Source organism: Antribacter sp. NEAU-D49, from assembly GCF_057158775.1.
This window is the reverse complement of the sequence record NZ_JBXTSN010000001.1, coordinates 116395-172240: the sequence shown is the minus strand read 5'-3', so window position 1 is coordinate 172240 and position 55846 is coordinate 116395. Positions and strand designations below refer to the sequence as shown.

Annotated in this window: 58 protein-coding genes (2 of these 58 running past the window's edge); 22 read left to right on the top strand and 36 right to left on the bottom strand. The window is 73.0% G+C overall.

Annotated features, from left to right (window positions below; all coding sequences use genetic code 11):
- The 3 genes from AC060K_RS00800 to AC060K_RS00790 form a co-directional block, all read left to right on the top strand.
- Positions 1–982, top strand: the 3' portion of a protein-coding gene (locus tag AC060K_RS00800; RefSeq protein ID WP_483763539.1) for a winged helix DNA-binding domain-containing protein. The gene continues 98 nt to the left of window position 1, outside the view; the window shows 982 of its 1080 coding nt (coding positions 99–1080); its start codon lies beyond the left edge, outside the window; its stop codon occupies positions 980–982.
- Between the two features lie 84 nt (positions 983–1066).
- Complete coding sequence (locus tag AC060K_RS00795; RefSeq protein WP_483763538.1) at positions 1067–1426, top strand: PadR family transcriptional regulator; 360 nt, start codon at positions 1067–1069, stop codon at positions 1424–1426.
- Entirely contained in the window at positions 1423–2802 is a 1380-nt protein-coding gene (locus tag AC060K_RS00790) for a permease prefix domain 1-containing protein (protein ID WP_483763537.1), read from the top strand. The genes AC060K_RS00795 and AC060K_RS00790 overlap by 4 nt, the downstream gene beginning before the upstream one ends.
- A gap of 31 nt (positions 2803–2833) precedes the next feature.
- Here AC060K_RS00790 and AC060K_RS00785 read toward each other — a convergent pair whose 3' ends face one another.
- On the bottom strand, positions 2834–3214 hold the full coding sequence (locus AC060K_RS00785; protein ID WP_483763536.1) for a winged helix-turn-helix transcriptional regulator: 381 nt from the start codon (positions 3212–3214) through the stop codon (positions 2834–2836).
- A 113-nt stretch (positions 3215–3327) separates the two neighbouring features.
- Here AC060K_RS00785 and AC060K_RS00780 point away from each other — a divergent pair, with 113 nt between their 5' ends.
- Together AC060K_RS00780 and AC060K_RS00775 are read left to right on the top strand one after the other, a co-directional pair.
- Positions 3328–4224 carry an NAD(P)-dependent oxidoreductase gene (locus AC060K_RS00780; protein WP_483763535.1) on the top strand — a complete coding sequence of 299 codons (897 nt, stop codon included), beginning with the start codon at positions 3328–3330 and terminating at the stop codon, positions 4222–4224.
- The gene (locus AC060K_RS00775) at positions 4221–5111 is read left to right on the top strand and encodes an NAD(P)-dependent oxidoreductase (protein WP_483763534.1); all 891 of its coding nucleotides are present in this window, start codon (positions 4221–4223) and stop codon (positions 5109–5111) included. The genes AC060K_RS00780 and AC060K_RS00775 overlap by 4 nt, the downstream gene beginning before the upstream one ends.
- Here AC060K_RS00775 and AC060K_RS00770 read toward each other — a convergent pair.
- The gene (locus AC060K_RS00770) at positions 5093–5887 is read right to left on the bottom strand and encodes an AraC family transcriptional regulator (RefSeq protein WP_483763533.1); all 795 of its coding nucleotides are present in this window, start codon (positions 5885–5887) and stop codon (positions 5093–5095) included. The two genes, AC060K_RS00775 and AC060K_RS00770, sit on opposite strands and share 19 nt — an antisense overlap.
- Positions 5888–5936: 49 nt before the next feature.
- Between AC060K_RS00770 and AC060K_RS00765 the strand changes: the two genes are divergently transcribed.
- The 9 genes from AC060K_RS00765 (at position 5937) to AC060K_RS00725 (ending at position 11941) form a co-directional block, all read left to right on the top strand.
- Entirely contained in the window at positions 5937–6350 is a 414-nt protein-coding gene (locus AC060K_RS00765) for a DUF2000 family protein (RefSeq protein ID WP_483763532.1), read from the top strand.
- 79 nt (positions 6351–6429) lie between these two features.
- On the top strand, positions 6430–7002 hold the full coding sequence (locus AC060K_RS00760; RefSeq protein ID WP_483763531.1) for an isochorismatase family protein: 573 nt from the start codon (positions 6430–6432) through the stop codon (positions 7000–7002).
- Positions 6999–7931 (top strand): GlxA family transcriptional regulator, encoded by a 933-nt coding sequence (locus tag AC060K_RS00755; RefSeq protein WP_483763530.1) that lies wholly within the window; start codon positions 6999–7001, stop codon positions 7929–7931. The genes AC060K_RS00760 and AC060K_RS00755 overlap by 4 nt, the downstream gene beginning before the upstream one ends.
- Positions 7932–8022: 91 nt before the next feature.
- A complete protein-coding gene (locus AC060K_RS00750) occupies positions 8023–8175 on the top strand; it encodes a hypothetical protein (RefSeq protein ID WP_483763529.1) in 153 nt (50 codons plus the stop codon).
- A gap of 13 nt (positions 8176–8188) precedes the next feature.
- Positions 8189–8470 carry a hypothetical protein gene (locus AC060K_RS00745; RefSeq protein ID WP_483763528.1) on the top strand — a complete coding sequence of 94 codons (282 nt, stop codon included), beginning with the start codon at positions 8189–8191 and terminating at the stop codon, positions 8468–8470.
- Between the two features lie 156 nt (positions 8471–8626).
- The gene (locus tag AC060K_RS00740; RefSeq protein ID WP_483763527.1) at positions 8627–9619 is read left to right on the top strand and encodes a LuxR C-terminal-related transcriptional regulator; all 993 of its coding nucleotides are present in this window, start codon (positions 8627–8629) and stop codon (positions 9617–9619) included.
- Complete coding sequence (locus tag AC060K_RS00735; protein ID WP_483763526.1) at positions 9606–10058, top strand: nitroreductase family deazaflavin-dependent oxidoreductase; 453 nt, start codon at positions 9606–9608, stop codon at positions 10056–10058. Before AC060K_RS00740 ends, AC060K_RS00735 begins: the two co-directional genes overlap by 14 nt.
- A 277-nt stretch (positions 10059–10335) precedes the next feature.
- Positions 10336–11421 carry an AAA family ATPase gene (locus tag AC060K_RS00730; RefSeq protein ID WP_483763525.1) on the top strand — a complete coding sequence of 362 codons (1086 nt, stop codon included), beginning with the start codon at positions 10336–10338 and terminating at the stop codon, positions 11419–11421.
- Between the two features lie 40 nt (positions 11422–11461).
- Positions 11462–11941: a YfbM family protein gene (locus AC060K_RS00725; RefSeq protein WP_483763524.1), complete on the top strand. Its 480-nt coding sequence runs from the start codon at positions 11462–11464 to the stop codon at positions 11939–11941.
- Between the two features lie 18 nt (positions 11942–11959).
- Here AC060K_RS00725 and AC060K_RS00720 read toward each other — a convergent pair whose 3' ends face one another.
- From AC060K_RS00720 to AC060K_RS00705, 4 genes are all read right to left on the bottom strand, one after another.
- Positions 11960–12673, bottom strand: a complete 714-nt coding sequence (locus tag AC060K_RS00720) for a DUF4240 domain-containing protein (RefSeq protein ID WP_483763523.1) — start codon at positions 12671–12673, stop codon at positions 11960–11962.
- A gap of 260 nt (positions 12674–12933) precedes the next feature.
- Positions 12934–13467: a hypothetical protein gene (locus AC060K_RS00715; RefSeq protein ID WP_483763522.1), complete on the bottom strand. Its 534-nt coding sequence runs from the start codon at positions 13465–13467 to the stop codon at positions 12934–12936.
- Positions 13464–13820 (bottom strand): hypothetical protein, encoded by a 357-nt coding sequence (locus AC060K_RS00710; protein WP_483763521.1) that lies wholly within the window; start codon positions 13818–13820, stop codon positions 13464–13466. The genes AC060K_RS00715 and AC060K_RS00710 overlap by 4 nt, the downstream gene beginning before the upstream one ends.
- A gap of 53 nt (positions 13821–13873) precedes the next feature.
- Entirely contained in the window at positions 13874–14611 is a 738-nt protein-coding gene (locus AC060K_RS00705) for a DUF2625 family protein (protein WP_483763520.1), read from the bottom strand.
- Positions 14612–14681: 70 nt separating this feature from the next.
- On the opposite strand from AC060K_RS00705, the gene AC060K_RS00700 reads away from it, so the two are divergent.
- Positions 14682–15113, top strand: coding sequence for a hypothetical protein (locus AC060K_RS00700; protein ID WP_483763519.1), 432 nt, complete (start codon positions 14682–14684; stop codon positions 15111–15113).
- A 16-nt stretch (positions 15114–15129) separates the two neighbouring features.
- On the opposite strand, the gene AC060K_RS00695 is transcribed toward AC060K_RS00700, so the two are convergent.
- The 3 genes from AC060K_RS00695 to AC060K_RS00685 form a co-directional block, all read right to left on the bottom strand.
- The gene (locus AC060K_RS00695) at positions 15130–15783 is read right to left on the bottom strand and encodes a hypothetical protein (protein WP_483763518.1); all 654 of its coding nucleotides are present in this window, start codon (positions 15781–15783) and stop codon (positions 15130–15132) included.
- Positions 15784–15993: 210 nt separating this feature from the next.
- Complete coding sequence (locus AC060K_RS00690; protein ID WP_483763517.1) at positions 15994–16620, bottom strand: suppressor of fused domain protein; 627 nt, start codon at positions 16618–16620, stop codon at positions 15994–15996.
- 95 nt (positions 16621–16715) lie between these two features.
- A complete protein-coding gene (locus tag AC060K_RS00685; protein ID WP_483763516.1) occupies positions 16716–17417 on the bottom strand; it encodes a class I SAM-dependent methyltransferase in 702 nt (233 codons plus the stop codon).
- A gap of 273 nt (positions 17418–17690) precedes the next feature.
- Here AC060K_RS00685 and AC060K_RS00680 point away from each other — a divergent pair, with 273 nt between their 5' ends.
- Positions 17691–17894, top strand: a complete 204-nt coding sequence (locus AC060K_RS00680) for a cold-shock protein (protein WP_483763515.1) — start codon at positions 17691–17693, stop codon at positions 17892–17894.
- Between the two features lie 111 nt (positions 17895–18005).
- On the opposite strand, the gene AC060K_RS00675 is transcribed toward AC060K_RS00680, so the two are convergent.
- A complete protein-coding gene (locus tag AC060K_RS00675) occupies positions 18006–18563 on the bottom strand; it encodes a putative immunity protein (RefSeq protein ID WP_483763514.1) in 558 nt (185 codons plus the stop codon).
- 128 nt (positions 18564–18691) lie between these two features.
- Here AC060K_RS00675 and AC060K_RS00670 point away from each other — a divergent pair, with 128 nt between their 5' ends.
- Together AC060K_RS00670 and AC060K_RS00665 are read left to right on the top strand one after the other, a co-directional pair.
- Entirely contained in the window at positions 18692–19702 is a 1011-nt protein-coding gene (locus AC060K_RS00670) for an alpha/beta fold hydrolase (protein WP_483763513.1), read from the top strand.
- Entirely contained in the window at positions 19699–20481 is a 783-nt protein-coding gene (locus AC060K_RS00665) for a glycerophosphodiester phosphodiesterase family protein (protein WP_483763512.1), read from the top strand. Before AC060K_RS00670 ends, AC060K_RS00665 begins: the two co-directional genes overlap by 4 nt.
- Positions 20482–20511: 30 nt before the next feature.
- On the opposite strand, the gene AC060K_RS00660 is transcribed toward AC060K_RS00665, so the two are convergent.
- The 16 genes from AC060K_RS00660 to AC060K_RS00585 form a co-directional block, all read right to left on the bottom strand.
- Positions 20512–21372: a hypothetical protein gene (locus tag AC060K_RS00660; protein WP_483763511.1), complete on the bottom strand. Its 861-nt coding sequence runs from the start codon at positions 21370–21372 to the stop codon at positions 20512–20514.
- 213 nt (positions 21373–21585) lie between these two features.
- A complete protein-coding gene (locus tag AC060K_RS00655) occupies positions 21586–22974 on the bottom strand; it encodes an extracellular catalytic domain type 1 short-chain-length polyhydroxyalkanoate depolymerase (protein ID WP_483763510.1) in 1389 nt (462 codons plus the stop codon).
- Positions 22975–23113: 139 nt separating this feature from the next.
- The gene (gene aroB, locus AC060K_RS00650; protein WP_483763509.1) at positions 23114–24265 is read right to left on the bottom strand and encodes a 3-dehydroquinate synthase; all 1152 of its coding nucleotides are present in this window, start codon (positions 24263–24265) and stop codon (positions 23114–23116) included.
- Positions 24262–24768 carry a shikimate kinase gene (locus AC060K_RS00645; RefSeq protein WP_483763720.1) on the bottom strand — a complete coding sequence of 169 codons (507 nt, stop codon included), beginning with the start codon at positions 24766–24768 and terminating at the stop codon, positions 24262–24264. Before AC060K_RS00645 ends, aroB begins: the two co-directional genes overlap by 4 nt.
- A 41-nt stretch (positions 24769–24809) precedes the next feature.
- Positions 24810–26024: a chorismate synthase gene (gene aroC / locus AC060K_RS00640; RefSeq protein WP_483763508.1), complete on the bottom strand. Its 1215-nt coding sequence runs from the start codon at positions 26022–26024 to the stop codon at positions 24810–24812.
- A 55-nt stretch (positions 26025–26079) separates the two neighbouring features.
- A complete protein-coding gene (locus AC060K_RS00635; protein WP_483763507.1) occupies positions 26080–26931 on the bottom strand; it encodes a shikimate dehydrogenase in 852 nt (283 codons plus the stop codon).
- Complete coding sequence (locus tag AC060K_RS00630) at positions 26931–28091, bottom strand: endolytic transglycosylase MltG (RefSeq protein WP_483763506.1); 1161 nt, start codon at positions 28089–28091, stop codon at positions 26931–26933. The genes AC060K_RS00635 and AC060K_RS00630 overlap by 1 nt, the downstream gene beginning before the upstream one ends.
- A gap of 81 nt (positions 28092–28172) precedes the next feature.
- Positions 28173–29330 carry an endolytic transglycosylase MltG gene (gene mltG / locus AC060K_RS00625; RefSeq protein ID WP_483763505.1) on the bottom strand — a complete coding sequence of 386 codons (1158 nt, stop codon included), beginning with the start codon at positions 29328–29330 and terminating at the stop codon, positions 28173–28175.
- Between the two features lie 37 nt (positions 29331–29367).
- Positions 29368–29952 carry a Holliday junction resolvase RuvX gene (ruvX, locus tag AC060K_RS00620; protein ID WP_483763504.1) on the bottom strand — a complete coding sequence of 195 codons (585 nt, stop codon included), beginning with the start codon at positions 29950–29952 and terminating at the stop codon, positions 29368–29370.
- Positions 29952–32630 (bottom strand): alanine--tRNA ligase, encoded by a 2679-nt coding sequence (gene alaS / locus AC060K_RS00615; RefSeq protein ID WP_483763503.1) that lies wholly within the window; start codon positions 32628–32630, stop codon positions 29952–29954. The genes ruvX and alaS overlap by 1 nt, the downstream gene beginning before the upstream one ends.
- Positions 32631–32760: 130 nt before the next feature.
- Positions 32761–33078, bottom strand: coding sequence for a hypothetical protein (locus AC060K_RS00610; RefSeq protein ID WP_483763502.1), 318 nt, complete (start codon positions 33076–33078; stop codon positions 32761–32763).
- 29 nt (positions 33079–33107) lie between these two features.
- Positions 33108–33500: a DUF948 domain-containing protein gene (locus AC060K_RS00605; RefSeq protein WP_483763501.1), complete on the bottom strand. Its 393-nt coding sequence runs from the start codon at positions 33498–33500 to the stop codon at positions 33108–33110.
- 129 nt (positions 33501–33629) lie between these two features.
- Complete coding sequence (rpsD, locus tag AC060K_RS00600) at positions 33630–34256, bottom strand: 30S ribosomal protein S4 (protein ID WP_483763500.1); 627 nt, start codon at positions 34254–34256, stop codon at positions 33630–33632.
- Between the two features lie 184 nt (positions 34257–34440).
- Complete coding sequence (locus AC060K_RS00595) at positions 34441–37044, bottom strand: MMPL family transporter (RefSeq protein ID WP_483763499.1); 2604 nt, start codon at positions 37042–37044, stop codon at positions 34441–34443.
- A 48-nt stretch (positions 37045–37092) separates the two neighbouring features.
- Positions 37093–37728 (bottom strand): TetR/AcrR family transcriptional regulator, encoded by a 636-nt coding sequence (locus tag AC060K_RS00590; protein ID WP_483763498.1) that lies wholly within the window; start codon positions 37726–37728, stop codon positions 37093–37095.
- Between the two features lie 45 nt (positions 37729–37773).
- Positions 37774–39189 (bottom strand): replication-associated recombination protein A, encoded by a 1416-nt coding sequence (locus AC060K_RS00585; protein ID WP_483763497.1) that lies wholly within the window; start codon positions 39187–39189, stop codon positions 37774–37776.
- A 105-nt stretch (positions 39190–39294) separates the two neighbouring features.
- On the opposite strand from AC060K_RS00585, the gene AC060K_RS00580 reads away from it, so the two are divergent.
- Entirely contained in the window at positions 39295–41535 is a 2241-nt protein-coding gene (locus tag AC060K_RS00580) for an MMPL family transporter (RefSeq protein WP_483763496.1), read from the top strand.
- Positions 41536–41550: 15 nt separating this feature from the next.
- Here AC060K_RS00580 and AC060K_RS00575 read toward each other — a convergent pair whose 3' ends face one another.
- The 4 genes from AC060K_RS00575 to aspS form a co-directional block, all read right to left on the bottom strand.
- Positions 41551–42144, bottom strand: a complete 594-nt coding sequence (locus AC060K_RS00575) for a DUF4190 domain-containing protein (protein WP_483763495.1) — start codon at positions 42142–42144, stop codon at positions 41551–41553.
- A gap of 38 nt (positions 42145–42182) precedes the next feature.
- A complete protein-coding gene (locus tag AC060K_RS00570) occupies positions 42183–42770 on the bottom strand; it encodes a carboxymuconolactone decarboxylase family protein (RefSeq protein ID WP_483763494.1) in 588 nt (195 codons plus the stop codon).
- A gap of 78 nt (positions 42771–42848) precedes the next feature.
- Positions 42849–43715: a GNAT family N-acetyltransferase gene (locus tag AC060K_RS00565; protein WP_483763493.1), complete on the bottom strand. Its 867-nt coding sequence runs from the start codon at positions 43713–43715 to the stop codon at positions 42849–42851.
- A complete protein-coding gene (gene aspS / locus AC060K_RS00560; RefSeq protein ID WP_483763492.1) occupies positions 43712–45517 on the bottom strand; it encodes an aspartate--tRNA ligase in 1806 nt (601 codons plus the stop codon). Before aspS ends, AC060K_RS00565 begins: the two co-directional genes overlap by 4 nt.
- A 134-nt stretch (positions 45518–45651) precedes the next feature.
- Here aspS and AC060K_RS00555 point away from each other — a divergent pair, with 134 nt between their 5' ends.
- The gene (locus AC060K_RS00555; RefSeq protein ID WP_483763491.1) at positions 45652–46116 is read left to right on the top strand and encodes a PPOX class F420-dependent oxidoreductase; all 465 of its coding nucleotides are present in this window, start codon (positions 45652–45654) and stop codon (positions 46114–46116) included.
- Between the two features lie 7 nt (positions 46117–46123).
- On the opposite strand, the gene AC060K_RS00550 is transcribed toward AC060K_RS00555, so the two are convergent.
- The 6 genes from AC060K_RS00550 to hisS all read right to left on the bottom strand — a co-directional run bounded on the left by AC060K_RS00550 (position 46124) and on the right by hisS (position 53057).
- A complete protein-coding gene (locus tag AC060K_RS00550; protein WP_483763490.1) occupies positions 46124–47242 on the bottom strand; it encodes an Rv2578c family radical SAM protein in 1119 nt (372 codons plus the stop codon).
- Between the two features lie 44 nt (positions 47243–47286).
- Positions 47287–47982, bottom strand: a complete 696-nt coding sequence (locus AC060K_RS00545; RefSeq protein ID WP_483763489.1) for a hypothetical protein — start codon at positions 47980–47982, stop codon at positions 47287–47289.
- Between the two features lie 142 nt (positions 47983–48124).
- Positions 48125–49876 (bottom strand): M16 family metallopeptidase, encoded by a 1752-nt coding sequence (locus AC060K_RS00540; protein ID WP_483763488.1) that lies wholly within the window; start codon positions 49874–49876, stop codon positions 48125–48127.
- Positions 49873–51081 (bottom strand): hypothetical protein, encoded by a 1209-nt coding sequence (locus AC060K_RS00535; RefSeq protein ID WP_483763487.1) that lies wholly within the window; start codon positions 51079–51081, stop codon positions 49873–49875. The genes AC060K_RS00540 and AC060K_RS00535 overlap by 4 nt, the downstream gene beginning before the upstream one ends.
- Before the next feature lie 76 nt (positions 51082–51157).
- The gene (locus tag AC060K_RS00530) at positions 51158–51682 is read right to left on the bottom strand and encodes a GNAT family N-acetyltransferase (protein ID WP_483763486.1); all 525 of its coding nucleotides are present in this window, start codon (positions 51680–51682) and stop codon (positions 51158–51160) included.
- A complete protein-coding gene (gene hisS / locus AC060K_RS00525; protein WP_483763485.1) occupies positions 51675–53057 on the bottom strand; it encodes a histidine--tRNA ligase in 1383 nt (460 codons plus the stop codon). Before hisS ends, AC060K_RS00530 begins: the two co-directional genes overlap by 8 nt.
- A gap of 228 nt (positions 53058–53285) precedes the next feature.
- On the opposite strand from hisS, the gene AC060K_RS00520 reads away from it, so the two are divergent.
- Together AC060K_RS00520 and AC060K_RS00515 are read left to right on the top strand one after the other, a co-directional pair.
- Positions 53286–54071, top strand: coding sequence for a peptidylprolyl isomerase (locus AC060K_RS00520; protein ID WP_483763484.1), 786 nt, complete (start codon positions 53286–53288; stop codon positions 54069–54071).
- Positions 54068–55846, top strand: partial view of a DUF349 domain-containing protein gene (locus AC060K_RS00515; protein ID WP_483763483.1) — the 5' portion only. Its footprint extends 345 nt past the window's final position; the window shows 1779 of its 2124 coding nt (coding positions 1–1779); the start codon lies at positions 54068–54070; the stop codon falls past the right edge of the window. The genes AC060K_RS00520 and AC060K_RS00515 overlap by 4 nt, the downstream gene beginning before the upstream one ends.

Below are 55846 nucleotides of genomic sequence, written 5' to 3'. Positions count from 1 at the left end.
GCCGGTCGACGTCGTCCGGCGCATGGTCGCCCTGCAGGGGCAGGACCTGCCCGCGGTGCTGCGGGCGATCGCTGTCCGGTCGCGCGCCGGGACCACGCTGGACGACGTGCGCGCCGCCTTCGACCGGGGCGAGCTGGTGCGCGGCTGGACCCAGCGCGGCACCCTCTTCGCCACGACGCCGCAGAACCTGACGGCGCTGGTGTCGCTCACGGGCGAGCGCATGGTCCGGGCGGGCGCGCTGGTCCGCGTCCGGGAGGGGATCGACGACGCCGTCATCGCCCGGGCGGAGGCGGTCGCCCGGGAGGCGCTGTCCGACAGCGCGGTCACGCGTGCCACCCTGGTCGACCTCTGGCACCAGGCCGGGGTGCCCATCGAGGGTCAGCGCGGGTACCACCTGATCGCCACCCTGGCGGTGCGCGGCCTGCTGCACTGGGGCCCGTTCGCCGGGGCGCAGCAGCTCCTCGTCGCCACGCCGCCCGCTCACGTCGACGAGGAGCCGGCCGTGCTGCTGCGACGCCTCGCGCGGGAGTACTTCGCGAGCCGCGGCCCCGCCACGGCCGACGACCTCGCCTGGTGGCTCGGCCTGCCCAAGACCCCGGTCCGCGCCGCGGTCGCCGCGCTGCTCACGGTGCCCGACGACGGCCTCGCCCGGGTCGCTGTCGCCGGGACGGCGATGCTCGCCCCGGGGCACGGCTCGGCACCGCTCGACCGGCCTGCCGGGGTCCACCTCGTGCCCGGGTTCGACGAGATCGTGCTCGGCTACCAGGACCGGCGGCTGGTGGCGTCCGAGGAGGCCATGCGGACGGTGATCCCGTTCGTCAACGGCGTGTTCCGGCCCGCCGTGCTGGTGGACGGTCAGGTGGTCGGCACGTGGCGCCGCGTCCCGAAGAAGGGCGAGCCGCCCGTCGAGCTGGTCCCGGGGGTGCCGGCGGAGACCCGGGCGGAGATCGAGGCGGCGATCGCTGCTTGGCCACACGGCTGATCCCCGCACCGGGGGCGCCCCCTTGCCACACCTAGAAGTACTAGGGTTAGATACCTGGCAGTCCTAGGTATAAGGAGGCGCCCGGTGCGCATCGAGAAAGATCTGGTCGCCGCGGCGGCCACCCCGCTCGTCCTGGGGATCCTGGCCGACGGCGACCTCTACGGGTACGCGATCCTCAAGCGGGTGAGCGAGCTCTCCGGCGGCCGCATGCAGTGGACCGACGGGATGCTCTACCCCCTGCTGCACCGGCTCGAACGGCTCGGCTACGTGTCGTCGTCCTGGGGCACGTCCGAGGCCGGGCGCCGCCGCAAGCACTACGCGATCACGCCCGCGGGGCGCGAGGTGCTCGCCGAGCGTCAGGAGCAGTGGAGCGTCGTCGCCGACGCGCTCAAGCAGGTGTGGCAGGCCGCCCAGCGGCCCGTCGTCACGGAGGTGTGGGCATGACCGGGCTCCCCGAGGGCCTCGAGGCCCAGATCGACGCCTGGCGCGGCTACGTGCTGCGACGCCAGGCGATCTCCCGGGCCGACGTCGAGGAGCTCGAGGACCACCTGCGCGAGCAGGTGACCGACCTCCAGACGACCGGGCTCGACGACGAGGAGGCGTTTCTCGTCGCCATCAAGCGCCTGGGCAACCTGGACGCCGTCTCACGCGAGTACGCCCGCGAGCACTCCGACCGGCTGTGGAAGCAGCTCGCTCTCGTCCCGGACGAGCCCGCCGCTTCAGGCACCCCGGCCTGGCGCGAGCTCGTGGTGGTGCTCCTGTTCGCCGTCGGCGCGGGCATCGCGGTCAAGGTCGGCACGTCCGTGCTCGACGGCGACGCGGTCCTCCTGCGCAACGTCGGCCTCCTCGTGCTCCCGTTCCTCGCGGGGTACTTCGCGTGGAAGCGCCGGCTCACGCTCCGCGTGGGGGCGGTGCTGCTCGCCGCGTTCGCGGCCCTGGCGGTCGTCCTCAACGCCTACCCGTTCGCTCCGGGCGGCACCGAGGCGTTCGCGAACGAGATCGGCATGACGGAGGGCCTGGCCGCCCTGCACGCGCCGGCCGTGCTGTGGGTGATCGTCGGGCTGGCCTACGTCGGCGGTGCGTGGCGGTCGGACGGCCGCCGCATGGACTTCGCGCGCTTCACCGGCGAGCTCGTCGTCTATCTCGCGCTGCTCGCCCTCGGCGGCGGCGTCCTCATCGGGCTCACGTTCGCGATCTTCGGCCTGGTGGGCGTCGACTTCGAGCCGTTCCTCGAGGAGTGGGTCATGCCGTTCGCCCCTGCGGGCGCCCTCGTGGTCGCAGCCTGGCTCGTGGAGGCCAAGCAGAACGTCGTCGAGAACATCGCCCCGGTCCTGACCAAGGTGTTCACCCCGCTGACGATCGTGATGCTGCTCGCTTTCCTCGGTGTGCTCGCCGCGGGCGGCGGCCTGAACGACGTCGACCGCGAGCTCCTCATCCTCACGGACCTGGTCCTGCTGCTCGTGATGGGGCTGCTGCTCTACTCGGTCTCGGCGCGCGACTCCCTCGCCCCGCCCGGGTTCTTCGACGGCCTGCAGCTCGTGCTCGTGGGCGCCGCCCTCGCCGTGGACGCCGTGATGCTCACGGCGATGGTGTCCCGCATCGCGGAGTTCGGCTCCAGCCCCAACAAGGTGGCGGCCCTGGGCCTCAACCTGCTGCTCCTGGCGCACCTCGCGTGGTCAGCCTGGCTCACGCTCGGTTTCCTGCGCGGGCGCGGCACGTTCACCGCGCTCGAGCGCTGGCAGACCCGCTACCTGCCGCTCTACGGCGCCTGGGCAGCCGTCGTGGTGGTGGCCTTCCCGCCCCTGTTCGGCTTCGTCTGACAGCTGCGCGGCCCGGGGGGCCGGGCCCACCTCACGGACGTGGCATCAGGTCCGCGTCCTGGTGGTCGACGAGCTCGGCCCCCTCGCGGGCGATCCGCCCGCTCCCCCAGGCCCCCAGCGGCGCCAGCGCCTCGTTGAGCGAACGCCCGTGCTCCGTGAGGGTGTACTCCACCTTGGGCGGCACCTCGGCGTAGACCTTGCGGGCGACGAGCCCGTCCGCCTCCATCTCACGCAGGTGCTGGGTGAGCATCTTCTCGCTGACCCCAGGGAGCCCGCGGCGCAGCTCGGCGAAGCGCCGCGTCCCGTGCTCGTCGAGCTCCCACAGGATCAGGCCCTTCCACTTGCCGCTCACCACGTCGAGCGCCGCGTCGATGCCGCAGATGTAGGGGCCGCGCCTCGGTGTCGTTCCCACTCTTCTCCCCTTACTTTCAGGTAAGTACGGCAGCAAATAGTGCGTACTTCCCTGATCGTAGGCGGGTGCTGAGGATGGGAACACAGCCCGACCGACGAACGGAGCCCTTCCCGATGAGCACCTCCCCCGCCGTGACAGTGATCGGCCTCGGCCCGATGCGGCAGGCCATGGTCCGCACCCTCCTGGCCGCAGGCCACCCCGTGACGGTCTGGAACCGCACGGCGGCCCGCGCCGACGGCGTCGTCGGGGACGGCGCGACCCTCGCGCCGACTCCCGCCGACGCCGTCGCCGCGAGCGACCTCCTGATCCTGAGCCTCACCGACTACCAGGCGATGTACGACATCCTCGGCCCGGCGGCCTCCGCGCTGGCCGGCCGCACCGTCGTCAACCTCAGCTCGGACACCCCGGACCGGACGCGTGAGGCGGCCGCGTGGGCCGCGGAGCACGGAGCCACGTTCCTGACGGGCGGCGTGATGACGCCCGCGCCGATGGTCGGGACGGACGACGCGTTCGTCTACTACAGCGGCCCCCGCGACGTCCTCGACACCCACCTCAGCACGCTCGCCCGCCTCGGCGACCCCCGCTACCTGGGCGACGACCCCGGTCTCGCCCAGCTGATGTACCAGGCGCACCTCGACGTCTTCCTCACGACCCTGTCCGCGCTCATGCACGCCACGGCCCTCGTGGGCTCCGCCGGCATGACCGCCGCCACCTTCCTGCCGGAGGTGATGGAGACGGTCGCCAGGATCCCCGCCATGCTCAGCGCCGGCGACGACCCGGGCGCCCAGATCGACGCAGGGCTCCACCCCGGCCACCTCAGCTCGGCCGCCATGATGGGAGCCACCGCCGACCATGTCGTGGCAGCCAGCGAGGCCGCGGGCATCGACCTCGCCCTCCCCCGGGCCGTGCAGGCGCACTACCGCCGCGCGATCGAGGACGGGCACGGCGGCGACAACTGGACGCGCATCATCGACGGGATCCGCGAGCCGCTGGCCGAGGTGGCCCGATGACCACCGACCTCGCTCTCCTCGGCACGGGCGCCATGGGGGCGGCGCTCGCCGGCGCGTCCATCGCCGCGGGGCAGACCGTGACGGTGTGGAACCGCTCGCCCGGCCGTGTCGAGGATCTGGCCGCACACGGTGCGCGGCCGGCCGCGAGCGCCGCGGAGGCTGTTGCGGCGTCCGGCGTGGTGGTGGCTTGTCTGTACGACCGGGCGTCGGTGCGGGAGACCCTGGATCCGGTCGCGCACCTGCTGCGGGGCCGCGCGCTGGTCAATGTCACGACGACGTCTCCCGGCGAGGCCCGCGAGCTGGCGTCGTGGGCGGCCGGGGAGGGGGCCGACTACCTCGACGGGGCGATCATGGCGGTGCCCGCCATGATCGGTGGTCCGGGCGCGCAGATCTTCTACAGCGGGTCGCGGGATGCGTTCGAGCGTCATCGGGCCGTCCTGGACGTCTGGGCCTCGAGCGTGTATGACGGCGAGGACGCGGGCATGGCGTCGCTGCTCGACCTGTCGATGCTGTCGGGCATGTACGCGATGTTCGCCGGGTTCCTGCACGGGGTCGCGCTCACGGCGGCGTCGGGTGTGCCGGCCCGTGACTTCGCCGCCCGGTCGGCGCCGTTCCTGGCGGCGATGACCGAGGAGCTCGCGGGGCTGGCGGAGGTCGTCGACGGCGGCGACTACAGGGTGCCGGGGCACCAGAGCCTCGACTGGACGGATCCTGTCCTGGCCCACATCCAGCGCACCGCGCGGGAGCAGGGCGTGGACGACGCGCCCGTGGCGATGGTCCGGGAGCTGGTCCGGGCGCAGGTCGCGGCGGGGCGCGGAGCCGAGGGGACGGCGCGGATCGTGGAGAGCCTGCGGCGCGGCGCGGATCCTCAGCCGCCGCGCTGGTAACGGCCGGGGGTCGTCCGCAGGAGGCGGCGGAAGTGCCGGGTCAGGTGCGACTGGTCGTGGAACCCGGTGGCCGCGGCGACCGCCCCGGCCGGCTCTCCCGCGAGGAGCCTGCGCCGCGCGAGGTCGAGCCGCCGTCCGACGAGATAGCGGTGTGGCGGGAGGCCGAACTGCCGGGTGAAGGCGCGCACGAGGTGCGGGGTCGTGACGCCGAGGGCGGCGGCGACCTCGGCGAGGCGGACGTCGGCGGTGGGGTCCGCGTCGAGCAGGTCGCGCGCCCCGTGCGCGACGGCGGACGCGGGGCCGCCGTCGGGCAGCGACGGCCGGCCCCGCAGGTGCCAGGCGATCCGCTCCGCCGCGAGCGCCAGGCCGGTCTCGGCGGCGAGCCGGTCGCCGGCGACGAGGGCGCGGTCGAGGCGCACGACGCCGGACCGCAGGCCCGGGTCGCGGAGCAGCGGGCCGTCCACGGCCCGGCCGACGAGGGCCTCGGGGAGGATGCCGGACTCCAGGTAGACGACGCGCTTGCGGAACCCGCCGTGCGTCACGGAGCGCCCGTCGTGCGCGACGTGGGGCGGCAGCACGGTCACGCCGGAGGTGAGGGCGGCGTGCTCGTGCCGGTCGAGGGCGTACCCGACCATGCCCTCGTCGATCACGAGGACCGTCCAGGTGTCGTGGGTGTGGAGCGGGTAGGCGTGCTCCGCCCAGCGGGCGTGCAGCACCTCGGTCACGCCCGGCACGGCGGGCCGCCACGCCCGCACCTGGTCCGGGTCCTCTGCCATGTCAAGAACGTACAAGACGGAGGCGGTGCCGGGGCCGGATGCTCGGGGCATGGAGATCGACCAGCCCAAGATCGTCGTCGTCCTGCGCGACGACCTGCTCGCCTGGCAGGAGAACAACGTCACCGCGTTCCTCGTCAGCGGCATCACGGCCGCCCGCCCCGAGCTCGTCGGCGAGCCGTACCGGGACGCCGACGGCGCCACGTACCTGCCCATGCTCGGTGTGCCCGTGATGGTGATGGTGGCATCGGGCGAGCTGCTCGCGACGGCACGCCGCCGGGCCGCGGACCGAGGCCTGCGGTTCAGCCTGTACACCGCCGACCTGTTCGCCACGGGGAACGACGTCGACAACCGGGCCGCTGTGTCCGGGGTGCCCACCGAGAAGCTCGACCTCGTGGGGCTGGGCGTGGTGGGCGACCGCCGCGTCGTCGACAAGGTGGTCAAGGGGGCACGGCTGCACCCCTGACGCGCGCGTGACCGGATCCGTCCGCCTGTCGGCCGGATCCGGTCTCGTGCCGCCCGCGCGAGCGGGGCAGGCTCAGAGCATGAACCGAGCCCTCGTCGTGATCGACGTCCAGGAGTCCTTCCGCGCCCGGCCCCTCTGGGCCGAGACCCTCAACCCCGGGATCGCCGGCCGCGTCGACCGGCTCGTGGCCCTTGCCCGCGCGGCCGGCGACCTGGTCGTCCGGGTGCTCCACACCGAGCCCGGGACGGGCACCACGTTCGACCCGGAGTCGGGGTACGTCCGCCTCTTCGAGGAGCTTGCCGAACCCCTGCCGGGCGAACCGCTCCTGTACAAGACCTCGCACAACGCCTTCACCACCACCAACCTGCAGCAGCTCCTCACCGAGCACGGCGTCCGCGAGCTGCGCGTGTGCGGCATCCGTGCCGAGCAGTGCGTGGAGACCACGGCCCGGGTCGCGTCCGACCTCGGCTACCTCGTGACGTTCGTCAGCGACGCCACCACCACGGACCCCCTGGGCAGGTTCAGCGCCGCCGACATCCTCGAACGCACCGAGGCGGTGCTCCGCGACCGGTTCGCCCGGATCGCGACCGTCAGCGAGCTGGAGGCCGAGGCCGCCGTCGGCCGCCCGAAGGTGGCAGCATCGGCCGGGTGACCACTGTCCTGTTCGTGCTCCTGCCCGGGGTCCACCTGCTCGACCTGGCAGGCCCCGCGCAGGCCTTCTCCGCGGCGGCCGACCTCGGCCTCCCGTACGACCTCAGGTACGTGTCCGACGAGGGCGCGGTCACCTCCGCGCAGGGGCTCCCCCTGGTCGCCGGCACCGCCTGGCCCGAGCTCGCAGCCGGTGACCTCGTCGTCGTCCCGGGGTGGCGGGTCGGGACGGGGCTGCGGACCGGGCCCCGTCTCAGCGCCTGCCTGCGCGACGCGCTCCGCGCTCACCACGCCGCCGGCGGCACCGTCGCGAGCGTCTGCGCCGGCGCGGACACGCTCGGCCAGGCCGGGCTGCTCGACGGCCGCCGCTGCACCACCCACCATGCCGTCCAGGACGACCTCGCTGCCCGCTACCCGAGGGCGCGCGTGGTCCGCGACGTCCTCTTCACCACCGACGACCGCGTGGTCACCTCCGCCGGGATCGCCAGCGGGATCGACCTCTCCCTGCACCTCCTCGCCATGCGGCACGGCCCGGCGCTCGCCGCGCGGGTCGCCCGCGAGCTGGTCGTGTACGCGCGACGGAACGGGGAGGAGCAGCAGGCGAGCGCGATGCTGCGGCACCGGTCGCACGTGGACGACGTCGTCCACCGGGTCCAGGACCACATCGACGCCCACTTCGCGCAGCCGCTCCCGCTCGCCGACCTGGCCGCCCTCGTGGACGTCTCCAGCCGGACGCTCTCCCGGCTCTTCACCCGGGCCACCGGCCTCACGCCGCTGCGCTACCAGCAGGCCCTGCGCCGTGAGCGCGCGGAGCACCTCATCGGGCACGGCGCCACGGTGGAGGCCGCCGCACGCAGCGTGGGATTCCAGGACGCGCGGATGCTGCGCCGGCTCAGAAACCACGCGACGGCGACGTCCGGAGGTGGCAGGTAATGCCCTTGGCACGGAGCGGAAGCCGGATTTCGTTGTCCGGTTGGTGACCACCCGGATAGGAAGGAACTACACCAACCGAACGGAGACCACCATGGTCAAGACCATCCGCATCATTGCCGCCGCAGCCATCGGCGCAGGGCTCACCTTCACCGTCGCCGCGGGCGCCCAGGCCGACCCCCAGTGGGACCGGGCAGACCCGCAGTGGGACAAGGCATCGGTCAGCTCCGACCCCCAGTGGGACTGACACCGTGCACCTCGTGAAGACCTTCATCCGCGCGCAGGCGTCGGCGGTGAGCGCGAGCCACCTCGCCTCCGCCGTAACGTCGTCGGCCACGGACGAGGATCGGCTCGAGCACGTGTACGCGGAGGACCGGGCGGACGGCCTCGCCGTCGCCTTCTTCCTGCTCGGGCCGGCAGAGCAGGCCGCTCGCACGGCCCTGCGCCTGACCTTCACCGCGGCCGAGCGGCTCGGCATGGAGAACGGCTGGACCTTCGGGGAGATCACCGCCGCGGAGGCCGGCAAGCCCTGGCTGAGCTGACCCGGTCGACCTGACACGAAGAGGCCCCCGAAATCGAGGGCCTCTTCGTCACTTTTCGTCGTAACACCTCGTCACCGGGTTCCGGTACAGTCATGATGAACTTGGAATGACGCCTTTCTCGGAACAGGCGCCGACAACACGCGACGATGGGGCGAGATGCTCAAGGTCCTGGGACTCAGTCCGACGGCGGAGGCCGTCTACCTGGAGATGCTGCGCTCGCCCGAAGCCGGCGTCGAGAACCTCGCCACGACCATGGGCCGGCCCCCGGAGGCCGTGCGCGGCGCGCTCGACGAGCTGGCGCGGATGGCCCTGGTTCAGGAGTCGCAGCCCGGTTCGCCCAACCTCCGGGCCGTGAGCCCCGCGGTCGGCATCCCCGCCCTCCTGGCGCGCGAGCAGGCCCTGCTGGCACGGCGCAACCAGGAGATCGAGGAGGGCCGCGTCGCCCTGGCGCAGCTGCTCGCCGCGCAGAGCGACCTGCGCCAGGAGCCCGACGTCGAGGTCTTCAAGACGGTGCAGGACGTGCGCGACCGGCTCGTGGGGCTGGCCCGGGACTGCACCACCGAGTGGCGCAGCTTCGTGCCGACGCGCAAGACCACGGCGGCAGGGCTCGCGGCCAGCCGGCCGCTCGGCGAGTCCCTCTTGGGCCGGGGCGTGCAGATGCGCACGGTCTACCTGGAGAGCATCCGCAACAGCCCCGAGACCTACGCGCACGCCGTCTGGCTGCGCGACCAGGGCGCGGAGATCCGGCTCGCACCCGCCATCCCGATCCGGCTCCACCTCATCGACGACGACTACGCGCTGGTACCGCAGTGGCAGGCCGAGGCAGGCTCCGGCGCCGTGCTCCTCACCGCACCGGGGATCGTCGCCGCCCTCGCCGCCCTGTTCCAGCACGTCTGGCGCTCGTCGAGCCCGCTCGGCGCGAGCCGGTCCCGCGACGACCACGGCCTCTCGCCCCAGGAGCGCGAGCTCCTCCGGATGTGGGCCAAGGGTTCCACCGACGAGTCCGCCGCCAACCGGCTCGGCGTGTCCGTCCGGACGGTGCGCCGGCTGAGCAGCGCCCTCATGGAGCGCCTCGACGCCACGAGCCGGTTCCAGGCCGGGGCCCTCGCCGTCCAGCGCGGCTGGCTCACCTCCGATGACCTCGCCTGACCGCCCGGTACGTCGCTTCACGAGAAGCCGCGGCCGGACCATCGGCGACGCGGTCATCAGCAGGTTCGTCGCACTGGGACTGATCCCCAGCACGTACCTGCTCACCACCACGGGCCGCACCAGCGGGCGCCCGCTCACGCACCCGGCGACCGTCGTGGAGCACGACGGCCGGCTCTGGCTCGTCGCGCCCTACGGGGTGGTGTCCTGGGTGCGCAACGTGCGCGCCAACGGGTCCGTGGCGCTCCGGCGCCGGTCCCGGTCGCTCTCGTACACCGTGTGCGAGGTCGGGGCCGCCGAGGCCGGGCCCGTGCTGAAGGAGTACGTCCGCGTCGCGACCGCGACCCGGCCCTACTTCCGGGCCACGGTCGGCGACGACGTCGCCGCGTTCGTCGCCGAGGCGGACGAGCACCCGGTGTTCGAGCTGACGCCTGCTGCGTGACCCGGAGGCGGTGAACGCGCCTGGAGCGTGGTTCCGCCGGGCCTCGCGTGCGGCACGTGATCGGCAGTTCGGTGGGGGGTCGGGGGCGCGCACAGCCGAGCACGCACCCCCCAGCCCCACACGCGCCGCGCCGGGCGGGGGGGCGGGCGCGGCCCCCCCCCCCCCCCCGCGCGCCCCCCCCCCCCCCCCCCCGCGACTCGACCCAGCCGCTTGGCACAGTATTTTCGAGCTGGCTTATTCAGTTCTCCCCCGACGACCCGACCGGTAGGTTCCGACCGTGCCCCTGCCCGTCCTGTGGATCTGCGGCCCGCCCGGGTCCGGCAAGTCGACCGTCGCCTGGGCCCTGAGCGAGCAGCTCGGGCCTGACGTGGCCTACGTCGACATCGACCAGCTCGGCATCTGCTACCCCGAGCCGCCCGACGACCCCGGCCGGCACCGCCTCCAGGCCCGCAACCTCGTCGGCGTCGTCGACGCGTACCGCTCGGCCGGCGCGCGGGCCGTCGTCGTCTCCGGCGTCGTCGACCCCGATCGCGGGCCGGACGCGACCGCGCTCGCCGGTGCCGCACTGTCGGTGGTCCGCCTCCGCGCCGACGACGCGGTGCTCGCCGCCCGGCTGGAGCAGCGCGGCTCGGCCGACATGGTGGAGGGTGCTCTCGCCGAGGCCGTCGCGTCGGAGCGCGCGGCGTGGGCGAAGCACGTCGTCGACACCACCGCGCTCACGGTGCGCGCGGTCGTCGCGGGCGTCCGGGACGCCGTCGTCGGCTGGCCCGAGCCTCTCCGAGCCCCGGCCAACCCGGCCACGCCCACGCCGCCGACGCCCACGCCCGCCGACCTGGACGTCCTGTGGCTCTCCGGGCCGACCGGGGTCGGCAAGTCGACCATCGGGTTCTCGGCCTACCTACGGCTGCTCGGCACCGGGGACCGCACCGCGTACCTCGACCTGGACCAGGTCGCGTTCTGCCCCGCTCCCCCGGACGACCCCGCGCGGCACGGGGTCAAGGCTCGGGCAGCCGCCTCGATCACCGCACAGCTCGCGGCGGCCGGGTCGCGGCGACTCGTCGTCGTCGGCCCGGTGGACGACGGCGGCCTGGCCGCCTACGACGCCGTCTTCCCACCGCAGCGGCGCACCCTCGTGCGACTGCACGCCGCACCGGACGAGCTCGAGGCGCGGGTCCTCAGCCGGCGCGACGGAGGAAGCTGGGCGCAGCCCGGAGACCCGCTCCGCGGACGCAGCGTGGCGGACCTGCTCACCGTGGCGGCCGCTGCGAGCGCCGCCGAACCTGGGCCGGGTCGCGTCGTCGACACGACGGGCCGGTCTGCCCACGAGGTGGCGGAGGAGGTTGCGGGGCTTCTCCTGGGATAGTGCGGGGGCACTGTCGGTGCCCGCGGCTACTCTCCGTGGCATGAGCATGATCGGCGAGTACCTCCGCCTCGCGCCGGCGGACCTCGAGCAGGTGGTGGCCGACCCCGACGCGTTCTACGAGTCCCGCGAGGACCTGTACGACGCGGACGACCCGCGCCTGTTCGACACCGACAAGGCGTGGCACGGCCTCGCCGTGGTGCTGGAGCGGGCAGGCGTCTCCGACGCCGCCGTCTACGGTGACGAGGAGATCCCAGGCGGTGACGACTGGGGCTTCGGGCCGCCCGGGCTCCTGCGGCCCGGGCGAGTCGCCGAGCTGGCCGGCCGGCTCGACCGGCTGGACCCGGCCGCGGTCGTCGCCGCGATCAGCCCGGCCGACCTGGTCGCCCAGGAGACGTACCCCGTCGGGTTGTGGGAAGACCCCGAGAGCGGGCCGTGGCTCGTCGAGAACCTGACGGGCCTGGTCCGGTTCTTCCGCGCCGCCGCGGACGACGGGATGGGCATGGTGGTCTGGATCGGCTGAACCCGCTGAGCTCCGTCGCTATGTGTGGTCCGCGTCGCGACGCCCGCGGGCAAGCCCATCCTGAAAAGCCGTGAACCGGGAACGGACCTCGTCGAGGTCCCGTATCGCGCGGCCCGGAGCGGCCAGTAGGACGGGCTGGCGACGTGCGCGGGCCGCGAGGCGGGCGGCGAACATCGAGGACAAGCGAGGTAGACGCTGTCGCGCCTCGTCCAGGTCGTCAGGCGGCCAGGGCACTCCACGGACTTCGAGAACGGGACCGTCATCCCCGTTGCCGAACGCTCCCCGCACCTCGGCAGCCTCCCAGTAGTCCTCGTCATCGCCCCCGGTGAGGCGAGTCCACGCGGCGCACGCGCACGACGAGATCGACTCGAACGACAGCACGGACTCCATGTCAGGCAGCGTGCGTGACGCAGCGGCAACGACTTGAGCACACTCCGCAAGAGTGTCTGCGTCCACGATGGCACGCCCGAACGTCTCCCTTCCGAGCAGAATGAGCCCGTCACGGAAGTCCATGAACGTGTCGTCGCTGAGGTAGCCCTCGACGAGATACATCGCCCCGGCCAGGTCATGCGTGTCCGCCTCGGCTGCGAGGCGCTGGGCGATCGCCCCGAACTCAAGCACCTCCTCCGCCGTCAACCGCTCGGCGAGCACGTCGGTCAACGAGCCGGCCATGTCGACGCCCGTCCGCGTGCGCGCCCCGTCGACGAGCGTCCAGAACTTCTCCCGGTCCATGCTGGGAACTCTACGGTTCACTTCGAGGCTGAGACCTACCGCTGGTCGGCGTCGATCGCCGCCCGACGGCGTGCTGACCGGGACCCGACCCTCGTCGTGCGCCCGGCCCGGTACGCCCTGGCTTTCTGGTCGGCGTGGACACCTGCCGCGCCCGACCGGCGGTGCTCGGCCCGCTGGCGCACCGTCCCCGTGTGGGCGCCGGCGCGTCCGGCATGTCCTCGGTCCGCGTGCACACGTTCTCGACGTAGGACCGCAGACCGTCAGCCAGCAAGCGGTGCTTCCGGCCCGAAGAACACCATGACCGCATCCATGCCCAGCCTGATCCTGGGCGACGGCGACTCATCCCAGGGCTCCGCGGCCGCGATCGTCACCGTCCGCCCGGCCGCCCGCAGCCTGATGTAGGCGTGCGGCTCGGCGTCACCGACCAGTCGTGGGCCTACCTCGACGTCCACAGGCTCGCCGATGAGCGGGCGCCAGAGCGGGTGGTCCTGCACAGAGATGCCACGCTCCAGCGCCTCCGCGACCAACGGCGGAGGACCAGCCCACAGGACGACGCCGAACTCCCACTCCGACTGCTCCCACCCGGCAGAGAACTCCGCGCCGTCGGCCGTCCGGAGGGTGAGCCCCATCGTGGGCGTGTGCCCCACCTTGAGGTCCCACTCCTCGACCTCCCGAGAACCGTCGTCACGCTCCCAACCGAGCGGGAAGTAGGTGACCTCTGCGACCCTGCGCCCGGCGAGCCGGGCGGCGACCGATTCCGTCTCGTGCGCCGATCCACGCCGTTCCGGACTCACAGGGACACCCGGCAGTACAGTCGCGCCCCTCGGCCGGTCGCCGAGCGGGCAAGCTCGGCGAGCCGTTCCAGGAAGTCGTCGAGCACGGCCGGGTCAGCCTCGGAGAGCTCCTCGGCGGCACGCATTCGTGCGACGAACACCTCGTCGCCCAGAGCGATCTCCGTGTCGACGGCGGCGATCTCGTCGTACGGGGTGCCCGTGAGACTCTCCTCCAGGGGTGCGAGCATGACCCACGGGTCGGTCCCGGGCGTCTCGTGTCGAGCATCAGCAGGGAGCCCACCGACGCCGCTGGAGCGATGGCTCGCGGCCTCGGCGTCGGAGTCGGCGATGAAGTAGTCCGTAAGAACTCCCATGGGCCTGATCGTGCCACCCGACACCCACACCGGGGTGTGCGGGGGCCGAGCAATCACTCCCTCGGGAAGCTGCCGAGCGGTCCAAGGTCGACGCCGTCGACCTGGGCGGCCGTCTCCCACGCCACGCCGAGGAGCTCCCGCATGGGGACCGCGAGCCGGCTCGTCGCCGCGAGGTCCGCGTGCGCCTCTCTCGACCACAACGGAGGGAAGAAGTTGAGCCCCTGGTCGCCCCGCACCGCCCCGACCTCGGACTCCCAGCCGTCCCAGCGCAGGCCCGAGGTGAAGTCGTCCAGACCTCCGTCGAGCGCCCAGGCCAGCCAGGCCGCATGTCCGGCGCCGAGCGCTTCCCACTGGAGCGTGTCGGGGGCGAGGTAGGTCATCTCGCGGGGCTCCCCGGGACGGCCCGCTCCGGTGGGGTCATCACCGTTGATCACATAGGTGCCGCCGAGGACGTCGTGCGCGACGACGAGCCCGTGCTGCGGCGCCCAGGAGTCCTCCACGGTCTCCGGGAACCCGTTGACAGCCGCGAGACTTGGCAGGCCGGTCGTGTCATCCGGTGCCGGGCTCCCGTACACGCGCAGCCAGCCGTGGTCGATCAGCAACCCGCCTGTGTGGACCACGACCGCGCCGAGGAACGACTCCGTCGACACCTGGAGCTGTTCAAGGGTGTGGCGAGCGACGGACTCGGCCGGTTCGATGAACGCGACCGAGGTGCTGGCCTGTCCCACTCGTCGCTGCAGGTCCGGCCAGGCGGGGTTCCGCGTAGCGGTCAGGTTCTCGTACGCTCTCACCGCCCGATCGTACGGTGGTGGGGCGTCAGGACCGGCCTGCCCCAGAACGGCCGCACGCTAGCATCCAGCCGTGGGCTACTTCGGGACATACCTCTTTACCGACAACAAGTGGCACGAGAGCTCCGCGGGATACGAGTCACCAGCCAGCGCATTTCTATGGTTGGACATCTACGACAGCGATATCACGACGCTGCACTTCGGCCCCGTCGTGCCGCCCGCGACAGGCGTCTGCTACCTCGGCCACGAACCGCGCGAATACTTCGAGCAACCTGATGCGCACAGTCCGGTGGACCGCTGGGCAGAAGCACGGGCGCTCGGATCCTGGGCTCGGGATCTTACTCGAAGCCGTCGACCGGGCCCTCCTATCTGGTTCTATCTCGCCAGTCCGCGGGGGTGGTTCCCGCGTGACGCGTTCGTCGAAGTCACGACGATCCGCCTCCTGCGACGCCTCGGGCTCCCCTTGCCCGATCCGCTCGCCGACCTGGCCGCCGCACGCCGCTGACTGGGGAAGCGCTGCCCTACACCGGCCGATGGTGGTCGACGACGAGACCCAGCGCTACCGCGTCCACCAGGCGGTCGGCGTGGGCCGGTGCGTACGCCAGCCCCCACTGCGCCACACGTCCGACGAAGGCGCTGAGCTTCCCCTCCACATCGGCCATCGCGGCGCGGAGGTCCGCCTCGGTCGTCCGGATCACGCCCGCTGACGGCTCGTCGGCGTCCTGGAGGATCTCGACGACCCCACCGCGCAGCGTGAGACGCCCGTCCGGTGAGTGCCCGAGCCAGCATTCGGTGCCACCGTCCAGGACTCCGTAAACCTCGACGCGCTCGTCGATCGAGGAGCAGCACCCAGGGAGGATCGCCACCCCGGTCGTCGGGTCGGTGAAGCGCAGCCCGCCCATCGCGAGCGGCTGCGTCCCCTCCGGGTCGTACGGGCCCAGGGCTCGCCGCAGGTACGAGTCGACGGAGGGGGCAGGGGCGCCGTCGTCGTCCGTGAAGAACCAGCGCAGGATCTCGTGGACCGCAGACCCCGTCTCCCGGTCGGAGAGCCCGCCATTCAGAGGCTGGTACGTGAGGTCCCGCTGCCCGAGGACCGGCCACAGGTCGAAGTCGTGCTCACCGGCGACCTCGATGACGGGGTCGATCACGAGCCTGGGACCTGCTGCGGAATGCACGCGGGAACCGTCCCATCATGCTCGCTCCCGGTCAACCGAGAAGACCGCCGGCCCCCTTCACGCCCGCCATCGGGCAGGAAGGAAGCTGCTCAGGTGCGTCTCCCCCGCGACGAGCGCCGACGGGCAGCGGACCGTCGGGAGCGAGGACGACGTCGGCCCGCCCACCCCGGGGTAGCCACGAGGCGTCCGGGCTGCTCGCGACGATCTGGCTCACGGGGTGCCGAGAAGCGACGACCTGTCGATGTCCGTGACGAGCAGCGGGTACCGGGCGCCGACGCGGTCCAGGACGGCTGCCGCGTCGCCGGCCCGGGTCGCGGCCGCGTGCTCGTCGGACGTGAGGCCCACCACCTGCAGGAACATGACCCGGCCGTGAGCCGTCGCGATGGCCCCGAGCTCGGGATCGCCCGTGAACGCGAGCGCCCGGACCAGCGAGTCCTCCTCGTCCGCGGCGATGGGCCCATTGGCGTCGATGTAGTGCCCGGGACCGAACCCGTTCCCCGACCCGAACACGTACCGGGCGAGGTTCTGCAGAAGGTTCACGGGCCACACCGGGGCCTCGGTCTCGTCCGCAGCGCGGGCAAGCCGGAAGGTGAGCTCGAAGCCCCACCCGGACGCCTCCGCGTGCTCGGACTCCTTCTCGTACAGCTCGCTGAAACCGTAGGTGACGTAGTGCCAGTGCGGCACCGGTTCGTCGCGCGTGTAGGCGCTCACGCCGTCCAGCGGGTCCGGGCCGCCCAGCCGCCTCGTGAGGAGGGTGGCCCAGTGCTGCGGCGGGGTGTCGCCGTAGACCGGGGCGAGTGCGGCGTCGATCGCTGTCCAGCCGGGAGCCTCATCCATGGTGCGAGACTCTAACAACACCCATAAGGACCAAAGTGCCCTCCAGGCGTGTCCGGTCAGGTCCGTCCCGTCGCCGGCCGCGGGCGTGCCGCCTCTCAGGCGTCGAGGACGAAGAACACGAAGCACAGGAAGGCCGTCCGCTCGCCGCTCGCGATCCGCGGCGGGAGAAGCTCGGACGGCGTCTGAGGAGACGGCGCCGGTTCAGCCAGGACCGAGATTCGGAATCCCGCGGCTGTGAACGTGTCGGTCATCTCGTGCAGCGGCCGGTGCCAGAACGTCAGCGTCCCAGGCTGACCAGCGAACTCGTAGTCCTCGGAGTACTGATATCTCGCGAAGTAGTTCTCCTGCGGGAAGTTGAAGAAGCGCACGAGCGGGTGGTTCACCGACAGGATGAGCCGGCCACCAGGCTTGAGGACGCGCCTGAGCTCGGCCAGCGGGGCACGCCAGTCCTCCAGGTAGTGCAGGACGAGAGAAGCGACGACGTCGTCGAACGTGTCGTCGTCGTACGGCAGTGGCTGCGCGAGGTCCGCGACGACCAACGGGACCTCGTCACCGAGGCGGCGTCGGGCGAGCTCGATCATCGCGGGGCTGCCGTCGAATCCCGTGACGTCGGCGCCACGGTCGCGCAGCTCGGCAGATAGCGGCCCGGACCCGCACCCCGCGTCAAGGATCTTGCGACCGCGCACATCACCCGCGAGGCGAAGCATGGCCGGGCGTTCGTACCAGGCGTTGAGCAGGCTGCCGGCGTTCTCCTCGTCGTAGCTCGTCGCGAACTCGTCGTAATGGTCAGCCTTCATCGGCGCTCCTATCCCCGCGGGTCATGTCCCGCGAGACGCTACCGGCTGGTGCCTGCCTCAGTGGTGGTCAGTACCTCCAAGGAGACAGCATCGGTCGGCGCGGGATAGGTTGATACCCGTCATCCTGCCTGGCCGTCGGTTGCCGAGTACCAGATATCACATCGTCACCGGCCTCAGATATCCATCACATGTGGGTCTGTGAACCAGGCAAGAGACGATCTCGCGCGCAGCGCACCCCCGGGTGAGCCCACGCGCACCTGACAGGAGACAACAGTGGCAACTGGCACCGTGAAGTGGTTCAACGCGGACAAGGGCTTCGGCTTCATCGAGCAGGACGGCGGTGGCCCCGACGTGTTCGCACACTTCAGCAACATCTCCGCCTCGGGCTTCCGCGAACTGCAGGAAGGCCAGAAGGTCACCTTCGACATCACTCAGGGTCCGAAGGGCCCGCAGGCGGAGAACATCGTTCCCTCCTGACATACCGCACGCTGGTCGGCGAGGCTCGTCGGCCAGCGTCTCGCCACCAGCTCGGGTCGGGTCGGCCCGGCGGACTTTCCCCGCGCCGCGGCGGGCGTCAGTCGAGACCGATCACGCTGATCGAAGCCGGGAATCCAGGCAGGACATCACCCGAGCAATCTCTCGGTCCCCTCTGGCTGCTCGCGGATACCGGCAGAGGACACCGACCAGAAGAGGCGTCGCCTCCTCCAGCACCGTGGCGACGGCGTCCGCGCGGCTGAACGGCCCGTCGGCGCGCGTCTCCATGGCGAGCACGCAATGTGCCGGGCCCCGAAGGATGTGGCCGACCTGCGCAGGGTCTGCCAGCGGGTGAAGGTACGCCGAGGCCGCTGCGTCACCCGCAGCCATCGCCGCATGGAAGGCAGCACCTGCGACTTCCTTCGCTGCCCGATGGGCCCCCGGAGACGTGATGCGCTGAGCTCGCGAACGCGGCCCGCCGCGAACGAAATCCTCGGCCGCGACCAGAGCCTGGCGCGGACGATCATCGTGAGGCTGGACCGACTCGAACTCGTCGATGACCAGCAATGCGCACGCCAGGTTGAACGCCGTGACCGCACGAAGGTCGTCGGACGACAAGTCAACGTCTGGAAGCCGCTGGTCAGCAGCGGAGGGGTTCGCGTGGGCGGCCATACTGCCGCATCGTAGCTTTGACGGTGTCCGCCGCCGGCCGTGCGGAAACCCACGGACCGCTCCCGACCACGCACCCCGCGCAACCCCTCCGCCACCTCCCGTCCACCGTCCCCGGATACGATCCCCCGGTGAGCCCCAGTACCACGCCGGCCCCCGACGGCCCCGCGACCAGCGATGAAGCGGTCGGCCTCACCTGGCGCACCGACCACCTCCTCGGCCAGCCGTTCGAGGAAGCCCCGCTCGGCGAGGCCACCCTGGTGCGCTATGCCCCGGCCGACGCGGTGCACCTGGGCGAGCGGCCGGCGTCGGGCAGCAAGGGAGCGGTGCTCCACGTCCACGGCTACAACGACTACTTCTTCCAGGCGCACGTGGCGCGCGCCTTCGCGGAGGCGGGCTACGCCTTCTACGCGGTCGACCAGCGCACCGCGGGCCGGTCGCTCAAGCCCGGGCAGATCCCGCACTACGTCACGGACCTGCGCGACCAGGCGGCCGACATCGCGGCCGCCGCCCGCGCGGTCCGCGCGCTGCAGCGCGGGCCGCTGACGGTACACGCCCACTCCACCGGCGGCCTGACGGCGGCGCTCTGGGCCCACGACCACCGCGCCGACGGCACCGGCCCGGACGCCCTGGTGCTCGAAGGCCCGTTCCTCGACCTGTCCGCGACGTGGTGGCAGCGCACCGTCGGTACGTGGCTGCTCCAGCTGGCCGGCCTGCTCCAGCCGCTCAAGGTCCTGTCGAGCTCGCCGTCGCACTACGCCACCGCCCAGCTCGCGGCCAACGGCGGGCGGTGGGAGTTCGACACCACGCTCAAGCGTCCCGAGGGCGTCCCCGCCCGCCAGGGCTGGATGCGCTCGGCGCGCCGCGGGCACGCCCAGGTGCGGCGCGGCCTGGCGATCTCCTGCCCGGTCCTGGTGGCCTACTCCGCGGAGTCCGGGCCTGACGATCCCACGAACCCCCTGCTCGACGCCCAGGACACCATCCTCGACGTGCGGCAGATCGCCGCCCGCGCCCCGCGCCTCGGGCCCGACGTGACGCAGCTCGTGGTCGAGGGCGCCGTGCACGACCTGACGTTGTCCGCCGACGCGCCCCGGACCGCCTATCTGACCGGCGTGCTGGGCTGGCTGGAGGAAAAGCTGTGACCTACTTCGACGACCAGTTCGCCGCCCTGGCGCACCGCGGCTTCTCGCACGGGAACAAGAACCTCGAGAACTCGCTCGCGGCGTTCGCCGCGGCCGTCGAGCTCGGCTACCGGTACGTGGAGACGGACGCGCACGGGACGTCCGACGGCGTCGCGGTCGCCCTCCACGACGAGTCTCTCGACCGCACCACGGACTCCGCCGGGCTCGTGTCCGAGCTGCCGTGGTCGGTGGTCAAGGAGGCGAAGATCGGCGGGACCGAGCCGGTCCCGCTCCTTGAGGACGTCCTCGGCACGTGGCCGCAGCTCAACGTCAACATCGACGTGAAGGCGGAGTCGGGCATCGCCCCGGTCGCTGACGCGATCGAGCGCACCCGGTCGTGGGACCGCGTCTGCGTCACGTCGTTCTCCGTGGACCGCCGCCTGGCCGCGCTCGCCCGCCTCAGCCGCCCGGTCGCCACGTCGGCCGGGCGGAGCGAGGTGGCGCAGTTCCTCGTCGGCGCTCGCCTGCGGCTCGCGCCCCTCGCGCGCCGCGGGCTCCGCCACGTCGACGCGCTGCAGGTCCCGGTGACGGACCCCCTCCCGGCCGGGCTCGGCACGCTCACGGTGGTCGACGACGTCACGGTCGCCCGGGCGCACCGCGCCGGCAAGAAGGTGCACGTCTGGACCATCAACGAGCCCGAGGAGATGCGCCGGCTGATCGACCTCGGTGTGGACGGCATCGTGACGGACCGCGCCGACCTCCTGCGCGAGGTGCTGGTGGAACGCGGCCTCTGGGGCTGAGGCCCGCTCGGGCCGGGACCGCCCCCGCGGTCAGTCGCTGCCGCCGCTGCTCCCGCCGGAGTCACCGCCTCCGCTGCTGCCGCTGTCGCCGCCCCAGCCGCCTCCGCCGTCCCACCCTGAGGAACCGGTCGAACCCGACCAGCCCGGGTCACTCCCCCAGGTGCTGCCACCCTGCCAGCCGTCGTCGACGAGGTCACGTCCCGCACCGTTCGACCAGGCGTCTCCCGAGCCCTCCTTGCTGGACCGGCCGGGATCGCGATCGTCGAGATGCGCCGGGACGAGGGCCGCTGAACCGGTGGCGCCCCAGGCTGCGGAGTCCGACCCACCCGGGTCCGACGGCTCGCCCGCCCGCTGCGCCACGGGCCTTCCCTGCTTCGACGTGAACGCCCAGTGGACTCCGCCGTCGGCTGAGGTGAGTCGGGCGGGGCCGTGCACCTTGGTGCCGGCGAAGAGGTCCACCGTGACCGGCCCGACCGGGAGGGCGCGCGCTGCGCCGTCGTCGACGAAGAGGAGGTGCACGTACCGGGCCCCGCCGTCCCCCCGGACAACGACCGTGCGCATCTCCCTGCGGGAGACGGTCCGCTGCTGCTGCACCACGTGGCCCTGGAGGGTCGTGGTGGGCCGGCCGTCGGCGGCGCGGCCCCACAGCCTCCACGACGTGACGGAACGGACCGTGCCGCGGGCGACCAGCCAGAGCACCACGACGGAGGCCGCGATCGCTCCCAGGCCGATGTCAGCGAAGCCGTCCGTCAGCTGGTAGACGACCGGGACGAACGCCGCGGCGAACGCCCAGAGCACGATCACCGAGGAGAGCCCCTTGCGGCCGACCCGCCGAGCCGCTCGGAAGGCCGTCGTCGCGGGGCCGGCAAGGAAAGCGTCAGATCTGGTCACGCGGGGAAGCGTAATGCCCGGACCGCCCGGTTCATACAGTTCGGCTGCCCATCGCCCGGAGACTCCACCCGCGACGTGGGCGAACAGCCTGCGCCGAGACCGTCATCCCATCCGACCAAGGCACTATCTCGGCGAACGCCCTCGGCCGAGACAGTCAGTCCGTCGGACGGAGTGACTGTCTCGGCCGAGGCAGGGCGACGCCGTGTCGTCAGGTCAGCTGCACGTCACCGACGGCGGCACGGACGGCGCGGCGCCCGTCCCCGTGAAGCCGTAGGTCGTCGACTGGCCCGCGCCCAGGTTCCCGTTCCACGACACGTTGCGCACGGTGTGGGTGGTGCCCGACGTCGTCAGCGTCCCGCTCCAGAGCTGGTTGATCGCCGTGCCGGAGGGCAGGGTGAACGCCGTGGTCCAGCCCGTCCGCGCGGAACCGGCGGTCACGACGACCTCACCCTGGAACCCGCCCGACCACGCGTTGACGATCCGGAAGGTGGCGGTGCACGCGCCCGGGACCGGCGTCGGGGTGGGGGTCGGCGTCGGCGTCGGCGTCGGGGTGGGCGTCGGGGTCGGAGTGGGCGTGGGAATTGGCGACGGGTTCGGCGACGTGCCGTCGAGCCCGAGGAACGAGATGGCGCGCGTCACCATGCCGGACTTCGGCAGGTCGTGGGCCGAGGTCCTGTCACTGATCGCCTCGACCGGTGCCGTGGCTGCCGCGGTGCCGTACCGGGTGCGCGTCCAGCCGGAGACGGGCGAGTCGGTGAGCGCAGGCGTCTGGCTCACACCGTGGAGATTTGTCCACTGCTTGACCGCCTCGGCGAGGTTGTTGTGGTGCAGCGTCGTGTCGTTGAGACCGTGCCAGAGCTGCATGCGCGGGTACGGGCCGGTGTAGCCCGGGTACATCGCGCGAGCGGCGTTGCCCCACTCGGCCGCGGTCTTCGAGATCTGCCCGCCCGAGCACTGGCTGTTCCAGGTGTTCGACGCGCTGCCGGTCGCGAAGCACGTGGCCGGCACGCCCATGAACGACACCGCGCCCTTGAACACGTCGGGGTACTGCGCCGCGAGGACGTTCGTCATCATCGCGCCCGACGACGCGCCTGTGACGAAGATGCGTCCAGAATCCACGTTGTACTGCTGCCGCGCGTGGCTCACCATCGACATGATCGAGACAGGGTCGCTGCCGCCGCCCCGCTGGAGGGCTTGGGGCGACCAGACGTCGAAGCAGCTGCCGCTCCGCGTCGCCTCGGGGAACACGATGACGTAGCCGTAACGGTCGGCGGCCTGGACGTACTCGCGTGCTCCCCCGCTGAAGAACGCCGAGGCCGACCCCGTGCAGTAGTGCACCGCCACGAGGAGCGCCGGGTTGGGCGACACGTTGTCGGGCACGTAGACGTGCATGTTGAGGTTGCTCGGGTTGTTCCCGAAGCTGGTCACACGCGTCAGCGATGCCGCCGCCGCGGGCTGGGCGCTCACGGTGGCCACGGTGAACGCCGCAGTCAGGCCCAGGACGGGCACGCAGAGCGCGGCGGTCAGGGCGGCGACCCAGCGCCGCGCACGGGTACGAGAGCTGCGCGGACGTCCTGCGTCCGCCGGGTCGGTTCTCAGCATCGAGACCCTCCAGTCCAGTCGAGCGGCCCTCCCTGGGCCGGCCCCAGCATCGGGCACGGACCCGCCGGACAACAGGGACTTAAACGTTTTCGGACGGGAGGAGCCGCGTGAGGGCCCACCCTGGGCAGCGACGCCGGGCTCAGCCCAGCGTCAGCTGGACCGGTGTGCCCGGCCCACGCGTCGGCGGCTCCTTGGCCACCTCGGCGTACGCGGCGACGAGCAGCGCCGGGTCAGGGCCCTCGAGCCGCGTGGGCTGCGCCACGTCGTCGAGCACCACGAACCGCAGCAGGTCTCCGCGCGACTTCTTGTCGCGGCGCATCGCCGACAGCAGCTGGTCCCACTTGTCGCCGCGGTACGAGACCGGCAGGCCGAGGGAGGTGAGGATCGCGCGGTGCCGGTCCACGACGTCGTCGGGCAGCTTGCCCGCCAGCCGGGCGAGCTCCGCCGCGAAGACCATGCCGACGCTCACCGCGGCACCGTGCCGCCACTGGTACCGCTCCGTGAGCTCGATGGCATGACCGAGCGTGTGGCCGTAGTTGAGGATCTCGCGGAGGCCGGCCTCCTTGAGGTCCTCCCCCACCACCGCGGCCTTGACCCGGACGGACCGCTCGATGAGCTCCGCGAGCACGGCCCAGGTGTCGGGCGCCGCGTCGGCGCCTGCCCAGCCGCGCAGGGCGTCGGCGTGCTCCTCCACCAGCTCGAGGATGCGCGGGTCGGCGATGAACCCCGTCTTGACCACCTCGGCGAGGCCCGCGACGAGGTCCCACTTGTCGAGCGACTCGAGCGACGCGAGGTCGCACAGCACCCCGGCGGGCGGGTGGAACGCGCCGACGAGGTTCTTGCCCTCGGCCGTGTTGATCCCCGTCTTGCCGCCCACGGCCGCGTCGACCATGGCGAGCAGGGTGGTGGGCACCTGCACCACGCGGATGCCGCGGAGCCAGGTCGCGGCCACGAAGCCCGCGAGGTCGGTGGTGGCGCCCCCGCCCACGCCCACGATCGCGTCGGTCCGCGTGAAGTCGAGCTGCCCCAGCAGACCCCAGAGGAACGCGGCAACCTGCGCCGTCTTCGCCTCCTCGGCGTCCGGCACCTCCGCCACGTACGCGTCGTAGCCGGACCGGCGCAGGTCTTCCTGCAGCACGTCGGCAGTGGCCGACAGCGCTGCCGGGTGGATCACGAGCACCTTGCGGGCGTCCGGCCCGATGAGGGCGGGCAGCTCGCCGAGCAGGTGGCGGCCCACGACGACGTCGTAGGGGGCGGCGCCCTGGACGGTGATACGGGCGGCGTCGGTCACGGGTTCTCCTTGGTCAGGGCGTCGGCGATCTCCTGCGCCACCTGCTGCGGCGGGCGGTCGTCGCTCACGACGTGCAGCGTGGCGAGCCGCTCGTAGGTGGGACGACGCTCCTGCATGAGCGCCTGCCAGCGGGCCCGGGGGTTGCCGAGCAGCAGCGGCCGGGCCTGGTTGAGCCCCACGCGGGGCGCCGCGACGGCGAGCGTGACGTCGAGGAAGACGACGGCACCACCCGCGCGCGCGTAGGCGTCGAGGGCCTCCTGCGTACGGGGGTCCATCGGCGCGCCGCCGCCCAGGGCGAGCACGCCGTCGTGCAGCGCCAGCGCGGTCGTCACGGCGTCGCGCTCCAGGTCGCGGAACCGCGGCTCGCCCTCGTCCACGAAGATGTCGGTCACGGGCTTGCCCGCGGTCTGCTCCACGTCGGCGTCCGTGTCGCGGAAGCTCCGGCCGAGCAGCCCGGCGAGCGCCCGCCCGACCGTCGTCTTGCCCGACCCTGGCGGCCCCATCAGCACCGCGACCGGGCCGGTGCGGGCACCCTGCGGTTCACTCACCGCAGCAGCTCCGGCACGGACGCCAGGTAGGCCTCGGCGTTGCGCCGCACCTCGGCCACCGAGTCGCCGCCGAACTTCTCGAGCGCGGCCTCGGCGAGCACGAGCGCGACCATCGCCTCGGCGACCACCGCCGCCGGCGGCACCGCGCACACGTCGGAACGCTGGTGGTGGGCGGTCACCGGCTCGCCGGTGGCCACGTCGACGGTGGGCAGCGCGCGCGGGACCGTCGAGATGGGCTTCATGGCCGCACGCACGCGCACGACCTCGCCGTTCGACATGCCGCCCTCCACGCCGCCGGCGCGGTTGGTGGTGCGCACGAGCCTGCCGTCGCCCGGCACGATCTCGTCGTGGGCCTGCGAGCCGCGGCGGCGGGCGGTGCGGAAGCCGTCGCCCACCTCGACCCCCTTGATGGCCTGGATGCCCATGAGCGCGCCGGCGAGCCGCGCGTCGAGGCGCCGGTCGCCCTGGACGTAGGAACCGAGGCCCGACGGCACGCCGTAGGCCAGCACCTCCACCACACCGCCGAGCGTGTCGCCGTCCTTGTGCGCCAGGTCGATCTCCTCGACCATCTGCGCGGACGACTCGGGCACGTAGCACCGCACGGGGTCGGCGTCGAGCAGGGCAAGGTCGTCGGGCGAGGGCACGGGCGCACCCTCGGGCACCTCCACCTCGCCGATGGCGACCACGTGGGAGACGAGCCGGACATCGAGCGCCTGCTCCAGGAACTTCGCGGCGACGACGCCGAGCGCGACCCGGGCGGCGGTCTCGCGGGCGGAGGCGCGCTCCAGCACCGGACGGGCGTCGTCGAAGCCGTACTTGCGCATGCCGACGAGGTCGGCGTGGCCCGGGCGGGGCCGCGTCAGCGGGCGGTTGCGGGCGACCTCACGGGCGTCGCCCGTCCCGGCGTCGACCAGCAGCGCCTCGGGCGGGACCGGGTCGGCGGACATGACGTCCACCCACTTGGGCCACTCGGAGTTGCCGATCTCGATCGCGAGCGGGCCGCCCTGGGTCAGGCCGTGCCGCAGGCCGCCGAGAACACGCACCTCGTCCTTCTCGAAGCTCATCCGGGCCCCGCGGCCGTAACCGAGGCGGCGGCGCGCGAGCGCCTCCTGGATGTCGGCCGTCACGAGGCCGACGCCCGCGGGCAGACCCTCCATGAGGGCCACGAGGGCAGGACCGTGCGACTCACCCGACGTCAACCAGCGCAGCATGAGCCGATTCTTTCACGCGGTCAGCGCGGCAGGTGTCGGCTGTCCACAGGTCGGGTCAGCCCAGCGCGGCCGAGAGCGCCGCGTCCATCGCGGCGAGCGGCGCGGCGCGCCCGGTCATCAGGCGCACCTGCTCCGCGGCCTGGTGCAGCAGCATGCGCTCCCCTCCGACGACCGCCCCTCCCGCCGACGCCCACGCCCCGGACAGCGCGGTGGGCCGGGGGTCGTAGACGACGTCGAGCAGCACCCCGTGGGGGCGCACGCCCTTGTCGGTGAGCGCCTGGGCCCAGGGGTCGGCGGCGTGCTTGGGCATGGTGGAGACGACGACGTCGGCGCCGGCCAGGGCGGTGACCGTCGCCTCGTCCTGGAGCACCTCGAAGACGGGGCTCACGCCCATGCGGCCGACGGCGGCCTGGAGCGGCGCGATGCGGTCGAGCGAGCGCACGAGCACACGGGGGGTGGCGCAGCCGAGCTCGGCGAGCGCCGCAAGGGCCGACGCGGCGGTGGCGCCGCCGCCGAGCACGACCGCCGTGGCGGCGCGCCTGCTGCCCAGCTCTTCGCGCAGCGCGGCGACGAGCCCGTGCACGTCGGTGTTGGCGCCGGTCAGGGTCACACCGCACCGGGCGGGCGAGAGCAGCACGGTGTTCACCGCGCCCACCGCCTCGGCGAGCGGCTCGACGTGGTCGAGCAAGGGGAAGACGACCTGCTTGAGGGGCATGGTGAGGCTCAGGCCGGCCCAGCCGAGGTCGACGTCGGTCAGGAAGCCTTCGAGCTGGTCCTCGCTGACGTCGATCGCGGTGTACTGCCAGCCCTCGAGCCCGAGGGCGGTGTAGGCGGCGCGGTGGAGGGTGGGCGAGAGCGAGTGCGCGACGGGGTGCCCCAGCACGGCGGCACGGCGGACGGCGGCCATCAGTACCCGTTCTCCGCGGCCCAGGCCTGGTACTCGGACTTGAACGTCTCGAACTCCTCGACCTTGTCGGTGAACTTGGTCTCCTGCGTCTCGAGGTTCACGGTGACGTAGTAGATCCACGGGCCCGCGGGCGGGTTGAGGACGGCTTCGATCGACGCCCGGCTCGGCGAGCCGATGGCCGTGGGCGGCAGCCCGTCCATGCGGCGCGAGTTGAAGGGCCGGCTGGTGGTGTCGGCGAGCTCTTCCCGGGTCATCTCGTGCGCGGGCTTGCCGGCGTAGTACGACTCGATGGCGTCCATGCCGAGCACCTCGCCCGTGGCGAGCCGGTTCTCGATGACACGGGCCACCTGGCCCCGGTAGTCGTCGGGTGCCTCCCGCTCGACGATCGACGCCTTGATGAGGAGCGCCTGCCTCTGGTCGGCGGGGATGCCCAGCTCGGTCAGCTCGGTCACGGTGCTGGTGACCATCTGCGTGAGCACCTCGGCGGCGGACGCGGTGTCCGGCTTCGCCTCGTAGGTGTTGGGGTAGAGCCATCCTTCGAGGTTGCCGCCCGCCTCGGGCGGCAGGCCGAGCGCGGCGGGGTCGGCCAGCGCGGCCTCCACGTCGGCCTGCGGCCAGCCCTGGCCGATCATGCGCTCCTTGACCTGGGCCACCGTGAAGCCCTCGGGTACGAGGAGCCCGGCGCGGTCCACGTCGTTCAGGGTGAGCGTCTCGACGGCCTCTGCCGCGCTCATCTCCTGCCGGAGCAGGTGCGTGCCGGCCTGGATGGTGCTCGACCGCGGGTTCTCCTCGAAGGCACGGACGAACGCCTCGACGCTCGCGACGACACCCGCCTCGGCCAGGACCCGGCCCATGTCCCAGCCGCCGGCGCCCTTCGGGATCTCGACGGCTACCTCGGCGGTGCCGGGTCCCTCGTAGTCCTCGGGCGCCAGGGGCGTCTCCCAGCCGAAGAGGAACCCGCCGCTGCGCCAGACCTCGTACGCGGCCCCGCCGCCGGCGACCGCCAGGACGAGGAGGACGACCAGGAGCGTCGCGACCCTGCGGCGCCGCTTGCGACGCTTCGCCGCCTTACGGTCCCGGGAGCTTCCCCCCGAGGGGCCTCCGCTCGCGTGGCGGGGTGGCCCGCTCGACACGGTCGGTTCGCTCAACAGGTCGGTCACCCGCGGTTGCCTCGCAGTCTCGTCGTCGAAGAGGTCGTGATGTCACGGCCCCGGCCCTCCCGGGCCGGGACCGTCGCCGGGTCAGCCGCCGTTGGCGGCTTCCCAGGCCCGGAGCTCTTCGACGTTCTTGTTGTGCTCCTGGATCGTCTCGGCGAACTTGGTCTCCCCCGTGTCGAGGTTGACCGCCACCCAGAAGACCCAGTCCCCCGGCTCGGGGTTCAGCACGGCGTCCACCGAGGACGTTCCAGGGCTCGCGATCGGCGTCGGCGGGAGGCCCAGGTGGACGTACAGCGCGTACGGGTTGTTCGGGTCGTGGTTGTCCTCGTAGGTCAGCTCCGTACCCGGCTTGCCCAGCCCGTACGCGGTCGACGCGTCGATGTCGAGCGTCATGCCGCGCTCGAGCCGGTTCTCGATCGCCCGGGCCATCTTGGGCCGGTCCTCGGCGAACTTGGCCTCGCGCTCCACGAGCGACGCCTTGGTCAGCACGGCCTGCCACTGGTCCTGCGGCACCCCGCGCTCCGTGAGGGACGCGACGGTCTGCTGGACCATCTGCGAGAGCAGCGTCGCCGGCGTGTCGCTCGGCACCACGTAGTAGGTGCTCGGGGCGAGCCAGCCCTCGGCCTTGCCGCCCGCCTCGGCGGGCAGACCGAACGACGCCGGGTCGGCGAGCGCGGCGTCGAAGGCCGCACGGTCCATGCCGGCCACCTCGACGGCCCGGTCCACGATCTGCGTGACCGTGTACCCCTCGGGGATCGTGAGCTTGAGCTCGACCTTCTCGTTCTTCGCGAGGAGCGCGACGGCGTCGGCGGCACTCATCTCCGTGAGCATGACGTGGGTGCCCGCCTGGATCAGCTGGGCGTTCGGGTTGGCCTCGTACGCGTCGACGAAGGCCCCGACGCTCGCCACCACCCCGGCCTCGTACAGGGCCTGGCCCATGGCCTCGCCCGTCGAGCCCTGCGCGATCTCGACCTGCACCTGCTCACCACCGCCGGTGCCCGGATAGTCCTTGGCCTCCAGCGGCGACACGAACCCGAAGAGGTCGGTCTCCCGGGACACGAACCAGCCCGCGCCGGCGACGACCGCCACGGCCACCAGGAGGACGAGGAGCGTGCGTACCTGGCGCTGCCGCTTACGGCGGCGCGCCGCCTTACGGTCACGTCCGTTGCCGGACCGGGACCGGGTCGCGGCCCTGGTCGTACCGGTCGGTGGCAGGGTGGACGCGGTAAACAGGTCCGTCACCGCAGTCGCCTCACAGTCTCGTGGTCGTCTGGTCAGGTCATCCGTGCGTGTCGTGCACGGCTGCCTCGACGAGCTCGCCGGCTCGCTCACCGCTCGCACGTTCCGCGTCGAGTGCAGATTGCAGAATGATAACGGCTGCTGCCTGATCGATCACCGACCGGTGCTTCCGTCCCTTGCGTCCCGAAGCGTACAGCGCCTGATGAGCGCTCACCGTCGTCATGCGTTCGTCGACCAGGCGCACCTCTGCCTGCTCCCCGGCGGCGCCCAGCGCGGCGACCAGACGGGCCGCGAAAGCCCTCGCGTCAGCCGTGGCCGCGCCCTCCGCACCGGACAGGTGACGGGGCAGCCCCACATAGACGACGGCCGCGAACCGCTCGGCTGCCTCTTCCACGATACGCCTGACGTCAGCGGTGACAAGGGTGCCCGACGCCGGGGGCGCACCTTCGCGCCCTGCCGCACGGACGCCGTCGGGCACCTCGGGCACACGCGGCACCGTCTCCACCGGGGTGGCCACGAGGCCGTCGGGGTCGCTCGCGGCGAGCCCGATGCGGGCCTTGCCGACGTCGACCGCCAGGCGGGCTCCCCGTGGGAGCCCGCCCGGTTCGAGCGGGGTGCGGCTCATCAGCCGACGGCCACCAGGCGCACGGCCTCGGCGACCCCCGCGAGGGCGGCGGGGAGGGCCGACGTGTCGGTACCGCCACCCTGGGCGAGGTCCGGCTTGCCGCCGCCACCGCCACCGAGCACGCCTGCGGCGCCCTTGGCCAGGTCCCCGGCCTTGTAGCCCTTCTCGCGAGCCGAGGCGTTCGTGGCCACGACCACCACGGGGCGTCCGCCCGCCACGCCGCCGGCGGCGACCACCACGGGCTCCGCCTCGCCGAGGCGGCCGCGCACGTCGAGCACGAGGGCGCGCAGGTCGTCGGACTGGGCCTCGCCGGCGTCGTGGGTCACGACGCGCACGTCGCCCACGCGGGGGGCGTTCGCGGCCAGCGCACCGGCCGTGGCGAGGAGCTGTGCCTGACGCACCGCGGCGAGCTCCTTCTCGGTCTCCTTGAGGCGGCCGAGCAGCGAGCCGACCCGGTCGACGAGCTCGTCGGGCCGCGCACCGAGCAGACCCTGGAGCTGGCCCACGAGGGCGTGCTCCTTGGCCTGGAACCCGTACGCGCCGTCGCCGACGAGTGCGTCGACCCGGCGCACGCCGGAGCCGATGGACGACTCGCCGAGCAGCGTGACGCGGCCCAGCTCGCCGGTCAGCCGCACGTGCGTGCCGGCGCAGAGCTCGCGCGACCAGTCGCCGCCGATCGAGACCACGCGCACCACGTCGCCGTACTTCTCGCCGAACAGGGCCATGGCGCCCAGCGCCTTGGCCTCCGAGATCGGCATGAGCTGGTCGGTGACCTCGAGGTTGTCGGCGAGGCGCACGTTGACGCGCTCCTCGATCTCCTGCAGGGCGCCGGACGGGACGGCCGACGGCGAGCGGAAGTCGAAGCGGATGCGGCTCGGCGCGTTCTCCGAGCCCGCCTGCGTGCGGTCGGGGCCCACGAGCTCGTGCAGCGCCTTGTGGATCATGTGCGTGGCGCTGTGGGCGCGCGAGATGGCCTTGCGCCGCTCGGTGTCGATCTGCGCGGTGCCCGGGTCGCCCAGCGCCACGGTGCCCTCGGTGAGGCGGCCGCGGTGCACGGACAGGCCCTTGATCGGCCGCTGCACGTCGTCCACCTCGATGACGGCACCGCCGTCGAGCGTGATGGTGCCGTGGTCGGCGAGCTGGCCGCCGGCCTCGGCGTAGAACGGGGTGCGGTCGAGCACGACCTCGACGTCGGCCGGGGCCGTGGCCGCCGGCGCCGGGACGCCGTCGACGAGCAGGCCGGCGACCCGGACCGAGGCGTCGCGCTGGGTGTAGCCGAGGAACTCGACCGGGGCCGCGAGCTCCTTGCTCACCGCCTCGTAGGCGCCGACGTCGGCCCCGCCCTGGCGCTTGGCCAGCGCGTCAGCGCGAGCACGCGTGCGCTGCTCCTGCATGAGCTCGCGGAACGACTTCTCGTCCACCTGCACGCCCTGCTCGGCAGCCATCTCGAGGGTCAGGTCGATCGGGAAGCCGTACGTGTCGTGCAGCGCGAAGGCCTTGTCGCCGCCCAGCACGGGGGTGCCGGAGGCCTTGGCCTCCTTCACGGCCGAGTCCAGGATCGTCGTGCCCGACGCGAGCGTGCGGCGGAACGCCTCCTCCTCGGCGTACGCCACGGCGGAGATGCGCTCGAAGTCGGTCGCGAGGTGCGGGTACGACGGCGACATCGCGTCGCGCGACACCGGCAGCAGGGTCGGCAGCGAGACGTCCTCGACGCCGAGCAGGCGCATGGCCCGCACGGAGCGGCGCAGCAGGCGGCGCAGCACGTACCCGCGCCCCTCGTTGGACGGCCGCACGCCGTCACCGATGATCATGAGGGCCGAGCGGACGTGGTCGGCGACGACGCGCATGCGCACGTCGTCGTCCGTGTCCGCACCGTACGTCTTGCCCGACAGCGCGGCCGCGGCGTCGATGACGGGACGGACCTCGTCGATCTCGTACATGTTGTCGACGCCCTGCAGCAGGAACGCGACGCGCTCCAGGCCCATGCCGGTGTCGATGTTCTTCGCGGGCAGCTCACCGGTGATGGTGAACTCCTCCTTGGACTTCACGTCCTCGAGGGCGTACTGCATGAACACGAGGTTCCAGATCTCGATGTACCGGTCCTCGTCGGCCGCGGGGCCGCCGTCGGCCCCGTACTCCGGGCCACGGTCGTAGAAGATCTCCGAGCAGGGGCCGCCCGGACCGGGCTGGCCCGTGTGCCAGTAGTTCGTCTTCCTGCCCATGCGCTGGATGCGCTCGTCCGGCAGGCCCGCGATCTGCTTCCAGAGGCCGACGGCCTCCTCGTCGGTCTCGTAGACCGTCACCCACAGCAGATCGGGGTCGATCCCGAGCTTGCCCTCGTCGCGGGAGCCCGTGAGGAAGTCCCACGCGTAGGTGATCGCCCCCTCCTTGAAGTAGTCCCCGAAGGAGAAGTTGCCGTTCATCTGGAAGAACGTGCCGTGGCGGGTGGTCTTGCCGACCTCCTCGATGTCGAGGGTGCGCACGCACTTCTGCACGCTCGTGGCGCGCTGCCACGGCGGGGTCTGCTCCGCCGTCATGTACGGGATGAACGGAACCATGCCGGCGATGGTGAACAGCGTCGACGGGTCCGGCGAGATCAGGGACGCCGACGGCACCACCGCGTGACCCTGGGCGGCGAAGTAGTCGAGCCAACGCTTGCGGATCTCGGCGGTACGCATGGGGATGCTGGTCCTTTGGGTGAGCGAGGGCACGGGTCGCTGTCCGTGCTGAGGTTGATCGGTCCCATTCTGCCGCCGGGGCGGCAGCGGGACGAAACTGATAGTCCGCCCTACCGGGCGGGACGCCTGCCTAGTAGAACGAGTAGCCGAGGTCGGCCTCGTCGTCGGGCGCGTCCGCCCGACGACGGTCCTCGTCCTGGTGCGCGGCGGCGCGGCGCGCACGGGTCACCTCGGGATCGGGCTGACCGTCCGCCAGCAGGGCCGCGCGGAGCTCACGCTCCCGCTCGGCCCGCGCCACCGTGAACTCTGCCCGGAACTGGCGGGCGAACTGCGAGACCCGCGCCCCGGCGTCGTCCACCACCGCTGCAGCGCGGTCGCTGACCGCCGCGGGCGTGTAGCGGGCCACGAGGCGCCTGCCCTGCCGGTAGACGACTACCGTGACAGCCACTCCGACGCCGACCCAGAACAGCCGGCGCATCAGAGGGTGCCGTCCGTGGCGCCCGAGTGCTTGCCGCCTGCGCCGCCCGCGGCGCGGCCGAAGGCGCGGCGCACGGCGTACGAGAACGCGGCGACCTTGACGAGCGGTCCGCCCAGCGTCGCGGCGTACAGCCCGGTCAGCGCCGACACGTTCTCGCTCACCTGGGCGGCGGACGTGGTGATGGTGTCCACCTTGACGAGCTGCGTGTTGGCCGAGGCCACCGTGCCGGCGGCCTCGTCGAGGATCGGCACGGAGTGGTCGGTCACGGTCCGGATGCTGACGCGGGCCTCGTCCAGGACACGGCCGAGCTTCCAGAGCGGGACCGCGAGGAACCCGACCAGGAGCACGAACGCGATCGCCGCGATGAGACCTGCCACGTCGCCGAGGGTCATGCCCGATCCTGCCTCTCCTGCGCCACCTGTCCGATACCTGCCACGCCACCCTATCCCGCCGAGTTGCTCCCGCAACGTGCGCGAACGCCCCGCCTGCACCGAGGTGCGGGCGGGGCGTTCACGGTGACATCAGCGAGCGTAGAACTCGACGACCAGCTGAACCTCGCACGTCACCGGGATCTCGGCGCGCGCGGGGCGGCGGGCCAGCGTGGCCGACAGCTTCTCGAGCTGCACGTCCAGGTAGCCGGGGACGGCACCGAGCACGTCGCGGTGGGCGCCGGCGGCGGCGACCTGGAACGGCGTGGTCGGCTGGCTCTTCGGCTTGACCTGGATGGTCTGGCCGACCTTCACGCGGAACGACGGGCGGTCCACGATCTTGCCGTCCACGAGGATGTGGCGGTGCGTGACGTGCTGGCGCGCCTGCAGGATGGTGCGGGCGAAGCCGGAGCGGAGCACGAGGGCGTCGAGACGCGTCTCGAGGTCCTCGACCATGACCTCACCGGTCAGGCCCGGCTGCTTGCGGGCGTTCTCGTACACCTTGACGAGCTGCTTCTCGCGCAGCATGTACTGGGCGCGGAGACGCTGCTTCTCGCGCAGACGCACGGCGTAGTCCGACTCGGTGCGGCGACGGGCGCGGCCGTGCTCACCGGGCGGGTAGGGGCGCTTCTCGAAGTGCTTGACGGCCTTGGGCGTGAGCGCCAGGCCGAGGGCGCGGCTCAGGCGGACCTGGCGGCGCGAACGGGTGACAGAGGTCACGGTGTTCCTGTCCTGTAGTGATCGAAGAGGTCACACCCGGGGCGCACCGTTGCCCTGCCGACGCCGTCGAAGGCGCCCGCTGGGCGAGGTGTGCCGGGTGCGGGACCAGCCGATGGACTCCGTCGCCGGAGGTCACGGGGCCGAGGTCCCAGGGAGCTGCCGTCAGGACGGCAACCTGAGCATCTTACCCCACCGGGGTTGCCACGGGCTCCTGCACCACCGGCTCGTGGTGGTGGCGACGCTCCAGGGCGGCGCCCTCGATGTCCGCGTTCGGCAGGATCCGGTCGAGCCACTTCGGGATCCACCACGCGGCGTCACCGACGAGGTGCATCAGCGCGGGCACCAGGGTCATGCGCACCACGAACGCGTCCACGAGCACACCGAAAGCCAGCGCGAACCCGATGGGCCGGACCATCGACAGGTGGGCGAAGACGAAGCCGCCGAACACCGAGATCATGATGATCGCGGCGGCGGTGACCACCGCCCGCCCGGCGACGAGGCCGCGGCGCACCGCGACCCGGCCGCTCGCCCCGTGGGCGTACGCCTCGCGCATGCCGGAGACGAGGAAGAGCTGGTAGTCCATGGCCAGCCCGAAGAGCACGCCCACCAGGATGGTCGGGAGGAAGCTCAGGACGGGTCCGGGTGTGCTGACCGCGAACAGGTCGGCGAGCCAGCCCCACTGGTAGATCGCGACCACGCCGCCGAGCGATGCGAAGAGCGACAGGACGAACCCGAGGGTGCCGATCACCGGCACCAGGATCGAGCGGAACACCACCACCAGGATCAGGAGCGACAGGCCCACCACGATGGCGAGATAGGTGGGCAGCGCGTCCGCGAGCTGCTGCGAGACGTCGATGTTGCCGCTCGCCTGGCCGGCCACGCCGAGCGTGACAGCGCCGGAGTCGTCCTGGAGCTCGAGGCCGCGCAGGTGGTGCACCAGGTTCTCGGTCGAGACGCTGCTCGGGCCCTCGACGGGAACCACCTGGTACGCGGCGACGCTGTTGTCCTCCGCCAGCCCCACGGGCACGACGGCGGCGACGTCCTCCTGCGCGAGCAGGTCGGTGCCGACGCGGACCTGCGCCTCCTCGGCCGACGCGTCGTCCAGCCCGGCGGGCAGGTCGGCCATGACGAGCAGCGGGCCGTTGATGCCGGCGCCGAACTTCTCGGCCGTGACCTCGTAGGCGCGGTACTGCGGGGAGTCCACCGGCTCGGCGGACCCGTCCGGGAGGCCGAGGCGCAGCGACATGGCCGGGAGGCCGATGACGATCAGAACGCCGACGGCGACCACTGCGCGCACCACGGCCCGCCAGGTCGCGACGGGCTTGTCCCCGCCGGTCGACGAGGCGCCGGTCGGACCGCCCGGCGGCAGCAGCTGGCCCGCCTCGAGCGCGGCGCGCTCCTTGCGGCGCAGCACCTTGCGGCCCGTCAGGCCGAGCATGGCCGGGGTGAGCGTCACCGCGACGAGGACGGCGACGAGCACGCAGGCCGCGCCGACGGACCCCATGAGGCCGAGGAAGCCGATGCCGGTCACGTTCAGCGCGACGAGGGCGATGATCACCGTGAGGCCGGCGAACACCACGGCGTTGCCGGACGTGCCGTTCGCCAGGCCGATCGACTCCTGCAGCTCCATGCCCTCCCGCAGCTGCCGCCGGTGCCGGTTGAGGATGAAGAGCGAGTAGTCGATGCCGACCGCCAGCCCGATCATCAGGCCGAGCATGGGCGTCACGGCGACCATGTCCAGGACGCCGGAGAGGGAGAGCGCGCCGAGCGCCCCCACGCCCACGCCGACGAGCGCGGCAAGGATCGGCAGACCGGCAGCGACGAACGTGCCGAGCATGACGAGCAGCACGATCCCCGCGATGACGACACCGACCGCCTCGCCCGGCCCCAGCAGCGACGAGACGTCGCGGACCAGGTCGGCGGACGGGTCCGCGGTGACACCCTCGACCGCGTTGTCCTCGAGGGTCGCCACGACGGCGTCCTTGACCTCCGTCGGGACCTCGATCGCGGCGCTGTCGAACGTGACGATGCCGACCGCGGCGCTGCTGTCCTCGGAGACCGTGCGGAACTCGCGGGACATCTCGAGCTGGGCCTCGGCCAGGCCGATCGTCCGCTCGTTGTCGTCCAGGTTGGTGGTCGCCGCGTCGACCTGGACCCAGCCGGCGTCCAGCGCGCTCTGGCCGGCCGCCAGCTGCGCGCCCTGCGCGTCGAGCTGCGCCTGCTGGGCATCGAGCCGCGCGATCGCGGCTGCGGGAGCGCCGGCCGACTCGGCCTGGGCGCGGGCGGCGTCGAGCTGCTGCTGGCCCGCCTCCAGCTGGGTGCGGGCGGACGCGAGCTGCTCGGTCTGGGCCTCGAGCTGGGCCCTCGAGGCCTCCAGCTGGTCCTTGCCCGCCTCGAGCTGGCTGCGGCCGTCGGTGACCTGCTGCTCGGCGGCGGCGCGGTCCTCGGCCGTCGCGAACGGGTCGGTGGTGCCGTCGACGCCGTCCAGGGTCGCGATCTCCGCGAGGGCGTCCGAGATCCCGGCCTGCTGCTCCTCGGTGAAGGGCTCGCCCGAGCCGGTGTGGAACACGACGGTGGCCGACCCTCCCCCGGCCTCCGGGAGGACCTCCTTGAGGCGGTCGCTCACCTGCTGCGTGGGGGTGTCGGGGATGGTGATCGCCGAGCCGAGCGTGCCGCCGAACGCGACGTACGCGCCGGCGACGACCGCGAGCACGGCCACCCATGCCCCGATCACGAGCCACGCGCGACGCGCCGCAGCCCTGCCGAGACGGTACAGGAGCTCTGCCATGGTGGTGATGTTCCTCTTCTGTGTCTGGGGGCGAGAGAGGTGGTGCGGTCAGGACCGCGAGGCGTAGCCGTCGCGGAAGGTGGTGAGGAGGCGGTCGACGAGCTCGTCCCACAAGGCGCGCGACGCCGGGTCGTCGCTCGCGCCGGTGCGCTCGTGCCAGTGGTGGGCGACTGCGCCGAGCCCGCCCACGAGAGAGCCCACGAGGAGGTCGACGTCGAGGGGGTCGGCACCGGGGTGCCGACGACGCACCTCTTCCGCCAGCCGGGCGGACGTCACGTTGAGCGCCTCCTTGACCCAGGCCTCGTGACGCGGGTCGGCATCGCACTGTGGCCCGAGCATGCGCAGCAGGCGGGAGACGGGGGTCACGAGGTCGCTCGACCTCAGCACGCTCGCGATCTCGTCGAACATCGACGTGGCGGTGCCCTCGCCCACAGGGGTGGCTTCCGCGACCGCCATGAACTCGTCGACCACGATGCCCAGCGCCTCGGTGAAGCCCGCGGGCACGATCTCGTCCAGCGACGCGAAGTGGTTGAAGATCGTCCGCCGCGAGACGTCGGCACGAGCGGCCAGCTCGTCGACGGTGAGCCCGGTGACGCCGCGCTCACCCACGATCTGGGCGGCGGCTCTGATGATCGCGTGCCGGTTGGCGGCCTTCAGCGCGGTCCTGCGGTCAGTGACCTCCACGCTGATTACACTAAGTGCATCGCTGCACTCAGTGCAACCTGAGTCTCAGGACGCGTCGTCGTCGAGGATGGCCCGGATGCGCTGCAGCCGCTCCGTCACCTGCCGTTCGAAGCCACGGTCGCTCGGCGCGTAGTAGCGCCGCCCCGCCAGCTCGTCCGGCAGGTACTGCTGCGGAGCGACGGCGTGCGGCCAGTCGTGCGCGTACCGGTACTCCTTGCCGTGCCCGAGCCGGTCGGCGCCCGCGTAGTGGGCGTCCCGGAGGTGCATCGGCACCGTGCCCACCCGTCCCGCCCGGACGTCCGCGAGCGCCGCGTCGATGCCGAGGTACGCGGCGTTCGACTTGGGCGCCGTCGCGAGGTGGACCACCGCCTCCGCGAGCACGATGCGGCCCTCGGGCATACCGATGAGCTGGACGGCCTGCGCGGCGGCGACGGCGGTCTGGAGCGCGGAAGGGTCGGCGAGGCCCACGTCCTCCGCGGCCGAGATCACGAGCCGGCGGGCGATGAACCGCGGGTCCTCCCCCGCCGCGACCATGCGCGCGAGGTAGTGGAGGGCCGCGTCGACGTCGGAGCCGCGGATCGACTTGATGAACGCGGAGATCACGTCGTAGTGCTGGTCGCCGTCCCGGTCGTAGCGCACCGCGGCGACGTCGACGGCGCGCTCCACGGTGGCGAGGTCGACGACCGGGGTCACCACCGCGTCGTCGGGCACCGCGTCGTCGGGCACCGCGTCGTCGGGCACCGCGTCGGCGGAGAGGGCCGCGCCCGCCGCGGCCTCCAGGATGGTGAGGGCCTTGCGGGCGTCTCCGCCCGCCAGGCGCACGAGGTGCTCCTCGGCCTCCTCGGCGAGCGTGACCGAGCCGGCGAGGCCGCGCGGGTCGGCGACGGCGCGCCGCACCAGGTCGCGCACGTGCTCGGAGGTGAGTGGCTGGAGCGTGAGGAGGAGCGACCGTGACAGGAGCGGGGAGTTGACGGAGAAGCTGGGGTTCTCCGTGGTCGCGGCGACGAGCGTGACCCAGCGGTTCTCGACGCTGGGCAGGAGGGCGTCCTGCTGCGACTTGGAGAACCGGTGCACCTCGTCGATGAAGAGGACCGTCTCGTCGCCGCCGGTGGCGAGCCTGCGCCGGGCGTCCTCGATCACCTGGCGAACGTCCTTGACGCCCGCGGTGACGGCGGACAGCTCGACGAACCTGCGGCCGGACGCCGTCGCGACGAGGTACGCGAGCGTGGTCTTGCCGGTACCGGGCGGCCCCCACAGGATGACCGACGACGGCGCCGCGCGCCCCGCCCCGCTCCCCGCGGGCTCGATGAGGCGGCGCAGGGGGGACCCCGGTTCCAGGAGGTGCTGCTGCCCGGCGATCTCGTCGAGGCTGACGGGGCGCATCCGCACCGCGAGAGGGGACGCCGGCCCGGAGCGGGGGGTGCCCCGGGAGTCGGTGGTCGCGGCGTCGAACAGGTCCATGGGTCCCAGCGTACGGACCGCCGGTGACACTCCCGGCCCGCGCGGCCCTGCGGCGGGACCCCTCTACGACGGGATAAAACGGTCCGTCAGTGAGATAGTCAAGCGGTGATCTCCTCGCTGTTCTCCCTGCTCGGGCGGGTGGTCGCCCGCCGGCCGTGGCTGACTGTCGGCGTGTGGGTGGTGCTGGCGGTCGCCGGCTACGCCGCGGCGGTGCTCGGTGTCGGCGGATCCTCGCTGTTCGACCGGGTGTCCACCGGCGCGCCGATGGTTCCCGGATCGGAGAGCCAGGAGGGCCAGGACCTGCTCGACGAGGTCGACGTGAGCGGGGAGTCCGTCACGCTCCTCGTCCAGGGGGTGGACCCGGCCGACCCGGCGGTGGCCGAGGCGTTGGCCACCGAGAACCGGCGGCTCGGGGCGATCGCCGGCGTCGAGACCGTCATCGACCCGTACGTGCTCGAGGGCGGGCTGGAGAACCCGGCGGCAGCGACCCTCGTCGCGGAGTCGGGAGACGGCTTCGTCGTCGAGGTCACGCTGGCCCCGGACCTCACGGAGGCCGAGCGCGACGAGACGCACGACCTCGTGGTGGAGCGGCTGCAGGCGCTTCCCGGCACGCTCGGCGGCGACGCGACCGGCCTGGTCAGCAGCGCCGACCTGGTGCTGGGCGAGATCACCGGGCAGGTTCGCGAGGACCTGGAGACCGGGGAGGCCGTGGCGCTGCCGGTGGCGCTGCTCGTCATGGTGCTGGTCTTCGGCGGGTTCCTCGCCGCCGCGATGCCCATGGCCGGGGCGATCGCGTCCATCGGCGTCGGTCTGGGCGTGCTCCTGGGCCTGACGTACGTGATGGGCGTGGACGCGTCGGTGGTCAACGTCGTCTCGCTCCTCGCCATCGGCCTGTCGATCGACTACGGCCTGCTCATGGTCTCCCGCTACCGGGAGGAGCTCGGCAACCTGGCCGACGACGCCGAGGCCGTGGAGGGCCTGCGCCGCCGGCGGCGGGACGGCGTGGTGCTGGAGGCCGTGTCCCGGACCATGGCGACCGCCGGGCAGACCGTCACGTTCTCGGCCGTCACGGTGGCGATCTCGATCGCCGGTCTCATGGTCTTCTCGCCCGAGATCCTCCGGAGCATCGGTGCCGGCGGCGTGGCCGTCATCCTCATCGCCGTGCTGACCGCGCTCACGCTCGTCCCCGCGCTCCTCACCCTCACCGGCCGCCGTCTCGAGCGCCCGGGGCTCCTCGGCCGAGTGCCGTTCCTCCGCGGGCTCCTGGCGCGGACAGCAGACGTCCGGGCCGACGACGGCCGGTTCTCGCGTCTCGCGGTCGTGGTGCAGAAGCACCCCTGGTGGACCGCGGGCGGCACGCTCCTGGTGCTGCTCCTCCTCGCCTCGCCCGTGCTCGGGCTGCAGATGCGCAGCTCGGGCATCGAGCTGCTGCCGGCCTCCTCCGAGCAGCGGCGGCTCGTGGAGATCCTCGCCGAGGACTACCCGGCGAGCGACGGGGCGGAGGTGACGGTCCTCGCGGCGACCGGTGCGGACGCCGCAGCCGGGCTCGCGGCGGAGATCGGCGCCCTCGACGGCGTGTCAGCGGTGGACGAGCCTCGCCCGGCGGCCGGCTACACGGTGATCGGCGTGCACGTCGCCGGGAGCGACCCGGCCGGGGCCGAGGCCATCGGCGTCGTCGACGCGCTGCGGGGGCTCGACCCCGGGTTCGACACGTGGGTGACCGGTCAGGCGGCCGCCCAGGTGGACTTCCGCGACGCCCTGGCCGACCGCGTGTGGTGGGCCGTGGCCGTGGTCGTGGTGGCCACGATGCTGCTGCTGTTCCTCATGACGGGCTCGGTGGTGCTGCCCGTCAAGGCGATCCTCACCAACGCGGTGTCGCTCGCCGCCTCGCTCGGGGTGCTCGTCTGGGGCTTCCAGGACGGGCACCTCGAGGGGCTGCTCGGCTTCGACGCGGTGGGCGGCATCGAGACGTACGTCGTGGCGCTCGTCGTCGCCTTCGCCTTCGGGCTCGCGATGGACTACGAGCTGTTCCTGCTGTCGCGCGTCCTCGAGCTGCACCACGAGGGCCGCAGCGACGAGGAGGCGGTCCGGGTGGGGCTGCAGCGCTCCGGCCGCATCATCACCTCGGCCGCCGCCATCATCGTGGTCGTGTTCGCCGGGTTCGTCGCCGGTCAGCTGCTCGTCATCAAGGAGGTGGGCTTCGCCCTCGCCGTCGCCGTGGTCATCGACGCCACGCTCGTGCGGCTGCTGCTGGTGCCCGCCTCCATGACGCTGCTGGGCCGGTGGAACTGGTGGGCGCCCACCTTCCTGCGCCGGGTGCACGCCCGGGCCGGCATCGAGCACTGAGCCCAGCGGGCTCCGTCAGTCGAAGGTGCTCGGGTCCGAGACCGCTGCCGTCCCGACCACCACGAACGCGAAGATGAACCAGATGATGACCAGGACGAGCGCGAGGGCACTCCACGCGATGCCGATCCAGCCGGTCACGATGCCCGCGGTGGCCATGCCGTCGTTGTCGGCGAGCCCCTGGCGCACCGCCTGCTTGGCCTTGAGCCCCAGGATCACGGCCGGGATGCCGCCGACCAGGCCGAACGCCAGCAGGCCGAGCAGCCCGAACACGAGCGAGAGGACGCCCAGGTCGTTCTTCGGCATCACGGGCCGGGGCGCGTAGCCGTACGCCGGGTACTGCTGCGCCGGCTGGCCGGCGTAGGGCTGGTTCCCGTACGGCTGGTTCGGGTACGGCTGACCTGCGTACTGCTGCGTCAGGTCGGGCTGCGCCGCCTGGTAGGGCTGCTCCGGCTGCGCCGCCTGGTAGGGCTGCTCCGGCTGCGCCGCCTGGTAGGGCTGCTCCGGCTGCGCCGCCTGGTACGGGTACGACGGCTCAGGCTGCGGGGACGGCGAGGAGGGCTGCTCCGGCTGCGGGGACGGCGAGCTCCAGCCGCTGTCGGACTGCGTCATGACGACACCTTTCGAACGAGGAAGCCCGAGACTAGCAGTCACTCCGGACGTGCCCGCATCCCTCCGACGAGCGCGTCCCGCAGGCGTTCCGGCAGGTCGGGCGGCACGTCGGCGGGGACGGCGAGCGCGTGCAGCGCACGGCTGTAGTAGTTGCGGGCCGACGCCGCCAGCACCACGTCGACGATCTGCCGGTCGGTGAACCCGACCTCCCGGAGCCGCAGGGTGTCGGCCTCCGTCATGGACGCCGGGTCGCCGCCGCTCAGGCGCTCCGCCACCTCCATCGCCGCCACCTCCGCGTCGGACAGGCCCGCGTCGTGGAAGTCGGTGGCGATCCGTACGAGCTGGTCGTCGTCGAACACGGACCGGGACTTGTGCCCGTGCGCCAGCCGGCACGGCTGCGAGCGGAGAGCGCCGGCCGCCGCGAGCGTCACCAGCTCGTACAGCCGCAGGCCCAGGCTCGGCACGACAGCCCGGACCAGCGCCTCGAACGCGTGCTGCGCCTCGGGGTTGGTCGCCATGACCCGGGTGTAGCCAGGGACGTAGCCGAGGGTGTCCAGATCGCCCGCGTAGAGCTCCGCCCAGGTGCCCGACGCCTCCTCCGGCTCCGGCGTCCTGATGATGGTCATGCTGCCAGCGTCCCACCGCCGCCGAGACCCCGGTAGCCAGGACCGGGGTGAACCTCCGGCGCCCTGGCCGGAGTGCCGTCAGCGCTCGGGACGCCAGGTCTCCACCTCGTGCAACAGCTCGAAACCGAGCCGCTCGTACACCCGGCGGGCCACGTGGTTGTCGTCGTACATCCCGAGCACCACCAGGCCGTGGTCGCGAACGCCGTCGGCGGTGGCGCGGGCCGTCACCGCCGCGGCGAGGCCGCGGCCACGCCGCTCCGGGCGGGTGCCGATGCCGCCGAGGTGCACCAGGCCGCCGTCGGGCGGGGTCGTCGCGCACGCCACCGCGGCGAGCGTCCCGTCCTGGTCCCGCCACCCGTACCAGGTCGAGAGCCGGTCGCCCGGGCGGTGCTCGGTCGTCGGGTTCGCCACGGCCAGGCACTCCTCGACCGCGACGGCGTCCCGCCCGCGGGCGTCCGCGGCGCCCTGGCCGTCGCGCCGCTCCGGCCCCGCGCCCTCCGAGGCGACGACGTCCAGCAGCTGGACCGCCGCCGGGTCAGTGCCCGGAGCCACCCGAGGCGCACGCTCGGTACCGAGACGGTCCCACGTGGAGCGGCGGGTGAGGTGCCAGCTCGCCAGCAGGTCGCCGGCGTGCACGCCCGTGCCCCGCGTCAGGGATATCGCACCGGGCGCCGCCGGGCCCGGCGCCACCACCTCGGGCGCGGCCTCGCGCAGCAGGGCACCCAGCCGGGACGGCTCCCCCACGCCCATCAGGACAGGGGCGTGGGGGCGGCCGTCCGGCGGGACGATCCGCACGAGCGCCGCGGCGCCGTCGTCGTCCCGGCCGTCCGACCACGACGCGACGGCCCGCCAGCCGAACGGGTGCACCAGGAACGGGTGCGCGAGCCCCCGCCCGGCGAGGCGGCCGACGCCCGGTCGCCGGCCGGCGACCGGCCCCGCGCTCACTCCGCGGGAGCGGCCACCTGGGCGGCCGGAGCCTCGGGCTTGGCGTCCACGCCGGCCTCCTTGCGCTGCTCCGGCGTGATGGGCGCCGGCGCCGCCGTCAGCGGGTCGTAGCCGCCGCCCGACTTCGGGAAGGCGATCACGTCGCGGATCGACGGCGACTTCGTCAGCAGGGCGACGATGCGGTCCCAGCCGAACGCGACACCGCCGTGCGGCGGGGCGCCGAACTGGAAGGCGTCGAGCAGGAAGCCGAACTTCTCCTGCGCCTCGGCCTCGCCGATGCCCATCACCTGGAAGACGCGCTCCTGGACGTCCCGGCGGTGGATACGGATCGAGCCGCCACCGATCTCGTTGCCGTTGCACACGATGTCGTACGCGTAGGCCAGGGCCTCGCCCGGGTCCTTGTCGAACGTGTCGAGCCACTGGGCGGTGGGCGACGTGAACGCGTGGTGCACGGCAGTCCAGGCCGAGCTGCCCAGGTCGACGTCGTCGTCCTCGCCGGCGGGCTTGAACATCGGCGCGTCGACGACCCACACGAACGACCAGGTGTCGTCCGTCTCGGGGGTGCCGATCTGGCCGAGCTTGCGCGCGATCTCCAGCCGGGCGGCGCCGAGGAGCGCCCGTGCCTCCGTCGTCTTGCCCGCGGCGAAGAACACCGCGTCGCCCGGCTGGGCGCCCGTGGCCTCGGCCAGGCCGTCACGCTCCGTGTCGGACAGGTTCTTGGCCACCGGGCCACCCAGCGTGCCGTCGGCTGCGAACGTGACGTACGCGAGGCCGCGGGCGCCGCGCTGCTTGGCCCACTCCTGCCAGGCGTCGAACTGGCGGCGCGGCTGGTCGGCGCCGCCCGCCATCACGACCGCGCCCACGTACTCGGCCTGGAACACCCGGAAGGGCGTGTCCTTGAAGTAGTCCGTGAGCTCCACCAGGGGGTTGCCGAACCGCAGGTCCGGCTTGTCCGAGCCGTAGAGGCGCATCGCCTCGTGGAACGTCATGCGCGGGATCGGCGTCGGGATCTTGTAGCCGATCAGGTCCCACAGCGCGACGAGGATCTTCTCCGCGAGCTCGATCACGTCGTCCTGCTCGACAAAGCTCATCTCGACGTCGAGCTGCGTGAACTCCGGCTGCCGGTCCGCACGGAAGTCCTCGTCGCGGTAGCAGCGGGCGATCTGGTAGTAGCGCTCCATACCCGCGACCATGAGCAGCTGCTTGAACAGCTGCGGCGACTGGGGCAGGGCGTACCACGAGCCCGGCGACAGGCGGGCCGGGACCAGGAAGTCGCGGGCACCCTCCGGCGTGGACCGGGTCAGGGTCGGCGTCTCGATCTCCACGAAGTCGTGCTCGTCGAGCACGCGCCGCGCTGCCTGGTTGGCCTTGGCGCGGAGGCGCAGGGCCGTGGCGGGCGCGGGACGGCGCAGGTCGAGGTAGCGGTGCTTGAGACGCGCCTCCTCACCGATCACCTCGGTGTCCGCGAGCGCCGTCGACACCTGGAACGGCAGCGGCGCCGACTCGTTGAGCGTCACGACCTCGCGGGCGATGACCTCGACGTCGCCGGTCGCGAGGTTCGCGTTCGCGTTGCCCTCGGGCCGGCGGCTGACCTCCCCCGTGACCTGCAGCACGTACTCGGCGCGGAGTGGGTGGGCGACCGACTCGTCGCGGATCACGACCTGGGCGATGCCGGAGGCGTCGCGCAGGTCGATGAAGGCCACTCCACCGTGATCACGGCGACGATCGACCCAGCCCGTGAGGGTGACGGTCTGACCGATGTGCTCGGCCCGCAGTGAGCCGGCCGTGTGGGTGCGGAGCACGGAGGTTCCTTTCGAAACGTGGGGTGGCCCGGCGGCGCCGGGCAGCGGCGGCGTCGGTGGGAGGACGCCCTGGCGAGTCTAGTCGGTGGTCAGGGCGCGGGCGCCGTCGTCGGCCCCGGCGTACCGTTGGCGCCATGGCCAGGACGATCGCGACCAGCACCCGGACCACCCGCGAGGAGCTCCTCGCGTTCCTCCGCACCCGCCGCAACGGCATCCTCGTGACGACGAGGAACGACGGCGGCCCGCAGCTCAGCCCGGTGACCTACGGCGTGGACGCTGAAGGCCGGGTGGTGGTCTCCACCTATCCCGAGCGTGCCAAGGTGCTCAACCTCAAGCGGCGCCCGCAGGCGTCGTTCCTGGCCCTCGGCGACGACTTCGGCGACGCCTGGGTCCAGGTGGACGGCACGGCCGAGGTCCTGGACGTGCCGGAGTCCGTCGAGCCGCTCGTCGAGTACTACCGCGCGGCCGCGGGTGAGCACCCCGACTGGGACGAGTACCGCGAGGCCATGGTGAAGCAGGGCAAGTCCGTGGTCCGGATCCGCATCGAGCGCTGGGGTCCGGTGGCGACGGGCGGCTTCCCGGCGCGTCTCGCGGACTGAGCGCCGCTCAGAACAGCACCTGCTCCGTCCCGGCGGCCGCGAGCGGCATCGGGCCTGCGACCGCGGGCAGCCCCGGCAGGGCGCCCGCGGGGTAGTCCCCGTCGTCGTGCCGGTCCGTCGGCGCGATGCCGTCCGGGTACGTACCACCGCCACGCCGGCGGTGCCCGGAGCTCCCGAACCCGCGCTCGTCGAGCAGCGGCTGGACCCGCGCCCAGAGCCAGTCGCGGTACCCCTTGTGGGCGTAGGCGCCGCGGCCGTACACGCGCCCGTAGCCGGCGACGAGCCGCGGGTGGTCGCGCCCCAGCCACTCGAGGTACCACTCCCGTGTACCGGGGCGCAGGTGCAGCGGGATCACCGTCACGCCGGTGGCACCGGCCTCGACGACCGAGTCGAGCAGCCGGCGCAGGTGGTCCATCGAGTCGGTGAGCCACGGGAGCACGGGTGCCACCATGACCCCGCACGGGAGGCCCACGTCCCGGACCGCGCGGATCAGGTCCAGCCGTGCGCGCGGCGTGGGCGTGCCGGGCTCGACGGCCTGCTGCAGCTCCTCGTCGGCGAACGCCAGGGAGACACCGATCCCGACCTCGACCCGCTGGGCCGCGGCGGTCAGCAGCGGCAGGTCGCGCCGCAGCAGCGTCCCCTTGGTCAGGATCGAGAACGGCGTGCCCGAGTCGGCGAGCGCCGAGATGATGCCGGGCATGAGCTTGTACCGGCCCTCGGCCCGCTGGTAGGGGTCCGTGTTGGTGCCGAGAGCGACCGACTCGCGCGCCCAGGAGGGCTTGGCGAGCTCGGCGCGCAGCACCTGGTCGACGTTGACCTTGACGACGACCTGGGCGTCGAAGTCGGCACCGGCGTCCAGGTCGAGGTATTCGTGCGTGGGCCGCGCGAAGCAGTATTTGCACGCATGCGAGCATCCGCGGTACGGGTTGACCGTCCAGCGGAACGGCATCTGCGACATGGCCGGGACCTGCGACAGCGCGCTCTTCGCCACGACCTCGTGGAACGCCATGCCCGCGAACTCCGGCGCTCGCACGGTGCGCAGGAGCCCCGCACGCCGCAGGCCCGACAGCTCGAGCCCGGGCAGCGCGCCGTCGTCGTTCGCGATCGTCTGTCCGTCCCACCTCACCCAGGCATTCGAACACGCGTTCTATGGTCGGCGCAAGCCGGGCGTCAGAGCCGCGCCTCGCACGACGCGACCACCATGCCGTCGACGGCGAGCACCGTCTCGACGACCCAGCCCGCCACCTCGTCGTCCAGCAGCGCGCGCGGCGGTGCCACGTGGAAGGCCCCAGCCGCCGGGTGCGCCAGGCCACGGGAGATGTCGTCCTGCGAGGTGACGGTGCCGTCGTCGGACACCACGGCCCGGGCAGCGGGATACGCCGCGCCCTCCGGGTCGCGGAAGGCCACGCTGACGCTGCCCGACGCCGGGCCCGCGCCCTCGCCGCGCGCCTCGCCCCGGGCAGTGGTGACCCAGGTGACGTCGAGGTGGTCCCGCGGGTCCGGCAGCGACAGGCCGACCAGGTCCCGGCCGTAGGCCACCCACGCGACGTCGGCTGCGTAGTCGGCACCGTTCGGCCCGACGTCGCAGGCCAGAGGCCTGGACTCCTTCACCACCGGTGCGAACGCCCACCCCGACCAGACGAGGGCCATCACCCCGCCCGTCACGATCGCGCTCACAGCGAACCGTCGCACCCGCCGGGCGGGCGTGACGTGCAGGACGTTGTCGCTGGAGGACTCGCCGCCCGGCGACCGCCGGCACAGCCCGCGCGACCGTGCGGGGGGCGGTGACGCGGAACGGGTCACGTGGACGAGGGCCTCGGCCCATTCGCCGACGACCCCCTCGCGTGGTGTCTCGGAACCAGCCATCGCGGTCTCCCGGGTTCTCGCCCCGGCTGGCGGCCCGCCCGGGGTGATTCCGACGGATCAATTCGATCCCCGCCGGACGGTACCCGACTGAAGCGGCATAACTTACCGAGCAGTAATCACCCGCCCGGACCCGGGTCACGGCTCAGCCCCCGGCCCCCGGCTTGGGGTGACGGCCCCGGTAGATCCGTCGCGCAAGGACGACGTAACCCATGCCGATCAGGCCTGAGAGCCCCACATGACCGTCGAGCGCGGCGAGCAGCAGCACGGCGAGCACCAGCACCACGAGCGCGAGGCCCGCCAGGAGGAGCAGCGTGACCGCGCGGCTGGGACGCTTCGGCACCGCCTCACCCTCGCGGCCTTCCCCGGTCGCAGGCTGCGGGATCCGCTCGGGGTCGCGCGCGGGCAGCGGCACCACGAGGTGCGCCGGGACCCGCGCGTCGATCTCACGCGCGACCACCTCAGGCGTCAGCCCGGGGAACAGCGTGGGCTCGGCCGCCACCGAGTACCCGTCCCGCGCGGTCAGGTATCGCGCGCCGTCGGGCCGGGTGGTCATCGCGGCGAGCTCGTCGAAGCGCACGGTGTTCGCGCCGTCCGGCGCGCTGATCGACACTCCGTCGGGGGCGAGCACGAGCGCCACCTCTGGGCTCCCCGCCATGGCCAGGCTGCGACCTTCGACCGGCTGGGTCGCCGGGTACTGGGGCGCCGGAGCAGGCCCGGCCCAGTCGATCCCACGACCCGGGACGATCCACAGCGCCCCGTCCCACACCGCCCGTGCGACCGCACGCACCTCTGCGGCGGTCACGGCTTGGAGCTCCGCCCGGAGCTGTTCCGGCGACTGGACCGGGTGCCTCATGAGCAGACTCATGGCGTAGGTCGGCAGGAGCGCCGCGCCGAGCTCGGGTACCTCGAAGCCCTTGAGGATCCGCGCCCGGGTGGCTGCCAGCTCGTCGTCGGCGACGTCGACACGTCGGAGCCGGTTCAGGGTGTCGACGAACCCGCCGACGACGGCGTCCTGCTTGTCCGCCAAGGCGTCCGCGTAGAGGGTGATCCTGGCGTGCTCGCCGTCGATCGGCGAGTAGTCGCCGTCGGCCGCGTAGGAGAGCCCGCCCTCCTGCCGCAGGTCGCGGAACAGCGCCCTCGCCGCCACCTCGGTGAAGAGCGTCGCCGCCGACGACCGCGGGACGATCGCGTCGAGCGCCACCGTGCCGTCGTACGCCCCGACGTACGCGGGCAGCTCGGGCAGCGCGAGGCTCGGCACGGGGGGCGCCACCCAGGGGCCGGACGGGAGGCGGAGGTCGAGCCCGGACGGGAGCGCATCGCTCGTGACGAACAGGACGGCGTTCTCACGGGTGAAGCGCGTCCGAGCCCAGTCGCGGACCTCGTCGGCGGTCACCCGGAACGTACCGAGCTCCTCGTAGCCCAGCAGACCGTGGTCGGTCGCGCCGTGACGCCACACGCGCAGCGTCCGCGTCCCCCGGCCGCCGCGCCCCGCCGCCTCCGTCCGCAGGATCTCCTTCTCGACTCCCAGCCGGTCGAGCGGCAGGTCGCGCAGCGCCTCGCAGACCCCGTTCAGGTACTCGACCACCTCAGCCGACGTCCCTGTGACGTGGAAGACCGTGTAGGTGTCCGCCGTCGCGCCGTTGTGGTGGGACTCGCTGAGGTTCTGCCGGAACAGCGCGAGGTGCTCCACGAGGTGCGTGATCCCGGCGGTGGCCAGCGTCTCGTCCGCCCGGCCGACGCGGAAGACGAGCCCCGCCGTGACGGGCCCCTCGCGGGGCGCGAACAGCGCCGGGACGCCGTCCACCTCGGCCATCTTCACCAGGTGCTCGACGGAGGAGAGGTCACCCGGGTGCACCCCGGCCGGTCCGGTCATGGCCGGCTCGGTCGTCGTCACAGTCCCGCCTCCCGCTTCAGCCGAGCGGCCCGGACATGGGCCCACACGGGGAAGACCATCAGCCCGAGCGCGAAGGCCAGCATGGTCCCGGCGATCTGCCACGAACCGGCGTCGACCGGCTCCTCGGTGAGCGTCATGACCCCGATGAAGGCGAAGAACGCCGCGACCGTCCCGCAGACCAGATAGGCGAGGACCAGCGCCTTCGGCGATGCCGCACCTGGCGAGGGTCCGCCGGCCACGGCGGGGACCGGAGGCACGGGCTTCTCGCCCAGGGCGAGCGCGCGTGCTCGGCGGTAGAACCCCTCGGGCGCGTGGGTGTGCACCCAGCCGGAGTCGGACGGGGACTCGCCGGCCGCTCGGAAGTGGGGCGCCGCGTCAGCGTGCCGGCCCGCCTCCGAGAACAGGAAGGCGAAGAGGCTGTGCGCCCTCACGGTGCCGGGCGAAGGGACGTGCTCCGGGTGCCACACCGATGCCAGCGCCGCGGCCCTCAGCCGCTCGACCACGACGGGGTCCTTGAGCCGGTCGGCCGAGCCGTCGTCCTCGATCCACCGCTCCAGCTCGAGCTCCGCCACCAGCCGGTGGCTCAGCGAACCGGGCGGCGCGTGCTCGACCGACGCGGCGATGAACGCCTCGGCGGCATCCCACGAGCCGCCCCACTTGGGCACGGCCTGCTGGAGGTACACCGACTGCGCAAAGACGTGGTGCGGGTCCACAGCAGCCAGGCGGTCATAACGCCGCCGCGCCTCCGCCTGGCCGAGCTCCAGCCCGCGGGAGGTCGTCAGGCGGGCCTCCCAGGCCGGAACGAACGCCGGCTCGTCGGCGCACACCTCCGCGAGGAGGCGCTCCGCCCGCCCGAGCCAGTCGTGGAACTGCGCGAACTGCTCCGCGGAGACGTGTCTCGCCCGGGCACGCGTCCGGATGTCCCAGCCGACGGTGACGTAGCGCAACGCCAGCACCGTCCGTCCCAGCGGCTCCGCCGGATCGGCCTCGACCGCAGCCTCGAGGCAGGACTCGATGCCTCTGACGTCTGCCACGAGCCACATGGCGTACGACAGCTCGTCGGACGACGTGGCCTCCCGGAGGAATGCCAGGATCGCCGCCGCGTCACTCGCGTCGCAGGCGGCTCGCAGGGCGGCGAGGTGCGGGCTCAGCGCCCACGGGTCGAAGAGCGGCGCGCCGGAGGCCCGCTCGATGGTGCTTGTCATGTCGTTCCTGGTCACAAGGTTCCGGGCCGGACCGGACGCCGTCGTCCGTTCGGCAGTGGCCGCACGTTACCAGGGATCAGGCACGGATCCAGACGCGCACCTGCTTGCCGCCGACCCCGGTCTCCTCGCCCGCCGGCACGAAGCCGCACCGCCGGGCCACGGCCTCGCTGGCGGCGTTCCCCGGCATCGTCAGGAGCGCGACCCCGGGAAACCCCGCGGCGAGCGCCCAGTCCGCGAGCGCGGCGGCGGCCCGCGTGGCGAGCCCGCGTCCGCGATGACCGGGCAGCAGGGAGTAGAAGACCTCAGGGCGAGCCGTGTCGAGGGCGCCGATCCCTGCGGTGCCGGCGGGGACGCCGTCGGCCAGCAGGACGTAGCGGGCGGCGACGCCCTCGGCCCGGCGCACCGCGGAGCGGGTGGCGCGGGTGCGCGCCTCGCGCTCCGTCATGGACGGCGGGTAGTAGGTCCAGAGCGGCACGTCGGGCACCCGGGAGAGCTCGATCTCGAGCGCCCAGTCCGCGCCGGTGAGCGCCCGCAGGCTCGCGGGCTGGTCACCAGCGCGGGCCTGCGGGAGCTCGAGGCGGTCCGGAGGGACCTCAGGCATCCGCGGGGACGACGCGGGGCCAGAGGTCGTCCGCCGGAGGCTGCCAGGCGGCCGCGTCGGCGTCGGTCTGCTCGCCGGAGCGGATGTCCTTGACCTGGTCGGCGCCGAGCGTCCCGTCCTCGCCCTCCGTCCCGGGGAACCACACGAACGGGATGCCGCGCCGGTCGGCGTACTGGATCTGCTTGCCGAACTTCGCGGCCTTGGGCGCCACCTCGACGGGGATGCCGCGGGCGCGGAGGGCTGCCGCGACGGCGTCGGACGCGGCGCGCGTCTCCTCGGACGTCACAGCGACGACGACCGCGGACGGCACCGAGCGGGTGGCCCGGACGAGCCCGCCGGACAGGAGTCGCGACACGAGACGCGAGACGCCCACGGAGATGCCGACGCCCGGGTAGGTGTTCTTGCCGTCCGACGCCAGGGTGTCGTAGCGGCCGCCGGAGCAGACGGAGCCGAGCTGCTCGTGCCCCACCAGCACGGTCTCGTAGACGGAGCCCGTGTAGTAGTCGAGCCCTCGGGCGATCTTGAGGTCGGCGACGACGACGCCTGGCGCGCGCTCCGCCGCGGCGGTGATGAGCGCCCCGAGCTCGGCGAGGCCGGTCTCGAGGAGCTCGTTGCCCGCGCCGTACGAGGCGGCGAGGGACCGGACCTCGTCGACGACCGACGCGTCGGCGCCGGAGATGGCTGCCAGCGCCAGGCAGGCCTTGGCCTGGTCCTCGGTGGCGCCGCACTCCGCGACCAGGAGCCCGGCGACGGCCTCGGGGCCGACCTTGTCGAGCTTGTCGATCTGGCGGAGGACGCCCTCGACGTCCTCGATGCCGAGGCCGCGGTAGAACCCTTCGGCGACCCGCCGGTTGTTGACGAGGATGCGGACCTCGGGCAGACCGATGGACCGGAGCGCACCGAAGGCCTCGGCCATGACGAGCGGTACCTCGACCTCGTAGTGGTACGGGAGCTCGCCGGCGCCCACCACGTCGATGTCGGCCTGGACGAACTCGCGGAACCGCCCGTCCTGGGGACGTTCACCGCGCCAGACCTTCTGGATCTGGTAGCGCTTGAACGGGAAGGCGAGGTGCCCAGCATTCTCGAGGACGTAGCGCGCGAAGGGGACCGTGAGGTCGAAGTGCAGGCCGAGCTGCTTCTCGCTGGACGACGGCCGGTCGCCCGCCTCGGCCTGCAGGCGGCTCAGGACGTAGACCTCCTTGGAGGTCTCGCCCTTGCGCAGCAGCTGGTCGAGCGGCTCGACGGCCCGCGTCTCGATCCCCGTGAACCCGTGCAGCTCGAACGTGTGCCGCAGCGTGTCGAGGACGTGCTGCTCGACGATGCGACCGTCAGGGAGCCATTCGGGGAAGCCGGAGAGAGGAGTGGGGCGAGCCATGCCTCAGATCTTCCCACGTCGGCCCGGGTCGCGGCCCGCGCTTTCCACAGGGTGACGAGCGCCGGGAGCGTCACGCGGGCGGGTGAACCATGGACGAACCGGCCCATCCCTCGTCCGGTTTCCCCGCCCGCGCGGTGTCACCAGGGCTGCGATGCCTACACTGTCCCCGCACGGGAGGATTCGTCCTGCCGTCGTACAGAAGCCGGTTCGAGGAAGGAGCGGTGGCGGGTGTCGACCACCAAGCAGCGCGAACGAGTCAACGCCGCGAAGCGTCAGGCCAAGTGGGCGGAGCGTCAGGCGAAGGCGCGGGCGCACCGTCAGCGTGTCTGGACGATCGTCGCGTTCGTCGCCGTGATCGCCGTCGTGGGCACCATCGCGATCGCTGCGGTCGTGTCGTCGCCCGACCCCGCCGGGGACGACGCCGCGGCCGGGACCAGCGCCTGCCCCGCAGGCTCCACGGACCCGCGCGAGGGCTACACGCTCGCCGCCCCGGAGGCCGCCGAGGGCCGCACCTGGACCGTCATCCTGCAGAGCTGCTCCGGTGACGCCGAGGGCGACATCACGCTCGAGCTCGACGGCGCGGCCGCGCCGCAGGCGGTCGCCAGCTTCGTGACGCTCGCCCAGCAGGGCTACTTCGACGGGACGCAGTGCCACCGCCTCACGACCCAGGGCATCTACGTGCTGCAGTGCGGCGACCCGACGGCGACCGGCTCCGGCGGCCCCGGCTACACCTTCGGCCCCGTCGAGAACGCCCCGGCCGACGACGTCTACCCCGCGGGCACCGTCGCCATGGCGCGGGTCGGCAACGACGGCGAGTCGATGGGCTCCCAGTTCTTCCTTGTCTACAAGGACTCGACCATCCCGTCCGACTCGGCGGGTGGTTACACAGTGTTCGGCAAGATCACGTCCGGCCTGGACTTTGTCCAGGCAGTCGCTGACGTGGGAGTGGAAGGCGGCGCCTCCGACGGCACCCCGGCCAACCCCGTCACCATCGAAGGAGTTGAGACCCAGTGAGCGAGAGCACCGAGCGCGAGGCGTCCGGTCGCGTCAAGGACGCGGCCGCAGCCGAGCCTGAGGAGACGGCCGAGACTCCGGAGACCCCCGCAGTCGAGGCTGAGCCCTCGGTGCCCGACGACGCCACGGTCGCCACCGCGACCGCCGTCGCCGAGGAGGACGTCGCCGACGAGCCCGCACCCGCGGCTGAGGTGGCGTCCGAGGTCGAGACCCCTGAGGCCGAGAACACCGTCGAGGAGCCCGCCGCCGAGGAGTCGGCTGCCGAGGAGCCCGGGGCCTCTGCCGAGCCCGACGAGGCGGAGGAGAGCGACGCGGACGAGTCCGCTGACTCGCCGGACTCTGCCGACTCGGCTGACTCTGCCGACTCGCCCGACTCCCCGGACTCCGCCGACTCCCCTGACGAGGAGTCCTCCGGCGAGGAGTCCTCCGGCGAGAGCGACACGCCGGCCGAGGAGCCCGCCGCCGCCGAGCCTCCGGCCGAGGAGCCCGCCGAGGAGCCCGCCGAGCCCGCCGCCAGCGCGGCAGAGCCGGCGGATGCTCCTGAGGAGCCCACGGCCGCCGAGGAGCCGGAGCCGGCCGCCGAGGCGACGCCCACGGCGGCCACCGCCGGCGCGGCGCCCGCCGACGCCACCCCGACCGAGCCCGAGACCGAGCGGACCGAGCCCGTCGTCGCGCAGGCAGCACCGGCCACGGCCCCTGCTCCCGCCCGCCCGGCCGTGCCCTCCCCCGCAGCCCTGGCCCGCCCGCGCGCCCCGAAGCCGTCGGCGGTCCGCCCGTCGGCTCCCGCCGCCGCGCCGGACGCCGCGTCGGCTGCCGCCCCGGCGGCCCCGGTCGTGGTGCCCGCCGCCGCTGACGCCGCCGCGGCGGCGGAGGCCCAGACGTTCGGCCGGGTCGACGACGACGGCACCGTCTACGTCCGCGAGGCCGCGGGCGAGCGCGCCGTCGGTCAGTTCCCCGGGGTGAGCGCGGAGGAGGCCATGAGCCTCTACGTGCGTCGCTACCTGGACCTCGCGGCGAAGGTGGGCCTGTTCGAGGCCCGCCTGGAGAGCGCGGACCTTTCGGTCAAGGAGATCGACCAGACCCTCGCCAAGCTGGCCGAGGAGACCGCCGAGCCTGCCGCCGTCGGCGACCTCGACGGGCTCCGTGCCCGGGTCGAGGCTCTCCGTGGCCGTGCCGCCGAGCGCCGCGCGGCGCTCGAGGAGGCCCGCGCCGCCGCCAAGGCGGAGGCCGTGGCCGCCCGCACGCAGATCGTCGAGGCCGCCGAGCGGATCGCTGAAACGGACCCCGCCAAGATGCAGTGGCGTCCGGCGGGCGAGGAGCTCCGCAGCCTGCTCGACCGCTGGAAGGAGACCCAGCGGACGGGTCCGCGTATCGACCGCGCCACGGAGGAGTCCCTCTGGAAGCGGTTCAGCCACGCGCGCACCACGTTCGACCGCGAGCGCCGGCACTACTTCGCAGACCTGGAGCAGCGCAACTCCGCCGCGAAGATCGAGAAGGAGAAGCTGGTCGCCGAGGCCGAGGCCCTGTCGACGAGCACCGACTGGGGCCACACCGCGGGCGTCTACCGCGACCTCATGGCGCGCTGGAAGGCGGCCGGGCGCGCGTCGCGCAAGGACGACGACGCCCTGTGGGCCCGCTTCCGGGCGGCTCAGGACGCGTTCTTCACGTCCCGCGACGAGCAGAACGCCGCGCTGGATGCTGAGTTCGGCGAGAACCTCAAGGTCAAGGAGGCTCTCCTCGCCGAGGCCGAGCGCCTGGTGCCGGTGAAGGACCTC

Excerpts from the sequence above, each read along its gene's own strand:
- AC060K_RS00775 (WP_483763534.1), top strand. The coding sequence starts at position 4,221 with ATGACCACCGACCTCGCTCTCCTCGGCACGGGCGCCATGGGGGCGGCG.
- AC060K_RS00740 (WP_483763527.1), top strand. The coding sequence starts at position 8,627 with ATGCTCAAGGTCCTGGGACTCAGTCCGACGGCGGAGGCCGTCTACCTG.
- AC060K_RS00555 (WP_483763491.1), top strand. The coding sequence starts at position 45,652 with ATGGCCAGGACGATCGCGACCAGCACCCGGACCACCCGCGAGGAGCTC.
- AC060K_RS00675 (WP_483763514.1), bottom strand. The coding sequence starts at position 18,563 with ATGGCCGCCCACGCGAACCCCTCCGCTGCTGACCAGCGGCTTCCAGAC.
- AC060K_RS00765 (WP_483763532.1), top strand. The coding sequence starts at position 5,937 with ATGGAGATCGACCAGCCCAAGATCGTCGTCGTCCTGCGCGACGACCTG.
- AC060K_RS00605 (WP_483763501.1), bottom strand. The coding sequence starts at position 33,500 with ATGACCCTCGGCGACGTGGCAGGTCTCATCGCGGCGATCGCGTTCGTG.
- AC060K_RS00685 (WP_483763516.1), bottom strand. The coding sequence starts at position 17,417 with ATGAAGGCTGACCATTACGACGAGTTCGCGACGAGCTACGACGAGGAG.
- AC060K_RS00710 (WP_483763521.1), bottom strand. The coding sequence starts at position 13,820 with ATGGGAGTTCTTACGGACTACTTCATCGCCGACTCCGACGCCGAGGCC.
- AC060K_RS00645 (WP_483763720.1), bottom strand. The coding sequence starts at position 24,768 with ATGGGGCCGCCAGGGTCGGGCAAGACGACGGTCGGGCGGGCGCTCGCC.
- AC060K_RS00545 (WP_483763489.1), bottom strand. The coding sequence starts at position 47,982 with ATGGCTGGTTCCGAGACACCACGCGAGGGGGTCGTCGGCGAATGGGCC.
- AC060K_RS00780 (WP_483763535.1), top strand. The coding sequence starts at position 3,328 with ATGAGCACCTCCCCCGCCGTGACAGTGATCGGCCTCGGCCCGATGCGG.
- aroC (WP_483763508.1), bottom strand. The coding sequence starts at position 26,024 with ATGCTGCGCTGGTTGACGTCGGGTGAGTCGCACGGTCCTGCCCTCGTG.
- alaS (WP_483763503.1), bottom strand. The coding sequence starts at position 32,630 with ATGCGTACCGCCGAGATCCGCAAGCGTTGGCTCGACTACTTCGCCGCC.
- ruvX (WP_483763504.1), bottom strand. The coding sequence starts at position 29,952 with ATGAGCCGCACCCCGCTCGAACCGGGCGGGCTCCCACGGGGAGCCCGC.
- AC060K_RS00725 (WP_483763524.1), top strand. The coding sequence starts at position 11,462 with ATGAGCATGATCGGCGAGTACCTCCGCCTCGCGCCGGCGGACCTCGAG.
- AC060K_RS00530 (WP_483763486.1), bottom strand. The coding sequence starts at position 51,682 with ATGCCTGAGGTCCCTCCGGACCGCCTCGAGCTCCCGCAGGCCCGCGCT.
- hisS (WP_483763485.1), bottom strand. The coding sequence starts at position 53,057 with ATGGCTCGCCCCACTCCTCTCTCCGGCTTCCCCGAATGGCTCCCTGAC.
- AC060K_RS00595 (WP_483763499.1), bottom strand. The coding sequence starts at position 37,044 with ATGGCAGAGCTCCTGTACCGTCTCGGCAGGGCTGCGGCGCGTCGCGCG.
- AC060K_RS00790 (WP_483763537.1), top strand. The coding sequence starts at position 1,423 with ATGACCGGGCTCCCCGAGGGCCTCGAGGCCCAGATCGACGCCTGGCGC.
- AC060K_RS00585 (WP_483763497.1), bottom strand. The coding sequence starts at position 39,189 with ATGGACCTGTTCGACGCCGCGACCACCGACTCCCGGGGCACCCCCCGC.
- AC060K_RS00690 (WP_483763517.1), bottom strand. The coding sequence starts at position 16,620 with ATGGATGAGGCTCCCGGCTGGACAGCGATCGACGCCGCACTCGCCCCG.
- AC060K_RS00535 (WP_483763487.1), bottom strand. The coding sequence starts at position 51,081 with ATGACAAGCACCATCGAGCGGGCCTCCGGCGCGCCGCTCTTCGACCCG.
- AC060K_RS00735 (WP_483763526.1), top strand. The coding sequence starts at position 9,606 with ATGACCTCGCCTGACCGCCCGGTACGTCGCTTCACGAGAAGCCGCGGC.
- AC060K_RS00760 (WP_483763531.1), top strand. The coding sequence starts at position 6,430 with ATGAACCGAGCCCTCGTCGTGATCGACGTCCAGGAGTCCTTCCGCGCC.
- AC060K_RS00720 (WP_483763523.1), bottom strand. The coding sequence starts at position 12,673 with ATGGACCGGGAGAAGTTCTGGACGCTCGTCGACGGGGCGCGCACGCGG.
- AC060K_RS00750 (WP_483763529.1), top strand. The coding sequence starts at position 8,023 with ATGGTCAAGACCATCCGCATCATTGCCGCCGCAGCCATCGGCGCAGGG.
- AC060K_RS00570 (WP_483763494.1), bottom strand. The coding sequence starts at position 42,770 with ATGACCATCATCAGGACGCCGGAGCCGGAGGAGGCGTCGGGCACCTGG.
- AC060K_RS00655 (WP_483763510.1), bottom strand. The coding sequence starts at position 22,974 with ATGCTGAGAACCGACCCGGCGGACGCAGGACGTCCGCGCAGCTCTCGT.
- AC060K_RS00575 (WP_483763495.1), bottom strand. The coding sequence starts at position 42,144 with ATGACGCAGTCCGACAGCGGCTGGAGCTCGCCGTCCCCGCAGCCGGAG.
- AC060K_RS00770 (WP_483763533.1), bottom strand. The coding sequence starts at position 5,887 with ATGGCAGAGGACCCGGACCAGGTGCGGGCGTGGCGGCCCGCCGTGCCG.
- AC060K_RS00635 (WP_483763507.1), bottom strand. The coding sequence starts at position 26,931 with ATGGCCGCCGTCCGCCGTGCCGCCGTGCTGGGGCACCCCGTCGCGCAC.